The following is a 57,671-nucleotide window of genomic DNA, read 5'->3' as shown; positions in this document are numbered from 1 at the left end:
GGGAGAGAAAAGATCGCCTCAACCAAAATGGTGCCTCCGATGAGCCGGCCGATCACCATTCCGGACACAGTTACCAACGAGAAGGAAGACTGCTTCAATGCGTGCCCCGACAGGATGCGCCATGTCGGAAGCCCACGCGCGCGGGCCGACAGAACGTGGTCCTGCTGGAGAGTAGTCATCATATCGCCCTTGAGAATTCGTATGAAGAGCACGATTTCGGACGCGGCAAGAGTTACCACCGGAAGTATCAGTTTCTCAATATGTGCAATCGGGTCTTCCGAGAACGGCACCCACCCCATCGGCGGAAAGATATTCAGTGTCATTGCAAAAACAAAGATAAGCACGATTCCCAGAACAAAAGACGGTGTTGCCAACATGGCCGACGAAATGATCGTGGTCACCCGATCGACTATTCCGCCCGGACGGTATGCCGACCAGACTGCCGTCGGAATCGCTATGACCAGAGCCAAAATTATGGAAACCAGAGCAAGTTCAAGGGAGACGGGAAGCCGCTCCATGATCGACTCTCCGACGGAAACGCCCGTCTGATAGGACCTGCCGAAGTCACCATGGAGAACCCCTCCCATCCAACTGAAATACCGTTGCAGCAGTGGATCATTGAGTCCGTACGCATCCCTGGCGGCGGTTATCTGCTCAGGGGAGGCATCTGGTGGAAGAAGCGCATCCACTGGGTCGCCTGGAATCAGCTCGAGGAGCAAGAACACCGCCACCGATACCATGAACAGCAGCATCAGGAACTGGAACAGCGAACCAGCTCGCTGCGTGAAATTCCATGTTTTCACTTTTCTACCATCTCTTTACATCCCAATCTCTTTAACCCCACGGGACATCCTTCTTCCGGAATTTGCTCGAGAAGCGCAGTCAAGCGAGTGGGGAACAGCGGTGCGATGACAGTTACGAAGCGCGTCCGGATCGAAAGTGGACCGACGTGCCGGCCGAGAAGTCAGCTGAGGCGATATGCCTTCGGCCAGTTCACTTCCCATGCAGTTCTGGTGAGGAAGGTCTGCAGTTGAGCCGGCTCGGATACTGGCATCGTCGTCCTCACGCGGTCTCGGGATCTAACCAGTTCGTTGAGCACTCCTACGAAACAGCGCTCGTTATCGTTCCGGATAACGGAACGCATGTTCCGTGTTTCGATTAAGCTTGGCAGCTGAGGTTGTCAGCGTCAAGGGGTGTGCCCGGTCCTGTTCTTCAGGAGACCCATTCGCTCTGGACGATCAAGGTAATTTACTTGGTTTAAGAACTCAGTTCTCGGCAGAGTCCGATGTGTGTAGTGGTGCAGAGCCGTAATCTCGGTCGGCCGTAGAAGGTTGAAGTTTCGTGGATTCGGCGGCAATCGACCCAGTCGATCTTCCCGCCGGTTTGCGAGTTCGGGCTGTTCACAGGCCAAAAACGGCCTCTATGTCTGACGGGTTCGGGCGTGCTGCACTCACCGCATATCTTCACGAAGGCGTTGTCCTATCTGGCGATATCGCGCCGGTGCGGACACGATCAGGCCTCGGTAATTCGCGTCGCCCCTGGAGCTGCGGTGCTCAGTGGCGGCCTTGTGAAAGCTACAGATGTGAGCTGGGATCCGCAGTCGTTTCGGCGAATAGGTGCCGACAGATTGGCAATGCCTCCGGGTTTCAACGCTCAGATGACTAGATCGAATTAAGCGCCACTCGGTTTTGTCATCGCTCACAGCATGCGCCGTCGGCTACCCGGGGAGTGAATATATCGACCATCGGTTGCCGTGCACATGCCCTTCGGTCATTGGAGTTACCACCAACACGACCGTACGGTCCTATTTGACTAAAATCGGCTGTCTGCAATGGATTTGGTACCCAGGCGTATCTGCCTGTCTCGAGCAGCCAGAGCCTTCGGGGCTACAAGACCGCGCCGTAAAGTGTCGACCCGCTAAAGCCGATTCCTGCAGCGATTCTTGTGGCGGGGGGAACGAATACGGAAGTCAGCCGAGATCAGCATGTTTCGGCGGAATCTGACATTCGGTCAACTCGTAGGTACAGTCCCGCCCATACTGACAGTGAGGATCTCGGCCGAGTGGACGACGAGTCCGGCAAGGACAGGTTCGTCTGTTTCGTTGAACCGACTCTCGGGGATCGTGACGCCGACATCGCCGAAAACCTCACCGGAGGGCCCGAACACGGGTGCGGCCACCGCCACGGCACCAACGATCCGTTCGGCTCGGGAACTGGCGTAGCCCTGGCGCTTAATCTCTGTAAGGCGTTCGGTGAGGCGCAACGTATCGTCGCTGATATCAGGCGATGTGCCGAGTTGTTTTTCCACGATCTCGCGGCGATCCTCATCGGGTAGGAACGCGAGGATCGCGAGTCCACTCGCGCCGGTGTGGACCGAGAGCCATTTGTTCAGTTGGAGCACGTAGCGGAGCGGATGAGCGGACTCGATGGACAAAGTGAACATCATCTGTTGACGTTGACTACTGTAAACACTGAGAAACGAGGTTTCTTCGCTGCGTCGAGTGAGCTCGCAGAGAACGTCGTTCGCCTTGTCGTGTAGTGGGAACTGGGCTATCGAGGTTCGGGCGATTCGCAGGAATTCCAGTCCGACTCGGTAGGTGCCGCTGGGTGTCCGATCTACCATTCCGAGTTGTTCAAGTTCGCCGAGTAGACGGTGGGCTGTGCTCGCGCTCGCGCCCAGTCGCGTACCTAATTCTCGGACACCGTAGGCCTCTTCACCGCTGTCGACCATGTGGACCAAAAGTTGTATCGCTCGCCCCAGTGGATCACGGCGCCGCCTGATTTCGTTCTGCTCCAACAGTTCCTGTGGACTTTCTACGACCAAGTTCATCTCCTCGGGATCTGCTCTTTGCGTCATTCGTCTTCTGTGTGGCACTTGACTCTTCACAGCGAAACGAGTGTCCCGTTCAATCGAACGTTAGCATCAACGTGGTCTCGCTGCGTGAAGTCGGGAGTCCAGCGCGACCCTTGCTCGGGTGTACTCCGGAAAGCGCGTCGACATCAAGCAATGCATGTGACCGCACCATTTGTCGATGCTCGTGTCAGGTGATTGACACAATCCAAGCTACTATGCTTAATTGCTAGGATTCGATGTGGTCGGACCTGGATCGGTCCAACTCTGACCTGATCCAGGCATGGAGGCTGGCGCACTGCTGTGCGGCAGTCGGTCCGAGGTGAGTGCGAGGGACTGCCGGATCAGGGAGCGAGATGATCGCGAAGTGGTTGTGAACGACTGCAAGGGCTTTTTGCCATTTCCAGTAGGCATCGCGCTCGAACCGACACCCGCGAGGTAGTCGGCACCGTTCCGGATGTGTGCCGGTGTAGAGATCCCGGTACCGATACACAAACGCACCGGTGCACAACGATACCGGTGCGCAGAGGGAAATCGATCGATTGCATTGTCATGACACGAGAGGGTGACCATGTCTGAAAACACAAGAAGCATTATAAATGCTCAAGCTCGTGAGCGTGACTTTCGCGTCAAGATGATCTACCACCCTGTGCTTCACGTTGTTGATCTCGACGAAGCCGAAGATTTTTACCGGAGGGTTTTCGGCCGGTCGAGCACCCCCCTCGCGTCGGTAAGGAAAGCACCGCCGAAGCCGAATCATTCCATCGACCATTCGATATTTACTTCTGTTGGCGACGTTCTGATCGACAGTCTTGATCCGAAGCGGTACATCACTGGGGGAGTCCAGCGACCTGCAGTCGAGCAGGGACATTTGCAGACCTTCGGTTGGTACATCGAGGGAATGCCCGAGCTTTACCGCGAACTCAAGCATCAAGGCATCCGAGTTACCAACAGCCAGGACGAAATTGCCGAAGGCGACGAGCTGCCGATGGCCGGCCCGATTCCGCACTTCCATACGCTTCCGGTGGATGCCGGAATTCGTTACTACTTCTTTCCGCTGTTTCCCTTCAAGCCTGACCTCCGACTGACGCCTGACTGGTCTATTCCCGTTGTGTCAGAAGATGACCCGCTGGGCATCGAATACTGTTCGCACCACACGGTATTGACTGATAACCCGAACCGGGCACACAAGTTTGTCGTCGATGTCTTGGGTGGAACAGTCATCCATGAGGGTCACGACGATGTCCGGTGTGTCACCGGTTCGTACGTTCATCTTGCCGATGCGATCCTCCAGTACGCAGCACCGGATGCAGATTCGGCCGCGCAAGCAGACCTTGCTGCGAATGGTGCGGACGACGTGTATCACGCAATAACATGGAAAGTTGTCGACATCGATCGGGTCGAACGTCATGTCGAAGCCCAGGGCTTGCGCATCTTGACCCGCACTGACGACACGATCATTACCGACCCCTCTACGAGTCTCGGTGTCCCGTGGGGCTTTACAACCAAGAGGGTCCCAGGTGATCCGCGTTGAACATGTACGCCTGCGCGCACCGGGACGCCCAACCGCTGGGTTTCGAGAAGATTGCCGGAAAATATGCTTCCCATTTCTTAACAAACTGTGCTTAACTATCTGTGTTGGCAGTCACATCTCGAACCAAAATTGTGGGCATCCGCCGCCCATCCCACCCGCACCCTTCGATGCCCATTCCGTCTGTGTATCGATGTGCTGACCCAGGAGGTCGTATGAGTACGGAAACTCTGACCTACGCAGACGTTGTCGCAGGTGTCCAGGCCAGCCTCGCTGCATACACCCAGGCGATGGATTCTGGCCGTTTCGACGACGTCCTAGCCACATTCAGCAGCGACGCCGTATTCGAGATTCCCAATTTCGGTGTGGTTGCCGAGGGGCACGATGCGATCCGTGAGTACTACGCGACCACGACAGGTGGGGCGCCCTTACGGCATGTGGTCGTCAATACGCTTGTCTCCGATCAGAAGGAAGGCGAGGTAGAGGTGAGCAGTGACCTCCTCGTCCTTCAAAAGGGCGACGCCGGTTGGGGGCTCATCATGGTCGGTAAGTATCAGGACATCCTGCGGTCCGTCAGCGGCGCGTGGCTGTTCCAGCGCCGGACACTGTCCTTTGCAATCTGAGTTCCAAGGTCTTCGATCGACCGGCTGGTCAATTCGGAGTGCTCCGGGAACCAGCCGAAAGTCCGAGAATCAATCCGGTGCCTCCGGAAGATAATGCCGCGTTTGAAAGGTCCATGGTTATGGCCGTTAGGGATTGGTCGAAGTTCGTGAGTCTTTTTGAGGGATTGGGTCGGTGCTTGTGATGAAGCGTGTGGCGGTGGTGACCGGCGGCGGTTCAGGTATCGGCAGCGCAATTTGTCAGCGCCTAGGTGCCGACGGTTACGCGGTCGCTGTTCTCGACCTCAATGGTGACGGTGCCGAGTTGACAGCGAAAGAGATCGTAGCTGCCGGTGGCCAGGCTGTCGGGTATCAGCTTGACGTCAGTGATCGAACTGACGTCGATCGCGTCCTCGGAGAGGTCCGGGCAGAGCTGGGTTCAGTGAGTGTGCTGGTTACCAGTGCCGCGGTTGCCATTCAGGAGCCGTTCGCGGAAATCAGTGTGGAGTCCTGGAATCGGATCATGGCGATCAACCTCACCGGTACATTCAACTGTGCGCAATCGGTTTTGCCGGAAATGGTCGAATCTGGTTGGGGCCGCGTAGTTTTCATTTCCTCGTCGAGTGCACAGCGTGGCGGTCCGAAGATGGCCCATTACGCCGCGTCGAAGGGGGGTGTGATCGCGTTGACGAAGACGCTTGCTCTCGAATACTCGCCGTTGGGCGTGACGATCAACAACATTTCCCCATCTTCGATCGACACCCCCAGTGTTCGCCGTAAGCAGGAAGCCGGTCTGGTCCCGTCGAATGAAGTGATGGGCCGACATATTCCAGTGGGCCGCATGGGCACCGGCGCAGATATCGCAGGGGCGTGTGCGTACCTGTGTTCTGACGACGCGTCCTTTGTTACCGGGCAGACCGTCAGCGTCAACGGCGGTTCCTACCTCGCCTGAACCTCGCCGTAGCCGCGCCGGCTACGGCGACAGGTCTATTCCGGACAGGAATCCTTTTCTCCAAGGAGACAACGTTTCATGAGTACCTTGACCATCAACACACTGACGGCGTCCATGGGCGCAGAGATCAGCGGCATCGGCCTCGACCAACTGCTTCACGACGACACTGTCCCGGAACTGATCTGGAACGCACTACGCGAGCACGGCGTCCTTCTTTTCCATGACCTCGGGTTCACTCCGGACACCCAACTCCAATTCAGTGAACGACTCGGCACCCTGGACCGCACCAACGGGGAGCAGTACAACGAACCCGGAATTCAGCGGGTCTCGATGGACCCGAAGAAGAACGGTGGCCAGGAGACCGTGCGCGGCACGTTCAACTGGCACATGGACGGCTGCACTCTGCCCGCCGAGAAGAACCCCTCACCGGCAACAATCCTCACCTGCGCGGTCACATCCGAGACCGGCGGCCAAACCGAATTCGCCAGCACCCGTGCATTCTTCGACTCGCTCAGCGATGAAGAGAAGGACCGGTTGTCGACGATGCGGGTTGTGCACTCCGTCGCCGGTTCCCGGCGACGAGTGATCCCGAACCCTACTCCGGAGCAGGAACAGGCCTGGGCGGCGATGCAGAGCCGTGAACACCCGATGGTCTGGCGGCACCGTGAGGGCCGCCCTTCGGTGATCATCGGCGGCACGTCGGACTACATCGTGGGTATGGGTAAGGACGAAAGTCGGTTGTTCCTCGACGATCTCGTTGCTCGGGCCACAACGCCGGATCGGGTGTACAGCCACGAATGGTCGGTCGGTGACACCGTGATCTGGGACAATCCGGGGATGCTGCACCGTGTGCAACCCTACGAAGACGGTTCCGCGCGCGAAATGATCCGCTGCACACTTGTCGGTGAGGAACCCACTGAGTAACACCCAGCTTGGGTTTGTAGGGTCTGCTGCACAGCCGCAGAAAACGTAAGGCAATATGTCAACGCGTAGACCGTGTGGGGGAGGTCGACAAAGGTGAGCGACCCCAGTCCGACTGGATCGTCAGTCCCGTCTACCAGAGCACAATGGAGTGACGCAGTGAGTGAACCCCGGATTGTTCCTCGCCCCCTGGAAGATTGGGACGAAGAAGTTCGAGACGCGTTGTCTGTCCTGAGCACGGGCAAGAGCAACTCGACTGTCGGCGCGCAGCCACCGGTCGTGACTCCTCCCCAGCCCCGATCAGTGCCCAACATCATCGCTATCTACGCGTGGCACCCTGAGTTGAGTCGCAGTTGGCTGACGTTTTCCAATCATCTGCGCGATTCGACGTTGAATGAACGGGACCGGGAGCTACTCACGCTCGGGACTTCATGGTTACGACGAGGTGAGTACGAGTGGGCGCAACATACAGGAATGGGTCGAGCTGCGGGGCTCTCCGATGACGAGATCGAGGCCGTCAAAATTGGCTCATCGGCGACTATCTGGAGTCCGATGGATGCGGCTTTGCTCCGCGCCGTAGAAGAAATCTGCCAGGACCGTTACGTTTCCGACGCCACCTGGGCTGAGCTTGCAACATACTTCGATCGCAAGCAGATGATGGACGTGGTTTTCCTGATCGGCGCCTACGACATGCATTGCATGGTGTTTAACACCTTCGGGCTGCAACTGGAACCTGGAATGCAAGGTTTCTAGTCGCCCTGGACTCCCCACGATGAAAGTCCTTGTGGAGCAGTCGGTCAATTCGCAGGGGGACGTACCCACTGGTGCGGCCCGCCCCGACGGCCTGTGGGGGACGGTTGTCGATGCCGCGAATCGGAGTCGCCGGGTCCAACACCTGTGATGCACTGCGCTGTTCGGGGCAGTCGACCGGTTAGGCGCTCGAGCGTCCACTACCGCTGAAAGGATCGGATCCGATTCCGCCTGATGGTATGAGCGGTGGACTCGATGCCTTCCGAGCGGCGACAGTCAATGTGTTGTGGGCTCGGTGATCTGCACACGCTCGTGGCGAGCGCCCACTCATATCTACAAGGCTGAAGGTGAGGTTTCGGATGAAATCATTGAGTGATCTGCTACGTAACTGTATGCAACTCGGATATGTGGCAGACGATATCGATGCCGCCGCAGAATTTCTCGAGAAAACGCTGGGGACAGTCCAGTGCGTGAAACACTATCGATCGTCATTGGGTCGTCGGCCTGATGAGATTGCGGCCGAAGAGTCCTCACGTGCGAATGGGAATGAACCCCAGGGATCGTTCGTAGTTGTCGGAGGAACAATAGCCGAAGAATGGGTGATCGATGTCGCGTTGGTCAACGCCGGCGCAACCAACATCGAGATCATTCGGCCGGTCAGTGGCGCGGTCGATCTTTACCGGGGCGCACTGCGCGGCGGTGCTCCAGCGACACTCCATCACATGGGTTTTCGCGTGGACGATTTCGACGAGGCATCCGCAATCGTTGCCGAAAGTGGGCGTACGTGGGCGCAATACGGAAGAAGCGGCGGTATCCGGTTCGGTTATCTGGATCTGACGGCGGAACTCGGTCACTTCGTCGAGGTGATGGAACTCGACGAAGCCGGTGCGAGCGGATTCGCGAAGCTGGAAGCGGCCTCGAACGCGGTCAATTGATTTCCGCTACATCGCGTGTCGCGCATTTCCGGTAATACACGAGAGGAATGAAAGTGGAAAGCAATAAGATTGATGACATCTACGATGTCATCGTCGTCGGTTCAGGTGCCGGGTTGGTCGGTGCACTCGCTGCGGCTTCGCGCGGTCTGCAGACTCTTGTCATCGAGAAGACCGAGTTCATCGGTGGTACAACCGCATACTCGGGGTCTGGCCTGTGGCTGCCAGGCAATGTCGCGGAGCGTCGCGCCGGGGTCGACTCCGGTCCGGATCAAGCCCGGCCTTATCTGGATGCGATCGTCGGTGACGATGCTCCCTCTGCGCTGAGAGAAGCCTTCCTGCAGGTGGGGGCGCCGATGATCGACGAACTGGAGAGCCATGAATGGCTTGGACAGTTTTACTGGCAGGGCGTTCCTGACTACTTCGAGAAGGCTCCGGGCAGCTTGTCGACCGGGCGCACGATTTTTCCTGAGCCGCTTGATCGTTCGGCTTTGGGTGACCTCGAGCCGCTGGTTCGGCGACCGCAGTGGGCTGAGCGTTCGGGTGCAGAGCCGGGGCCCGTCATGACTGGCGGGCAGGCGCTGATCGCTCGACTGTTGCTTGCCTTCGTAGCCACTGGTAACGGAACGATCCGCACAAACACCGGTCTGGAGCGGCTCGTTCTGGAGGGCGACCGCGTAGTTGGGGTCGACGCGACCACGGATGGTGGATCGATAACTATCCGTGCGCGTCAAGGCGTGCTCCTTGCAGCCGGTGGCTACGAGAGGAACGCTGAACTGCGTCAGAAATATCAACCGGAAGTGACGGATGAATGGTCCCAGGGAGCGCCCGGCAATACTGGTGATGCTCTAGTTGCCGGGATGGAAATCGGTGCTGCGACTGATCTACTCGAGGAAGCCTGGTTTGCTCCGGGACTGGTGGTTCCCAATGAGCGTCCGGTGTTCTATACCTCTGTGTGGAGTGGCATTTGGGTGAACGATGCCGGTGAGCGTTTCATGAATGAACGACTTCCGTACGACAGGTCGGGTCATGAGATACTTCGTGCGCACCGAGCGTCGGAGGTGTCGCATCTGCCGACGCATTGGGTGTTCGATCAACGCCAGTTCGACAACGAACGGGCATTTGCATCGCCTCCGGTCGCACCGCAGTCCACGAATTGGTTCGATGTGGACAAGTTCCTCGCTGCCGGTGTTCTCCGAAAGGCTGACACACTCGAGGAGTTGGCAGAGCTTATCGGTATTCCGGCAGGCGCCCTGACGAAGAGCGTCGAGCAGTTCAACGAGTACGCGCGCAGCGGCAAGGATGAAGCGTTCGGCCGAGGCGACGCACCGTGGGATCGAATCATCGTCGGTATGTGTGGCAGTCACGAGGACGGCCCGAATCCGTGCCTGGGTGTAATCGACAAGGGGCCGTTCTACGCGGCGCAGATCGTACTGTCGGATCTCGGGACGAAGGGCGGACTGAAGACGGACGAGAACTCCAGAGTTCTGCGGGAGGATGGGTCTGTGATTTCAGGTCTCTATGCCTCGGGCAACACGATGGCACCGATGACTGGTCGGATTTACCCCGGTGCGGGTGGTCCGGTGGGATCGTCGATGGTCTTCTCGTACCTGGCTGCTTTGGACATGGCTGGTCCGAACGGCTGATTCGCGAAGTGTCAGATGAAAGTCGATGGCCCCGAAGGATTTCCTTCGGGGCCATCGACTTTCTGATCTGGTGTTTATGCAGCGTCGGTTGAGTGACCAGGAAAGAGCGAGAGTGCAGGATCCAAGGCGACGGCTGCGTTGTTGACAGCTGTGGCAACCTCGCCGAACCCGACCGACATGAGCCGAACCTTGCCTGTGTACGACGTGATATCGCCGGCCGCATAGACATGTGCGGCGGTGGTCTGCATACGAGTGTCGACGACGATCGTGCGGCGGTCCAAGTCCATGCCCCATTCAGTCAGCGGTCCGAGATTGCTGATGAATCCCAAGGCGGCGACTACCGCGTCCGCCGGGAGGATTCGAGGCTCACTCTGACCGTCGATTCGAATGTGGGCTTGCTGCAGTGTGCCGTTTCCGTGGAGCGCCTCTACCTGTGCGTCGGTAATGATCTCGACGCCGCTGTCCATCAATTCCTGAACACTCGCCGCGTGGGCTCGGAACGCGCTGCGGCGGTGTACCAAAGTGACGGATCGAGCGATCTTCCGCAGGGCAAGGGCCCAATCTACGGCGCTGTCGCCGCCGCCCACGACGAGTACGTCGCGGTCAGTGTGTTCCTGCGGGTCGGGTACGAAATAGCTCAGGCCACGATCGAGAAACTCTTCTCCGGCCGGGAGTGTGCGGGGAGTGAAGGTCCCGATGCCGGCGGTGACGATCACTGCACCGGCATTGACAACGGTGCCATCGGAGAGTGTGACAACAGGGCGACCGTCGGTGTAACCGAGAGTGACTGCTTGGCGCCCTAGAAGGTAGATCGGTTTGAAAGCGTCGGCTTGTGCCTTCAGCGCAGCGACAACTTCCCGGCCGAGAGAGCCCGGGACGGCTGCGATATCGCGGATCTCCTTCTCGGGATACAGTGCGGTGATCTGTCCTCCGCACTGGGGAAGGGCATCGACGAGCACTGTGGACAAGCCGCGAAAACCTGCAGAGTATGCACCGAACAGTCCAACGGGACCTGCACCGATGATGAGGATGTCTGTCGTAACGGTCTCGGCCATGGGCCAACCTCCTGATGTGTGGCAACGATGAGTTTGGTCTGCTACCGAAGCGTGTCGGCAGACCAACGTGTAGATGTCAGATCTTGTTGGCTTCTAGATCGGCTGCTGGCGGTGCGACGCCGTCAGCGGTATCCGATGCTGGGTTCGGGCTGTTGACCGAGAACTCCTCGAAGCTTTCTCCACGCCGCTCGCGGAGAACCGTGGCACCGACGACGAGGGCAACGACACAGATTGCGGCCGAGATCCACAGCCACATGGTGATGCCCTGGTCTTGGTAGAACACACCACCTTCCGGTGCGGCCATCATGTAGGGAGCCAGGACAGCGAACATGACGACGGGAAGAATCGAGGATGCTCCTGTCGTACACAACTGAACCGTGCCGGCGGTCGATCCTTGGTCGCCGACGGGCGTAGCACGCATAACCAGATTCGGGATCGCAGCGTTGGACACGCCGCCTGCCAGACCGAGGAGCAGACTGCCGATCATCACGGTGGCGAATGTATCGTGTGCCAGCGCGAGCGAGATCAACGCCGTCGCAAAGAGGGCGACTCCAAGGGTCAGGAATATCCGCGGGTTCCGCCCCCGTGCAAGGAGGAAGCCGATGACGACGCCGCCGATGACCGTGGCCAGTTGTTTCGGAGTCGCGATGCCCGAGAATTCGATGGTGTTCAGTCCGAGACCGTATGTGCCGCCGTTGTCCTTCGAGGTCATGGCGAGCAGGGGGATCAGCTGGTAGATCGAGGCGGATATCGAGTATGAAATCGCTCCCGCGAACGCCACGAAGACGAGGGGCTTACGTCGGAAGAGCGAAAGATTGATGATGGGCTCGTTGGCATTACGGGTGTGTCGTACAAACAGGAATCCCAGAGCGATGCCGATGAGCAGGAGTGGTGAGGCTTCGAGCCAGCCCCAAGTCCGGCCCATACTCACGTAGAGCATCACAGGCAGGACAGCACCAGCCAGGATGAGGCCGCCGAGTAGATCCGGCTTGGCCTCACGGCGCATCTTCGATTCGGGCAGGGTCACCCAGATAGCGACGCACAGGCCGAGAGTCCATATGGCATCGAACAGGAACATTCCGCGGAAGCCGTAGTTTGCCAGTAGCCAACCGATGACTGTAGGTGCCGCGAGGGAGAAGGCGCCCATTCCTGTCACGGTGATACTGGCCGCGAATGCTGCTTGTTTGGGCGGGTAGATGTCACGGACGAAAGAGGGGATCAGCGAGAGCGTTGCGAGGATAGGACCCTGGAGTACACGACCGATCAGCAGGATCGTGAAGTTCGGAGCGACGGCACAGATGAGGGCACCAACTCCGGACACCATCATCGTGATCAGCAGCACCCGGCGTTTGCCGTAGAGGTCGGCAGTTTTACCGAGCAGCGGTGCACATACCGCGCCGACGAGGAAGTAGACGGTTGTCAGCCAACCGCCCTGCGTCGTCGGGAATGCCTTCAGAATGTCGGGCAGGCCGATTGAAACCATGCTGGTGCCCAGCGAGAGCGCTTCGAGCACCATCGCCATGAGAATTGTTCCGACTATCAGGCGGACGGTCCAACCCTGCGCGGATCCGGGGTCGCTGCCATTCTTTGTCATCGAAAGTGCCATCTGAGATCTCTTCTCATTGAGGTAAGGACGAACCTGCAGGCACGCAGCCTCGCGAGTGTTCGCTCTATGAGGGACTAGGTGTAGCTGTGGTGCAGAAGACGGTCGGCGACGTTGCATGATCCGGCAATGTGGGGTCTTCAGGGCCGCAACGACTTCCGTAACGATGCTGAGACGAATGGCCGGCGTCAGATTGCCGTCGGCACGAGGAGGGGATTGTGCGTGTTGTCGGCGAAAGTGCAGTAGCCGCGCCCTCACACGCGGGTCCGTCATTGTCCGGCAAGCATAAATCGTGTTCATGCAAGTTACATAGTCCCGGTTCCGTTTGATGGAATGGCGAATGGACATTCGGAAACGACTGGTGGAGAGTCTTTTTCAGGCCGGATATATGGGTTTCGGCGGGTGGCAGTGACTCCTCGCGAACGTGCAGATCTGGTTAGGACGTTGTTCGAGCAGTCGGTCGCGCATCGCTAGATTGCGCCTAGGCACTGCCGTCAACAGTCGCTGCGTATCGGATTGCTGTCGGGGAAGTAAACCTTCTGCGAGGCCCCGGAAAAGCTAGTGGACGAGGAAGGCATATCGCATGAGTGACGAAGTTCGAGTGTGGATCGAACACAACCTGTGTACTGGAGATGGACTGTGTGTTCAGTACGCCCCCGATGTCTTCGAGTTCGACGCGGGTGGGGTAGCGCACGTCAAGAACGACCCTGCTGGACCCTTGTTGACCGATGAGGGGGCGTCGGCGAATGTGCCAGAACACCTTCGCCTCGATGTCATAGATGCAGCAGACGAATGTCCCGGTAACTGCATCCACGTGGCCCGCCTGTCAGACGGTGTCGAAATCGCCGGTCCGAACGCCGGCTAGTCGTTGTCCCAGTTTCCCGTGCAGACACGCACGATTGAGCATCAGTTACAAGAGGAGTGATTGTCGATGTCGGTTCTGGATGAATCCAAGGTCGATCGGGTTGTTCCGTGGTTCGAGGGTGATGTTCCGGCGGAGCAGGTTCCTGAGAAGTACCGTCTGGGTAGAGCTTTCATTCCGAAGACTCGCTTCCTTGATCAAGAGTTCTTGGATCTCGAGCTCGGTAAGATGTTCACTCGGACGTGGCAGATTGCGTGTCGGGTTGAGGAGTTGCCGAGTGTCGGTTGCTTCGTGGAGTACGAGATCGGTCGTTATTCCATTCTGGTGGTGCGTGAGTCGAAGGATTCGATTCGTGCGTATCACAATGCGTGTCGGCATCGCGGTACTCGCCTTGCGCGTGGGCGTGGTCGGGTGGGTTCGTTGATCTGTCCTTTCCACGGGTGGCGGTGGAATCTGGACGGTTCGATCAAGCTGGTGCTCGACCGTGAGGAGTTCGTGCCGCGTTCGGATGACGATCTGGGTTTGGGGAAGGTGAGAGCGGAGCAGTGGGCGGGTTTCGTATTCATCAATATGGATCCTGAGGCGAAGCCGCTGCTCGAGTATCTGGACCCGATCGCGAGGATTTTCGAGCCGTTCCAGATCGAGAATTTTCGGATCCGGTGGGGCAAGGGCGTTGTGATGGAGTGCAACTGGAAGACGGCGTTGGATGCGTTTCTCGAGGCGTATCACGTTGCGGGTACGCATCCTCAGCTGTTTCGTCTTGATCGCACCAATGACAAGATTGCGTCGTTGCGCGAGCTTGATATTCGTCCGTGGGCGCCGACGACGGTGTATGAGCGGCATGCTCATTATTCGGCGCTCGGACCGAAGTCGTCGGCGTCGAAGGATGCGGGTAAGGATCCGTCGAAGCGTAGTGGCGACGGTAAGTCCGATGAGCGCTTGTCGGTAGCGAATGCAGTGCAGTACCTGCACGAGGATATGGGTGGGCTGGAGAACGAGCGTAGTTGGCGTGCTGCGGAGGCGTTGAAGACGTCGGAGGTGCCTGAGGGTATGTCGGCGGGTCAGTATTTCCTTCAGTTGTATCGGGAGCTTTCGATTGCGGAGGGCTACGACTGGCCGGTTATTACGCCCGAGCAGTGGACGGAGGCGGGTAGTGCGTGGAATGTGTTCCCCAACAGCATTATTCTTCCTGGTCAGGGGTCTGTGTTCTGGTATCGGTCGCGTCCGGTCGACAATGATCCGAACAAGTGTCTGTTCGAGGTTTTCAGTCTTGATCAGATTCCGGTTGCCGACTACGACAAGAAGCGTGAGTTTACGCCGGAGTATTTCGATGATTACCGCGATGCCGATATGGGGCAGGTTTTCAATCAGGACTTCGCGAATATGAAGGAAGTGACGGTGGGAATGCATTCGCCGAGCTTTGATGGTCATCGGCTCAGCGAGGAGCAGGAGATGACGATTTGGAATCATCATCGTGTTGCGGATCGCTATATCTGGACCGACTGACCTCGGCACGCAGCAATTCGTGTTTTGTTTTGTTCGTTTTTCTTTGCGTCATTTGACGATTGGAGTGGAAAATGGGGATTCGATCTCTCGGCTATGTCAGGCTGAATGCACCTGACATCGATGCGTGGAAGACATTCGGGGAGGACTTCCTCGGGCTGATGCGTATCGACGGAGACAATCCGGACTCGCTCTATTTCCGAATGGACCACTATCCACCGCGTCTGGTGGTATCTGCGGCGGAAGAGTCCTCGCTCGGGGCACTGGGTTTCGAGGTGCTGAACCAACGTGACCTGGCTGAAGTCGTGACTGCCGTAGAAGCAGAGGGAATCAAGGTCACCGCTGGTTCGACTGAAGAATGTGCTGAGCGACGGGTTACAGGATTCGCTCGGTTCGACGATCCGGCTGGAAATCCGGTCGAATTGTTTTACGGACCCGTGCTCGATCACGTTCTCATCAACACGCCATTGGTGAGTCGTTTCGTCACCGGTGACATGGGAATGGGACATGCCATCGTCTCCGCCGAGGATGTGCCGTCGGCGTTCGACTTCTATTCTCGCGTACTTGGATTCGTCGAGCGGAACACAGCGGGCCCGACGTACTTCATGGGTTGCAACCCGCGACATCATTCATTCGGTCTTGCTCCCACGCCTGGCCCGGGCAAACTGCTCCACTTGATGGTCGAAATGGCTTCGATCGATGATGTCGGTCGTGCCCTCGACCGCGCCGCTGACCTGAACATTCCGATGATGAACACACTCGGCAAGCACACGAACGACCAGATGCTGTCGTTCTACGTCTATTCGCCGGAGTTGTACGCGATCGAATGTGGTTGGGAAGGCATTCGGGTTGAGACCGAGGAACCGACCTACGCGATAACCGAAGGGGCGCTCTGGGGACACAAGTTCACCCCGCCGCCGCTCCCCGCCTGATTGCAGACATGATGCCCCGGTGCTCTTTTTGAGCGCCGGGGCATCAGTCATATAGCGCGTAAGTTCCTGCACGGAAATCTAACTGGCTTGCCGGTCCGGATGAACAACGTTCGGCAATAACTCGTCCAGGCGGATCAGTTGAGGATGTCGCGGACTTGTGTGTTTTCGTTGCCGGCCAGCAGCATTGCCTGTGCGGCCTTCATGTGTTTACTCCAGTGAGTCGATGCGCCGTCGCCGTCGCGTTCGCGGAGGAGTTTGATGAGTTTTCGCAGCGATCGGATGAACAACCTGTATCGCTGCTGAGCGGCTTCGGCGTTGGACATGGCGCTTTCGCGGGCGATATTGCCGGAATGGCGTTCGAAAATTTCTTGGAGCATTCCGCCTATCAGTGCAAGTGTGGCGTTTCCCGACAACTGGACCATTCGGAGGTGAAACCGTGCTGCGGCAGGGCCGAAATCACCTACTGCGAAGGCCGCGGGTACTTCCTCGTCGATCAGCCGTTCGAGTTCGTCGAAGTCTTCAGTTGACCCGGTTTCGGCGAGGATCCGAGCTGCTGCTGGTTCGATAGCTTCGCGGGCGGCAAAGACGTCGACGACGGTGGCACCCGATAGCTCCAGTAGGAGCGAGGCAGGTCGGGCGACCACTTCGGGGCCTGGTACACACACGCGTGCACCGGATCTCGATCCGCGACGGACTTCGACGAGTCGTTCGGATTCGAGGACTCGAACCGCTTCTCTGAGTGTCGGACGGCTCACCGCGAAGTGTTCCATCAGTTCAGCCTCGTGTGGGAGGTGGTCGCCGTCCTTCAGTTCGCCGTCAACGATCATGCTGCGAAGCTTGAGTGCAACCAGCTCCGCGGTCTTCGGGGTGCGGATGGCGCGCCCGGAAGGTGATCGTTGCTCGAAGACGGGCGCTATGGCGGCGTCATCGGTCATGGGTACGTACACCTTCTCTAGTCAACGGTAACTATGCATACTCAGTAAAGCATCCTATTTAGAACATTGGCGGGAGCTGGGCGCATTGTCACTACGGTGTGGGTGGGCACGTGTGGACGTTCTCGAACCTCGTGGTTGCCGAATACGGACAGCATGAGTGTGTTCCGTTCTCGATTCCCTGGATTTCACGGACTGATAATGTCACATAACATAGTAAACTATGTTACCTTCGTTGAAATGGACGGTGTGGTAGCTCACCGTGATACTGACTGCCGGATTTCCGGCACACGCCAAGGAGCGGCAATGTTGACGACACGGTTTACCGAGGAATTTGGCGTTGAGCACCCCATTGTGCAGGGCGGCATGATGTGGGTTGGACGAGCAGAACTTGCAGCAGCGGTGTCCGAGGCCGGGGGTCTCGGTATCATCACGGCGCTGACGCAGCCGACTCCGGCGGCGCTTGCGCTCGAAATCGAGCGGTGTAAGGCGCTGACGGACAAGCCTTTCGGCGTAAATTTGACACTCACTTTGTCGGTTAATCCACCTCCGTACGCCGAGTTCCGTCAGGTGATCATTGATTCCGGTGTAAAGATCGTGGAGACAGCCGGTTCCGATCCGACGGTGCACGTCGAGCACCTGAAAGAAAACGGTATCAAGGTCATTCACAAGTGCACCAGTGTGAGGCACGCACTCAAAGCGGAGCGGATCGGCGTCGATGCCGTGAGCATCGATGGATTCGAGTGCGCAGGACATCCGGGAGAGGACGATGTCCCGGGCCTGGTACTGATTCCCGCGGCGGCGGATGCGCTGAAGATTCCGTTCATCGCTTCCGGCGGCTTCGCCGACGGCCGCGGTCTTGCTGCGGCACTCGCCCTGGGCGCGGACGGAATCAATATGGGCACTCGGTTCATGTGCACCCAGGAGAGCCCCATTCACGAGAACATCAAGCAGCAAATCGTGGGAGCCTCAGAACTCGATACCCAATTGATCTTCCGCCAGCTCCGCAACACGATGCGTGCAGCGCGAAACTCGGTCAGTGAGGAGGTTGTCGAAATCCTTGACAAGGGTGGGCGATTCAAGGATGTCAAGGATCTTGTCGTGGGTACCCGCGGCCGCAAGGTCTACGAGTACGGGGATCCGGAGGCCGGCATCTGGACCGTTGGTGTCGTTCAGGGATTGATCCATGATGTTCCTTCGGCCGGTGACCTCGTGCGCCGAATCGCTGCGGATGCGGAGACTCTGCTGGGAAACCTCGCCCGCAATGTTGTTGTCAGCCCTGTGACTGCGGGCTGAGCGTCTGATGACAGAGACTGGTTCAGCAGTCGTGAAAACTGACGAGTCGCCGCTTCTGGTCGAGCGAGACGGACACGTCACGGTCTTGACACTCAATCGTCCGGAACGTCGCAATGCGATCAACCGAGCAATGCGAAAGGCGATCAAGAAAGAACTCTGGAAGGCCGACGCCGACGACGACGTCCGCGTCGTTGTCATCACCGGTGCCGGCACCTCGTTCTCCGCAGGAGTCGATCTCCCCGAGGCGCTTTCAGGCCCGTCTCCGCGAACAGAAGGTGCTACGCCGACACAGGTATTGAGAGGAATTTCGAAACCTGTCATCGCCGCTGTGAACGGACCGTGCTATACCGGCGGTTACGAACTCGTGGTGAGTTGCTCGTTCATCATTGCCTCGGACCTCGCGGAGTTCGCCGATACTCATGCGCAGATCGGCCTGCTCAACGGATGGGGCGGCAGCGCGATGCTCCCACGAATGGTGGGGTTGCCCGCAGCCGTACAGTTCATGCTCAGCGGGGAACCGATAGACGGTGCGACCGCAGCACGGATCGGGCTCGCGAATGAGGTTGTAGTGCATGACCAACTCATGGACCGCACCCTCGAGATTGCTCACAAGATCGCAGCCGGTCACCCTGGTGCGATCCAGCGAATGTTGCGTCTTCTCAAGGAAGGCGCAGGAGCATCCACGTCGCACGCCCTCGGTCTCGAAATCGAGGCGTCGGTGGGCTTCCGCTCGAACGGCGCCGATGTCGGTGCTCGTTTCGGCAAGCGTCGCGCTGAAAAAGACTGATCCAGAGAAGTTTTCGAACCAAGCAAGGGGAGGTGGCCGCGGTGGAAATGGCTTCTACGGCAGTACTCGACGCTCATATCGGCGACTGGCGTGTTCGGCTGACCGCACTACTCGACGACTATCGGGCACGTACGCGTCCGGCTACGTCCCGGGCTCGATTCGAAGAGTCGGTGTCCTGGCAGAGTGAACTCGTCGACGCGGGTTTGGCGGCCCCCGGCTGGCCCGCCGAGGTCGGCGGAATGGAACTCCCACTCGAAGACCAGCTCGACTACTACCGGATGACATCGCAGGCCGGAGTTCCGAAGCATCCATGTGCTATGTCGATGATTGTGGCACCCACGATCATCGTCCACGGGACCCAAGAGCAAAAGGACCGTTTCCTCGATCCACTCTTACGTGCGGATGAACTCTGGTGCCAAGGCTTTTCCGAACCAGGCGCCGGAAGTGACCTCGCATCACTGTCCACCCGCGCAGTCCGTGACGGAGATGTCTATCGGGTGACAGGTCAGAAGATCTGGACAACGAAGGCCGACAAGGCCGATTGGATCTTTGCGCTTGTCCGGACCGGACCGGCCGGTCGAGGAACATCGGGCATCACCTACCTGTTGATCCCGATGAACTCACCGGGAATCGAGGTGCGGCCCTTGCGCGATGCTGCCGGAGGCCACCATTTTGCCGAGGTCTTCCTCGACGACGTCGAGGTACCGGTTGCGAACCGCCTCGGGGTCGAAGGCGAGGGATGGTCCATCATGCGGACATCTCTCGGCCATGAACGCGCTACCGCCTTTCTCGCGGACGAGTTCCGTTACCGAGGGACCGTCGACAAAGTTGTCCGTCTGGCGATTGATCAGGGCTATGGAAGCGACCCACTGATTCGTCAGGAGCTTGCACAGCTCGAGACGTCGGTGCGGAGCATCGCGGCGAATAGCGCGAGGGCGCTTGATGCGGTACTGCGCGGTGAAGATCCAGGCGGTGTCGCGTCGATCAACAGGCTGGTCAAATCCGAATTCGAACAGCGTTTGCATTCGTTGGCGCTGCGGCTGACCGGGAACGCGGTCGTTCTCGGCGCGCGTTCGACCGGAGTGGTTGAAAATGGACGGTGGACTTTCGGATATCTGATGTCACGAGCAGCCACGATCGGCGCCGGAACCGCGGAGATCCAACGCAACACGATTGCGGAGGGCGTGCTCGGACTGCCGTCGCATCGAGGCGAAGGTCGGCGGATTCCCACGGTGACACCCGGCCGGCCGCTCATCACCCCGGAAGAGGACGAAGCAGCATTGCGTGAGGTCGTCGGTTCGATGGTGTCCTCCGGTGTAGAGACCGAGCGGCTTCTTGCCCGGGAAGTGGCACCCGCCGACTACGACATCGGGCTCTGGGACAATCTGGTCAGCTTCGGGCTACCCGGTTTGGCCGCACCGAGCTCTCTCGGTGGAGGGGACGCTTCACTGCGTCTGTTGTGCGTTGCCGTCGAGGAAGCCGCATACCATCTCGCGCCCGTGCCGCTGGTCCCCACGGCAATCGCTCTGGAGTTGCTCCTTGCGGTCGGGGCGCAGGACGCGGCCGAAGCTGTCATCGGTGGAGCGACTGCGGCCTTCGTCGCCGCGGTGGACGATCGTGGATGGGTTCGCGACGAGGGATTACCGGTGGTCGAGGGCGGCCGGCTGACCGGCACCGTGGAACGTGTCGTGGGTGCGCCGGTAGCCGATGTGCTGGTGGTGCTCGCGACTGATGCGGCTACCGGCGATCCGGTGCTCGCGACCATTACATCGGAGGAGTTCACAGCTACGACACAGAACCCGGTGGATCTGACTTCGACGGTAGGCATAGTTACGTTCGATCGGGCGGCGGCGACGACCGTGGCCTCTGGAACCGATGTAGTTCGTGCACTCGAGTCCGCAGGTCGTGTAGCCCGTTTGCTGGTTGCCGCGGACTCGGTCGGTGTTGCGAATCGGGCGCTCGCACTCGCAGTCGAGTGGGCAGGCCGGCGTGAACAGTTCGGTCATGCCATCGGTTCGTTCCAGGCGATCGCTCACAAATGCGCGGATCTGCTGGTCCTCGCGGAAGGCGCTCGAGCCCAGGTGCTCGAGGCTGCGGATCGTGATGCTGCTGATCCGGATGCTGCAACAGCTGCCGATCTTGCTGCGGCAGAGGCGTTGTCGGCGGCGGTGAAGGCAACCGAGGAATGTATCCAGATTCATGGTGGTATCGGTTTCACCTGGGAGCATCCATCGCATCTGCTCCTTCGGCGAGCAATGGCGAATGAGGCTTCGATCTGTCGGCCCGAGGTGCTGAGGGATCTCGCCGCCGGCGAGTTGATCGCCCGTCTGGGGTAATCAGCGTGATCAGTGTGATCCGGACATGACGAAGGCCGTGAACCCTGGGTGACCAGGCTTCACGGCCTTTTATTGCGTATGTGGTTGACCGGTATAAAGATTGGGAAACGTTCGATGGCGCAGGGGATCGGCGTTCAGAGCGGAAAGCGGAGCAGGCCCTCCTGCGTTGTACTTGCCACCAGCGTGCCTTTCCGGTCGAAAAGGCGGCCTGTGCTGATTCCGCGTCCGCCACCCATCCAGTATCCGTGCTGTTCGTATAGATGCCATTCGTCAGATCTGAACGGTGCGTGCAACCACACCGCGTGGTTCATGCTCGCCAGCTGGAGTCCGGGTGTGTCGATATGTCGGGCATGGGGAGGGAGGGTCGCCGAAAGCAGGAACAGGTCTGAGCAATATGCGAACCCCGCGGCATGGATCAGACGTTCGTCCCCCAGGGGTTCCAGCGTGCGAATCCACGCGCGTTGCCGCGGCGGTCCGTTCTCTCCTCGTCGGCAGGCGAGTCGTGGGTACTCTTCGGGAAAGCGGAACTCGATTCCGACGCCGGCCATCAATGGCGGGAGCCAATTCGCCTCGGCGGCTTCCGAAATGGTGAGGCTGTCCTGAAAGTGAGGTAGATCCTCCGGTAGCGGTGGTACAGGAGACGGCTCTATATCTTGATGTCGCAGTCCCTCTTCATCTCGTTGGAAAGATGCCGTAGCCAGGAGTAGCGTCCGTCCACCTTGAACGGCGCGTACGTGGCGGGTGGTGAAGCTCGCGCCATCGCGCACGCGCTCGACGTGGTAGTCCACTGGGAGATCGGACCTTCCCGGGTGGACGAAATTTGCGTGCAGTGAATGGGGGTGGTGCTCGTGCTCGATGGTACGGCCTGCCGCGAGGAGCGACTGTCCCAAGGTCTGTCCCCCATAGACGCGGCGGACACCAGTGTGTGATTCACCGCGAAAGCTGTTCGAATCGAGTTGCGCGAGTTCAAGGATCGAGCTGACCGGTGGACGGGAAAGGCTGGCTAGGGCTGGCGTCGCCAATGGATGAGGCATAGCTGAAAAGTATAACTAGGTAATCTTGAATCAGTATTGCGGGCGCGCCCGCGGCCGATTCGGCACGTCGACACGAATCAGCCACGGCAGGAGGGGGATTGGCGAATCAGGTCGCTGGAACTAGCGGGGTGCGAATCGCTGTCCGGCGTCCAGGCGCAGGGCCTGTCCATTGAGCATTGGATTGTCGACGACCGCGAGTGCGAGCTTGGCGTATTCCTCCGGTCGGCCCATTCGCTTCGGGAACGCCGCGTCCTCGACGAGAGGTGCGACCTGCTCGTCGGTGAACTTCGCGGTGGCGCCGGTGGCGAACAAGCTGGGTGCAATTGCGACGACGCGGATGCCCTGCGGTCCGAGGTCTCGTGCCATGACCAGTGCCATCGCGGCGATGCCGGCCTTTGCGGCGCTGTAGGCGACCTGGCCGATCTGACCCTCGAAGGCGGCGATGGAGGAGGTGTTGACGATGACTCCACGCTCCTCGTCCTCGGGGTCGTTGCTGGACATGTGGAAGGCCTGCAGCCGATTGAGGTTGAAGGTGGAAATCAAGTTGAGATCGATGATCTTTCGAAAGCTGTCGAGGTCGTGGGGGCCGTTGCGGCCGAGGGTCTTCTTCACGGATCCGCCACCGGCGGTGTTGACGGCGATGTGAAGTCCGCCCAGTTCGGTCACGGCGTTGCCGAGAGCTTGTTCGGCTCCCTCGAAATCAGTGATGTCGATCGGATGGAAGATGCCGCCGATGTCGGTGGCGATTTCTTTGCCGTCACTGGTCTCCCGATCGAGAATTGCGACCTTGGCTCCCGCCGCGGCGAGGGCTTCGGCCGTCGCCCGGCCCATGCCCGATGCGCCGCCTACCACTACGGCCTTCTTTCCGGTGATATTCATACGTCGTCCTTAATCGTGTAGGTGTTCGCCTGTGAAGGCTTGAGTTAACTTATAGTACTATCTAAACTATGTGACGCGCGCTACCTTTAGGGGGCATAGGTGCGTTGTCCGAAGAATTCTCAGTGGCCGTGCGCGGCCGAACTGCTTGTCCCCATGAACGGAGCAATCGTGATTCTCAAGGTCGGTCAATCGTTGGCCAGCAATGTCGACACCACCACACTGATCGTGGTTCGCTCTCCTCAGGGAGGTGACGTGACACTGACCTGCGGTGGGTCTGCGATGGAAGAGGGCAAGAAGCCCTCGGGAGACGGTTCCACGATCGATCCGGCGAACACCGGTGGCGCCGTGCTCGGCAAGCGGTACGTCGACGAGTCTTCGGGTTTGGAGGTGCTGTGCACCAAGTCCGGTCAGGGGCAGCTCGCATTGGACGGGGTCGCGCTTGTGCTCAAGACCGCAAAGCCGCTTCCGTCCTCCGACTAGCAGTCTGCTTTTCGGCCAAGTAGTGCGTACCCAGAACGAAGACGAGTGGAGTGACGGATGAATATTTCGATGCTGCTGGACATGGCGGTCGATGGTTTCGGCGACCGCGTTGTCATCGGATCGAAAGACGCGGGCATCTCCGCGACGAGGTTGAACGAACTGGCAGTGGCCGGCGCAGACATGATCCGGAAATCGGGTGCTGATGCAGTGGTGTATCTGGCAGTCAACGGTCCGGCTTTTCCGGTCGCGATGTTTGCCGCTGCGCGCGCAGGCGTGCCGCTGGTTCCGGTCAACTACCGTTTGGGTCGCGAGCAGCTCGATTCACTTCTGTCGAATCATCCCCGAGCGCTGGGTATCGCTGACCCGAACCAGGCTGCCGTTCTGGCGAGTGCCGGACTGAGTGTGCATACGCCGGAAGAGTGGATGCGCTTGCTCTCGGGTTCGGACGTGACGACGGCCGATGAGGAGGAGGCTCTCGATGACGACGGCCCGGCGGTCGTCATCTATACCTCCGGCACGACCTCCGCGCCGAAAGGCGTGCTTCTTCGCCACGAGAATCTGTCGTCGTACGTGTTCGGATCGGTCGAATTTGCAAGCGCGGAGGATGCGGACGCGGCCTTGGTCAGTGTTCCGCCCTATCATATTGCGGCAGTAGCGAATGTGATCACGAATCTCTACGCCGGTCGTCGAACGATGGTCCTCGAGCAGTTTACGCCGGAGCAGTGGCTCGATACGGTTCGCAGTGAAGGCGTCACAAACGCTCTCGTGGTTCCCACGATGTTGGCCCGAATTGTGGATTCCGATGCGACAAAGGATATTCCGTCCTTGCGGGGCCTTGCATACGGCGGAGCGCCGATGCCCACTCGGGTTATCGAGCGAGCGCTGCAATTGTGGCCCGAGATCGGTTTTGTCAATGCTTATGGATTGACCGAGACCAGCTCGACCATCGCAGTTCTCGGCCCTGATGATCATCGAACAGCGATTGTCGGCGATGACGAAAAGGCCAGGGCACGACTTGGTTCGGTGGGTCGTCCGGTCCCCGGGGTCGAGATCGAGATTCGCGGAGACGATGAAACGGTCTTGGGGGCAGGAGAAGTGGGCCGAATCTGTGTGGCCGGTGACCAGGTGTCGGCAGAGTATGCAGGAGTTGGTCGGATGGTTGACGGCCGCGGCTTCTTCGATACGCGGGACAAAGGATATCTCGACGACGAGGGCTATCTTTTTGTCGGAGGTCGTGTGGACGACACCATTATTCGAGGCGCGGAGAACATCGCTCCCGCCGAGATCGAAGATGTGATTCTGCGGCACCCGGCCGTGCTGGATGTTGCCGTCGTCGGGATGCCGGACGAAGAGTGGGGGCAGCGAATCGAGGCGGCGGTTGTGCTTCGTCCGGGCGAGGGGGCCGATGTGGACGAATTGCGCGCCTTTGTGCGCGAGAAGTTGCGCAGTAGCAAGACACCTGAGCGAATCGTGTACTGGGACGAACTCCCGCGCACGGAGACGGGCAAGCTTGTCCGACGACATGTGGTCGAACGGCTCGGTACGCAGGTAGCACCTATCTGATCTGGTTACGTTCAGCTGCAGTCGATTTCGACTTCGCATCTTGGTTCGTGCCAACATCCGATCCTTGGAATCTCTTACATATATTACTAAGTTGACCTACTATTGGGTGGGGTCGAGTTGGATCATGCCGCTCGCCCAGTTGGCGTATCGGCATAGACATCATTTGCGCCCTATCGATCACGGAGGAATTCCATGAGCACATCGGAGATCACGGAAGCCGAACCCGAGGTTTACAGCTTCCTCGAGGACGACATTCAGCGGGCCCGGGACCTGGTCGGCATTTACCACGCCGTCACCCAGCGCGAGCAGTTCAGCCGGGTCACGCCGGACGTGGTGCGCAACTTCGCCCGCAGTTACGGAGACGACAATCCGTTGTTCGTCGATGAAGAATATGGACGTGACACACGCTGGGGTGGCCAGATTGCACCGCCGATGATCAACATCGGACTGCGCAAGGAACTGCTCGCAGATCGTGTCCCGCGCGAACAGCGTCGCCCGGCCTTCCGTGGTATCCACGTGTTTGTCTCCGGCAGCACAACCGACTGGTACCGACCTGTGTACGACGGTGACACCGTCTACTCGTTCCACGGCTTCGAGAAGGTTGAGCTCAAAGAGTCCGAATTCGCGGGCCGATCGCTACTCGTCACGCGTATTCACGTGCAGTTCAACCAGCGCGCAGAGGTCGTGCAGGCGCAGCGCGTGCTCACGATCCACACGGAGCGGCACGAGTCGAAGAAGCGAAAGAAGTATGACGCAATCGAGCCTGCGACATACACGCCCGAGGACATTGCGAAGATCGACGAGATCTACGCGGCCGAGAAGCCTCGAGGTGCAGAGCCTCGATACTGGGACGACGTACAGGTCGGCGAGAGCCTCGACCAGATGGCAAAGGGCCCGCTGACAGCTACCGACATGATGGTCTTCCATTCCGGTGGTTACGGTTTCGCGCCTTATACGCCGTCGGCCTCGCGCCTGACATACAAGAATCGGCAGCGCATCGCCCCGTTCTACATTCCCAACGAACAGGGCGTTCCTGATGTGGCGCAACGCATCCATTGGGATAGTGAGTACGCCCGCTCCATCGGCCTTCCGGCTGCATACGACTATGGAATGATGCGTGACTGCTGGCTGACGCACGTCCTGACCGACTGGATCGGTGACGGAGGCTGGATCGAGACGATGTCCAGTCAGATGCGTAAGTTCAACTACCTCGGTGATACCCACATCTTCACTGGAGAGGTTGTGGGGAAGAGAATAGAAGGCGACCGACACCTGATCGACATCGAACTCCGGGGAACAAGTCAGCGCGGCGAGGTGACCTGTCCGGCTACAGCGACGGTGTCGCTGCCGAGTCGGGAGTCCGACCTTGCCGTTCTCCCGACCGCGCCGGCGGAGTGGGAGCGGATTGCCGCGCAGATGCTCAAGCGCAACGGTGAGTTGCGTGCGCAGGCACGTTCTGGCTCGAAGGCTTGAGCAACCGCGCCGATCCGCTCACGTGCCGGCGAGTCGGGTAGCTCGGTGGCTGAGAAATTTCGTTACGGTGTGTCCCTAACTTCAGGAGGACCTGTGGACTTGAGCAGTTTGACGACGGTGATCGCAGAGCAGAACGATCATGTTCTGACGATTACGTTGAACCGCCCCGATCGGATGAATTCGTTCACCAATGTCATGCGGAGCGAGTTCCGTTCGCTGTGGCACTACGCGGCGGAGACGGACGACGTCCATGTTGTGGTCCTGCGGGCAAACGGGGATCGCGCATTCAGCACCGGGATGGACGTCAAGGAAGGGACGTACGTCGCCGAGAACGTATTCACCCGCCGAGACCCGGGCGCTGACCTGTCACCGAAGCAGAACGGGTGCTGGAAGCCTTTGGTCTGTGCAGTGCATGGCATGGTCGCGGGCGGTGCGCTGTACTGGATCAATGAGGCGGACATCATCATTGCAAGTGATGATGCGCAATTCTTCGACCCGCACGTTTCTTACGGCCTGGTCGCGGCGCTCGAGCCGATCGGGTTGGCGCACCGCATCCCGATCGGGGAGGTGCTGCGCATGGTTCTGCTCGGTCTCGACGAGCGGATGTCCGCGGAGCGTGCCCGCGAGATCGGACTGGTCAGTGAGATCGTGTCGCGCGGTGATCTGTGGGACCGCGCGCAGGATCTTGCCGGCCGGATCGCGGCCAAGCCGGCGGCCGCGATCCAGGGAAGTATTCGTGCGATCTGGGAGTCGAAGGACTCGACTCGTTCGCACGCACTCGCCACGGCGATGTCGTACACATCGTTGGGCAATCCGATCGGCAAGGCTCAGGTCAGCCGATCAGAGGTGCCTACGCGAAAGTACGAGGTTCGATGACCGCCGCGTTGGCGCACTGCGCCGGCACAATGCGCAAAGGGAGCTGAGATGGACTACGGCATGACTGCCGAACTCGAGGATTTCCGCGCCGAGGTGCGGGCATTCGTGAAGGCCAACGCGCCTGCGATCGCGCCCAAGGCGGGGGTGCGCACGGCAGAGGATGCGGAAGAGCTTGCGTTACTGAAGGACTGGACACGAAAGCTCTTCGATGCTGGATACGTGGGTGAGTCGTGGCCGGAACGTTTCGGGGGGCAAGGTAATCCGGAATCGATGGAACGCGAGGTGATTGTGGGGGAAGAGTTGGCTCGCGGCCGCACCCCCGCCGCGGTTCAGGGGGCCTCCAAACTTGTCTCGAACGCACTGCTCGACTATGGAACCGAGGAACAGCGAAAGGCGTTCCTGCCCGGCATTCGTTCCGGTGAGCTGATCTTCTGTCAACTTTTCAGCGAGCCGAGTTCCGGTAGCGACCTGGCTTCACTGCGTACGAAGGCGATACGTACCGACGACGGCGGGTTCCGGATCAGCGGACAGAAGGTCTGGACGACCAACGGTCAGTGGGCTGATTACGGCTATCTGCTGGCGCGTACGGATCCGGAAGCGTCGAAGCATCGGGGGATCAGTGCTTTCATCATTGATATGCGATTGCCGGGCGTGGAGGTGCGCCCCCTCCGCGAGATGACTGGCACTTCGGACTTCAATGAGGTGTTTCTCGACAATGTCGAGGTAGGTCCCGATGCTCTGATCGGTGATCTGAACCAGGGTTGGGTGATTGCCAATTCCAGTCTTGGACATGAACGCAGCGCAGTCGCAGCCAGCGCAGCCCGGCTGCAGCAGAATGTTTCCGCTCTCGTCGATCTCGCCAAGAAGGTGACGAGGAACGGACGTCCCGCTATCGAAGACGGCGCCGTACTGGACAAGCTCGGTCAGTTGACTGCGTCGGTCGAAGCGCTCTCGGCGATGGTGTACGCCAACGTAAGTCGGTGGTCACGGAAGACAGAACGGGTCTTCGACGGCCCGATGGCAAAACTGTTCTTCAGCGAATTGGGAGTCGAGATCGCGCGATTCGCGCTCGAGCTCAGTGGTGAGGCCGGCGTTCTTGTCGAGCGCGACCCGAATGCAATCGATTGTGGGCGTTGGCAAGACGAATTCCTGTATGCCCGCGCTTATACGATCGCGGGCGGAAGTTCCGAGATCATGCGCAACATTATCGCGGAACGTGGATTGTCAATGCCGCGCTGACGCAGGGATTTACATAGCCGGCGCCGCCGATTTCAGGATGTGCATCGCTCCGGCAAGGGGAGACTCGTGATATTCGAGTCTCCCCTTTTTTGTTCGGAGCCATCACCGAAGAAATAAAAGAATTGACCTAGTTAACTATGTGATCTATCTTATAGTTACACGCGTTCTATCGGCGCGATCGGATGCCGGGTGGCGCCTTATGGGCGGGCCGGGGGAGCAATGGCTTCCTCGTCGGCAGAACTGGAGGCAGTCAATGGCGGGAATCAGAGACGGGTTGGGTGCTCTGTGGTTGGCACCCGATGGCGCGAACATGATCCAGCAGGATGGTCGATGGGTCACATGGGGTGAGGTTCGCGTCCTCGCTGAACGTATCGACGAGCAACTCAGCCGGGTGGGATGCGACGAGGGTTCTCGTGTCGGCGTTGTTCTGGGAAACAGGATGGAGTCCGTCGCGGCCCTCGTGGCCATCCTCGGCAAAGGGCGAACAATCGTCACGCTGAACCCGATGCAGCCGGCTGCACGTCTGTCATCGGACCTGGTGAGTTCCAAACCGCAGGTCGTTCTCGGCCCCTCGAGTGCCTGGAAGGAGACTGAATTCTTTTCGGCTGCTGAGGATTTGGGAATTGTGGGCTTCGCTGTAGATGGCGTCGAGCTCCGACAATGCAGTGGCGGATCCTCGGCAACGATCGAAGCCCTGCACACCGAGGAGCATCCGGTGGCGGTGGAAATGTTCACCTCTGGAACAACAGGACCTCCGAAACGGGTCCCGCTGACATGGCGCCAGCTCGATTCCGCGATGTCAGCGGTGCACGGCCATACCGGTGCGGCCGGCCCTGAACGCGACCCGCTCACCGGACGGGTGTCATTGGTGTTCTTGGCGATGGTTCACATCGGCGGCCTGTGGGCAGTTCTGCAGGCGCTCACCGAAGCTCGACCCTTTGTCCTACTCTCGCGATTCACCGTAGACGGGTGGGTTACCGCGGTATCCGAGCATCAACTGCGGGTCGCCAGCTTGCCCCCGGCGGCAATGCGATCGGTACTCAGTGCCGATATCCCGGCAGAGAAGCTGTCGAGCTTGCGTGCGGTGACGGCAGGCACGACCTACGTCGGCCCGGATCTGGCCGAGGAGTTCACGCACCGGTACGGCGTGCCCGTATTGATCATGTACGGTGCCACCGAGTTTTCCGGTGCCATCGCCGGATGGACCAAGCCGCTGCATACCGAATGGTGGGCGCGCAAGCGTGGCAGCGTCGGGCGGCCGTTTCCGGGCGTGCATCTGCAGACTGTCGACGACAACGGAGAGGTCCTGCCGGTCAACGAGACCGGAAAGCTCGAAGTGCGGGCGGGTCAGACCGGTAAAGGTGCGAACGGTTGGCTGCGTACCAGCGATCTCGCGCACATCGACGAGGACGGATTCCTGTATATCGACGGTCGAGCTGACGACGCAATTGTCCGGGGCGGCTTCAAAGTTCACCCGGAGGTCGTTTCGAACGCCTTGCGTGCGCATCCGTCGATCCTCGACGCGAGTGTGTACGGGAAAGCTGACGATCGGCTAGGACAGGTGCCGGTCGCTGTTGTCGAGCTTGTGGACGGTGCGATTCCTTTGGTCGAGGACGAAGTGAAGACATTCCTCCGTGGCCAGTTGACCGGTTACGAGGTGCCCGTCGATATCCACACCGTCGACGAACTTCCGCGGGGAGTATCACTCAAGATCGATCGTCGCCGACTGCTGGAGTTGGTGGCAGATCTCGAAGCTGCCCGAGTTTGACGCAGGCGATCGTTAAACGCCTTTTCGAATCGCTCGTGGTACCACTCAAACGAATTCGGGCTGCTGCCCGGTAATGCAAGGAGTACAACATGACTGCAGTCATCGTAGAAGCAGTGCGCACCCCGGTCGGCCGACGCAACGGCGGATTGTCGAGCGTTCATCCGGCCGATCTGTCGGCCGTAGTTCTCAATGCGTTGGTCGAGCGCGCCGGTATCGACCCTTCAATTGTCGAGGATGTCATCTGGGGTTGCGTCCAGCAGGTCGGAGACCAGGCCAACGACGTTGCTCGCAATGCGGTGCTGGCCGCCGGCTGGCCTGAATCCGTTCCGGGGGTGACGGTCGACCGTCAGTGCGGTTCGTCGCAGCAGGCGCTCAACTTTGCCGTCGCCAGTGTTGCAGCGGGACACTACGACGTTGTCGTTGCCGGTGGTGTCGAGTCGATGTCCCGAGTGCCGATGGGGTCCGCGGGAACCTTCGAGGGGAGCCCGTACAGCCCGGCTTACATGGAGCGCTACAACGGAGTCAAGCCGAACCAGGGCGTTGGTGCAGAGGCGATCGCGGAGAAGTGGGGTCTGACGCGAAATGACCTGGACACGTTCGCAGTTCAGTCACATGAACGTGCAGCAGCTGCTCAGGATGCAGGGCTGTTCGACCACCAGATCGTTTCGGTGACGACGCCGGACGGCACCGTGGTCTCGCGAGATGAGGGAATCCGTCGCGGCTCTTCTGTCGAATCACTCGGAAAGCTCAAGACGGTCTTCAAGGAAGACGGTGTCATCCATGCGGGTAACGCGTCACAGATCTCGGACGGCGCGTCGGCGCTGCTGATCATGAGCGAAGAGGCCGCTGCGCGGTACGGGGTGACTCCGATAGCGATGATTCACTCGGTCGCTGTTGTCGGAGACGACCCGATCATCATGCTCACAGCTCCGATCCCGGCCACGAAGAAGGTGCTCGAGAAAGCTGGTCTGACTGTCGACGATATCGGTGTCTTCGAAGTCAACGAAGCTTTCGCGAGCGTGCCACTTGCGTGGCTGGCAGAGGTCGGAGCGGACCCCGCGCGGGTCAACCCCAACGGAGGTGCAATTGCTCTCGGGCATCCCCTCGGTGGATCGGGCGGACGAATTCTGACGGACATGCTGCATCACATGCTTCGCAACAACATCCAATACGGCTTGCAGACGATGTGCGAGGGCGGCGGACAAGCCAACGCCACCATCCTCGAGCTCGTGAACGCGCGCTGAAACCCGATCCAGCACAAGGAGGAGACAACAATGAGCGAAACGAACGAACCCGCGGTTCTCGTAGAGCGAGTGGGCAATGTCATGGTGATTACGATCAACCGTCCGTCAGCACGTAACGCGGTGAACTCCGCAGTAAGTGCGGGCGTCGGCGGAGCATTGGACGAAGCTGCCGCGGACCCCGATGTGCGTGCGATTGTTCTGACAGGAGCAGGGGAGAAGTCCTTCTGTGCGGGTGCTGACCTCAAGGCTATTTCGAGAGGTGAATCGGTGTACGCGCCGAATAATCGGGAATGGGGATTTGCCGGTTTCGTCAACAAGTACACCGACAAGCCCACGATTGCCGCGGTTAACGGAACGGCACTGGGCGGTGGCACGGAGTTGGCGATGTCCGCGGATCTCATCGTTGCGGCCGAAAATGCAACCTTCGGTTTGCCCGAGGTCAAGCGTGGGCTTATTGCGGGCGCTGGTGGTGTCTTCAGGTTGCCTGAACAGATGCCGCAGCGACTGGCAATGGAAATGATCTTTACCGGCGATCCGATCAGTGCCGCCCGCGCACTCGAGGTCGGTCTGATCAACCAGGTTGTGCCCGAGGGGCAGGTTGTCAGTGCGGCTGTCGAACTGGCACAGCGGATTGCGGTCAACGCGCCGTTGTCGGTGCAAGCCAGTAAGCGCGTCGCTTACGGTGTCGTGGACTCGATCCGCGTCGAGGAGGCTGACCGGTGGGTTTTGTCGGCCGCCGAGTGGGATCAGCTCGCAACTAGTGAGGACTCCAAGGAGGGGCCTCGCGCGTTTGCGGAAAAGCGCGAGCCGGTCTGGAAAGCACGCTGAACCGAGTTCTCTGATTATTCCGAAACGACCCGGGTTGCACTTACTCAAATGCAATCCGGGTCGTTTTGTGTTGGCTTGCTGCCTCGTAGTCTTGGTTCGGCTCAGACGTTGACGAGGCGGCGACGGTGGTAGCTCACCGAACCGTCGAGTAGCTCGTCGACTTTGATTCGGCGGATGAGTAGATGCAGGTCGTGCTCCCAGGTGAATCCGATTCCGCCGTGTACTTGCAGCGCCGTCTGAGCGGCGGAGCTGGTTCCCTCACCGGTGAACGCTGCGGCCGCCGCGACGGCCCGAGCGCGGACACCGGGGTCGTCCCCGTCGAGAGCCACAGCCGCGGCCCACAATGCCGCGCGCGATGCCTCGATTGACAGGGCCATATTTGCGCAATGGTGTTTAACGGACTGGAAGCTTCCGATCGGTTGCCCGAACTGCGTGCGTTGCCCTGCGTATTCGACCGTGAGGGCGAGGAGTGCTTCTGCGGCGCCGAGCGCGTCGACGGCTCGGAAGGTTGCCAACTGATCACGAACGAAACCCACTGTGCCGCTGGATAGCAGCGTCCACTCGCCGGCTTCGAAGGTGAGATCAATCTCGGCTACCGCCCATGACCGCGTTACATCCAGAGTTTCGAGGACACGCGTGCTGACGGCTGCGATGTCCACTACTGCGGCGACCTCGGCGCCGTCGATAGTGGATGTGACGAGAAGGAGTCGGTGGGCGTCTATCAGGCCCGTTATCGGAGCCGTAGTTCCCTGTACTCGAAGTGATGTCCCTTCGACTGTGGCATGCAGCGCGGAGTTTTCGGGTGAGCTGAGCGCCGGCACGACCAAGGACGCCCCGTCAGTGGTCTCGTCGAGGGCCTGGTGGCCGATTTGTTCGAGTAAGCGGGCCGCCGCAGCCAACTCGGCCACGGGTACGGGGCTTCCTGCGCGGCCGTGCTCCTCTGCCAGCACCAGCAGATCGACGTGCGTGCCACCCATCTCTGTTGTGAGAAGACCGATCAGACCCGACTCGGCAAGACGGCGAAGGCGTGCCGGCGAAACTCGCGCCGGAGCATCGTCTATCAACGGGCGGCGTTCCATGAGGGGTGAGTTCTTCACCAACCAGGCCCGTTCGGCCTCCGCTAGGGCTACCTGCTCGTCACTCAGCGCGAAGTCCATGGCTCTCCTCTATAAGTCGTATTTCTTGACATAGTTAACCATGTCATCTACCTTTTCGGTAGTGACGCCAAGGAGTGCGTCTGCATCGAGAGTCCACTTCCTTCCTTCGTTGTCTGGTCTGGCGTCGAGTGGTCGTCGCTGCATCCGTGTGGCTCGCTCAGGATAGTGTGCACCACTTGTTCGGCGGTCGCGCTGAGCGGCCTGAAACCTCCTCGGAAAATCAAACGTCACACTTTGGCGTAGTTGTCTCTGCGTCTTCACGTTATCCAGATAACTTAGTTATGTAAGAAGAGATGGGAGTGCGACGGTGGAATTCCTGCGTGTCGAACGTCGCGACGGTGTCGTAACGGTTGTGATGTCGCGTCCGGAGAAGAAGAACGCGGCGAATTTGGAGATGTGGCGCGAACTGGCCGAGACGTTCACCAGTGTCGAGCATTCACATACCGACCGCGTGTTGGTGCTGACGGGAGACGGCGGCGACTTTTGTTCCGGCGCCGATCTGGCAAGTGTGAACGGTGATCCTCTCGACTTCATGTCCGATGCGAGTGATGCGGCACGCGCGTTGCACGCGTTGACAATTCCGACGATCGCCAAGGTGGACGGTGTCGCCGTCGGCGCGGGGTGGAACCTCGCGCTGGGCTGTGATCTGGTGGTTGCCAGCGATCGAGCTCGGTTCTCGCAGATCTTCGTTCGTCGTGCGCTCTCCGTCGACATGGGCGGTTCCTGGTTACTCCCAAGGTTGGTCGGAATTCAGAAGGCGAAGGAAATCGCTTTTTTCGGTGACATGTATTCCGCGGCGGAGGCAGCAGAAATGGGTTTGGTCACGCGGCTGGTGCCGGTAGCCGACCTCGACGCAACTGTGGACGAGATGGCCGAGCGGCTCGCTGCGGGACCCGCGCGTGCGCTCTCCCTGACAAAACAGCTTCTCGATGCGTCTGCAGACGGGGGGAGTCTGGAGTCTGCATTGAGGTTGGAAGCACAGGCTCAGGGCAACAACATCACGGGTGGCGATGCGGCTGAAGCGAAGGCGGCGTTCCTCGGGAAGCGGGCGCCGGTATTCCGCTGAGACTGTTCGAGGGTTATCCGATGCCGCCCCAACATCTTTCATGAAACAGGTCAACTAGCGTGACCGTGCGTCGCGCAGATCGTCACGACAGCGAGGCGTGTTCTAGTACGGGCGGTCGCCGGAGATAGTGACTCGATGCATTTCGCGAACGCCTTCGCCGGTGTCGTGGCACGCGTAGTGCTGAGTGGTGCGGTTGTCCCAGAACGCGACTGATCCCTCTCTCCAACTGAACCGGCACTGGTACTCAGGCTTTGTCGCCTGCCGGTACAGGAATTGGAGGAGAGAGTCGCTCTCGCGAAGGTCCATGCCGACGATTCGGGTCGTGAAAATTTCGTTGACGTAGAGCAAAGGTGCTCCGGTGTCCGGATTGGTTCGCACAACCGGATGCTCGACGGGCGGAAAGCGTTTGGCCATAGCTGCGCGATCTTCTGGCGCCAGTCCTGGTCCGAAGGCTCGGTCGAAGTCGTGGATTGCGCGTAGTGGCCGCAGTGCTCCCTGCATCTGGGGGCTCAGACCCGCGAATGCTGCTTCCATGTCTGCCCATAGGGTGTCACCGCCGACGGGGGGAATTTCGACGGCGCGCAAGATCGAGCCGAATGACGGATGCTCACGCCAACTGACATCGGAGTGCCAATAGTCCTCGCCGTACGGGAAATTCGCGCGTGCAGTAGCGACATCCGGTGCCCTCCGGAGCGTCATCAACTCGGATCGATCGGCAGTGGCCACGGGATGTGCTTCGAGCGTGCCGAACAGGCGACCGAAGTCGAGGTGCTTGTCAGGGGTCATGCGTGTCTGATCGCGAAAAAAGAGAACCTTGAATTCGACCAGCGCTTTCCTTAGTTCGGCGACTATTTCTGGACGGAGGGTTCCGTCGAGTTCGACGCCGTGAACTTCTGCGCCGATGCGGCTGCTGAGAGGGCGAACATGGATCATGAGACCTCGTTTCCGGGTTGAGTGGAGACGGCGCATGCATTCGATTTGTCGAATACGAACGTAGGATTGCGTTGCAATCAAACAACTGTTTTAAACTAAATCACATGCCTTACTGCAGGGTCAATGGTTGAGAGGAGGGGCGTGAGAGAATCAGAACCATGCGCGAGGCGTCACAGTTGTCGGTCCGTGAACGAAACCCCGTCGAGTTATTGCAGGTAGCGGAGCAGCTCTTTGCTGTCCACGGGATCGACGGTGTATCCCTACGGCAAATCGGCAGTGCGGCGGGCCATCGCAATCCCGCAGTTGTGCAATACCACTTCGGGTCGAAAACGGCTCTGCTGCAGGCGATCCTCGAGTATCGACTGCCCCCGATCAACGCCGCACGACTCGAGTTTCTCGATCGGATGCGCAGCGAGGGACGTCAGGATGAATTACGTGCCCTCGTCGAGTCCATGGTGCGACCTCTGGTTGACCTCGATCCGCACACCAACCACTACGTGGCATTTCTTGCTCGACTGATGTCCGACCCGGAGAAACGCTCCGGTGCATATGCCACCACGATCGACCATGTGGTGAGCGCGCAAATTGCGGCTGAGGGGATTAAGGCAGCGCTCACTGAACTGTCCGAACCGCTGCGTCGGCATCGGCACTCGATGGCTGTCGAGCTGATGATGCACACGATTGCGAATCGTCAATCTCGGATGGTTGCGGGCGAAGACCAGGAACTGACCCGCGAAGAGTTCGAGACCGACCTAGTCGATGCGATGGTCGGATTGCTCACGGCGCCTCCGACATTTGTCGAGGGCCGCTAGGAAGCTGACTGCTCGAGTCACGATTGAGGAGTGCGTTACGAACTGCTCGTATTGGGTGGCGATGCGGCCGACGTCACGCGATCGCTTCCACTTCCCGAGTATTCCGCGAGGGCCATTTCACGTTCGGCGCCAAGCTTCTCCGAGTGTCGTGGAACATTGACGGTATCCAAGTCGTTTGATGCTGTGTCCAACACGATGTCGGAGAGTTGCTGGATACCTGTTTTGGTTCCGAGGACGGCATTGGGCATGAAAATGGTACAGATCAGGGCGATGACGGCGAACGGAACCGAATAGAGGAATACCTCCCCGACGCCTTGGCCGTATGCAGACTCGACAGTGTTGCGCACCTGATCGGACAAGGCCGGGAGGTTCGGGAGATTACCGTCCGTTAGTCCGCTTGCCGATCGCGCGATGTCTGCTTGCTGTAGGCCCTGCTCGATCTCGGTATCGACTCGAGTGGAGAGGACAGCGCCGAACACTGTCACGGCCAGGACACCGCCCAGGCTACGGAAGAACGTGGTGGCGGAGCTGGCAGCGCCGATCTCTAGTACGCTCGCGGAATTTTGTACGACGAGAGTCAGGTTCTGCATCAGCATGCCGAGGCCGAGACCGACCAGTGGTGTGGCCAGGAAAATCACAGCAAAAGGAGTGTCGACTCGCAGGGTCGAGAGCAGGAAAACGCCGACGGTGAGGAGGGAAGCGCCTGTGATCAACCATCGCTTCCACTTCCCTGTCCTGCTGATGAGAGCGCCGACAACGGTGGAGGCGATGAGGTTGCAAGCAACCTGCGGCAAGGTGATCAGACCCGCTCCTGTGGCTGTGGCGCCACGACTGAGCTGCATGTACTGGCTGAGGAAGATCGAGACGCTGTAAATGATGATGCCGACGGACACGCTGGCCACGACCGCCAACGTGAAGGTCCGTTGCCGGAACATGTGCAGGGGGAGGACGGGGTTCTTCACTTTGCTCTCGACGATCAGGGTTACGACGATCAGCACTACTGCACCGACTCCCAGACACCACGACAGCAAGGACTCCCACGCGAATTGCTTGCCGCCCAGCGAGAGCCAGATGAGAAGCGTCGAGATCGCGGCAATGAGCAGAATCGACCCGGCATAGTCGATATTGGTAGCGCCCCTACGTGTCGGCACAATGAGCTTCAACTGGATGACGATCATCGCGATCACTGCAACGGGAATAACGAGGTAGAAGTTCCAGCGCCAGCCGACTGTGTCGGTGACAAAGCCACCGAGGAGAGGGCCGCCGGCTGTGCCGGTTACGACGACAGCACCGAGGACGCCCATGTACTTTCCACGCTCGCGAGGGCTGATGATGTCAGCGATCGCGACTTGGGAGAGTGCCATCAGTCCGCCGGTTCCGACTCCCTGTATCAACCGCGCTCCGATCATCAGCGTGGGCTCGTGTGCAAATCCGGCGGCGAGTGAACCGGCGATGAAGATAGCGAGTGCGATTTGCAACAGACGTCTGCGATTGAAGAGGTCGGCCAGTTTGCCCCAGATCGGGGTGCTCACCGTGGTCGTGAGCAGGGCTCCGGTGACAATCCAGGTGAGCGTCGATTGATCACCGTGAAGATCGGACACGATACGCGGGAGAGAAGTGTTGACCACCGAGGTCGACAAGATGCCAACCAGCATTCCAATGAGGATGCCGGCGAATGCTTCGTTCACTTGGCGTCGGGACATCGTCGGCGATGAGCCGTTCTCGGCCGTCGTTTCGGTCATGGGATTCCTCGAGAGCTGTGCGATCCGAAAAGTATGTGACGAAAGTCAAACATATATAGTTGATTTAAGCAACTAAAATCGACGGAAGATGTGCAGTGTGTGTCGTGGCAAGATCTATGCTGATCCTGTGAGTTCGACACAACGTGAAGCCGATATCCGCTCGATTCAAGCGGGGATCAGTCAGCTCGTGCGGGGTTCGAGGAAGGCGTTGATCACAAATGTGGCTCTGATAGCGCCCGAGATGGCGCCGGCCGCTTTTGTCATCATGACGCAAATTGCGGACACGTTTCCGGCATCGCCGGCAGCACTGATTGCCGCCACAGGATTGGACAGAAGTGTGGTGAGTCGACATCTCACGGCTCTCACCAGGGACGGCTATCTGGTCTCTGAGCCTGATCCCCATGACGGCCGCGTGGCTTTGTTCTCCCCGACGCCCGATGCCGCGGAGAAGTTCAGTGCGGTCAGTAAGGCGAGGCACGGCTGGACAGCAGACGTGGTATCGGATTGGACGCAGCAGGATGTGTCGGTGTTCGTCTTGTTGCTGGATAGGTTCAATCAATCTGCCTACGGAAATTGAGGACTGTAGCGACCAATGAAAGCAGCTGGGCAAGACGAGTATTCGTGGTGTTCGTAATCCGCGGAATCGAAATCGGTGCGCTGTTTCCTCGCATGCCGATTTCGATTCCGTTCTGATCTCGGACTAGACCGGGCCCATACGAATCGCGCCGTCGATTCGGATGGTCTCGCCGTTGATCATGGCGTTGTCGACGATCGCCAGCGCGAGCTTGGCGTACTCCGTCGGAGCGCCCAAACGGGACGGATGGGGGACCTGGGAGGCGAGCGACTCCCTCACTTTGTCGGACAGGCCGCCGAGGATCGGCGTCTCGAAGGTACCGGGCGCGATCGTAACGACGCGTACGAACTTGCGTGCCAGATCGCGAGCCGCGACGATGGTCAGCCCCGCAACGCCGGCCTTGGAAGACGAGTAGGCGGCCTGGCCGATCTGTCCTTCGAAGGCAGCCACGGATGCGGTCATGATGATGATGCCGCGCTCTCCGTCGACCACGTCGTTCTTGACCATGCGGGCAGCGGCCAGTCGCAATACATTGAACGTTCCGACGAGATTTGTACTGATGACATCTTGATAGAGCTCCAGGCTCCCTGGTGTGCCGTCTTTTTCGACCACGCGCAGTTTTCCGCCGCGTCCAGCGCAGTGCACGACTGCCCGCAACGGGGCTTCGCTCTCCGCCTCGGTGAGGGCGGCGTCGACAGCCTCGGGATCACGGACGTCGGCCGGCATGAATGTAGCCAGGTCGCCTAGTTCCTTGGCTACTACTTCGCCGTTCGAGGATGGCAGATCGATGATTACTGTCGGGACGCCGCGGGCTAGGAAAGCCTCTGCGGTCGCCCGCCCGAGGCCGGAAGCGCCGCCGGTAACTGCAGCAGACGCGTTGGTGAGGTCCATGAGGTGTGCCTTTCGATGAGGTGAGTGCGGAATTGGTCGTTTCGAACGAGCCGGGAGGTCCACCCTTGTTTATAACTTAGTTATAGAGGTAATATTTGTCTATTAAACCGGCAGTTCGAGGAGTGATGTGCTGTCGATCAGACGGATGGAGTGGTAGTGAATTCGATCGACACGGGACTGCTGATCCTGCGGGTCTGCTTGGGCCTGACCATGGCCGCGCACGGATACGGGAAACTCTTCCGAGGTGGCCGAATCCCAGGCACCGCACGATGGTTCGAGAGCATCGGCATGCGACCGGGACTGGTGCACGCGTGGTTGGCTGCTGCCACCGAAGTTGCTGCGGGCATCTCTCTTGCGTTGGGCCTGCTCACTCCGTTCGCTGCTGCGGGCTTTGTCGCCCTGATGTTTGTCGCGGCGTGGACTGTGCACCGCGACAAGGGATTCTTCATCGCCGGAGACGGGTGGGAGTACAACATGGTGCTCGCAGTGGGTGCTGTCGTCGTCGCGATCACCGGACCCGGAACGGCAAGCCTCGATAACCAGTTCTTCGGTGGCGAGTTGTTCGCCGGCTGGGCAGGCGGTCTCACGGCGGCGGTCGGCGGCCTAGTAGCGGCGGGAATTCTGCTCGGAAGTGCCTATCGCCCCGAAGTTGTTGCCGCGGAACCTGCTCGAGGTTGACCGTGAAAACTGTTGAAGGTCAACATGTTAACTGGATCAGTAGTGTCCGGAGTCGCGTGTGACCGGCCGGGGGTTGGTCAATCTCCGGGACGTCGGCGGTTTGCCGCTCCTAGGCAAGGGCGCGACCGCGCACGGCATCCTGTATCGCGGAGACGCTCCTTACCCCGGCGATTCCGTGATTCCCGAAATTGCATTGTGGCCACCCAAGAGCGTCATTGATCTGCGAGGTGCAAGGGAACGTGCTCGGTTCGCCTATGAATGGCCGGTAGGAACCAGCGTGCATCACGTACCGCTTTCTGCCGCTGCGGCCCCCGACGCTCAGCCGAGCGATCTGCCAGTCGTCTACGCGCGCATGATCGACCGCGGCAGTTCCTGGGTGGGTGAACTTCTTGATCTGGTTACCCAGCCAGAGGGCCCAGTTTTGTTGCACTGCACGGCCGGTAAGGACCGTACCGGTGTTGCGGTAGCGGTATTGCTTCTTGCTGCAGGCGTGCGGCCCGAGGCCGTCGTCGATGACTACGCGCGTACCGAGCGGACTCTGCCTGACCTCATGGCTCGATGGTTCGACGTCGGTGTGCGCACCGCGAAGTCGCCGCCGCTTCCGGAGCAGTACATGCACGCGCCGTCCTCGGCGATCGAACCGATCGTCGAACGAATCACCGCAACGCGTGGGGGACCGGCGCAGTGGATGCTCGATCACGGTGCGGATCCTGTCCTGCTCGACATGTGGCGAACTCGACTGCACGGAGTCCCGGTGCCGGCGCTCATCCAACGGGCGGATGGAGCGTGAAGGGTTTGTCGGGTTCGATGTGCACGGCTGAGGTCATCAGTGATCTCAGCGAATTGTGGTACCGAGAGGGTTTTCACACACACCGAAGTTGGGTCGACGTTCTACCCGAGAAATGTGCGGAGAATGCGCTTACCCGAATCGTGTACGTCGGGGCCGACGGCGCGCAGAGCGAGACCACGGTTGGTGAGATCTACTCTGCTGCAGAAGATGTTGCTTCGGCCCTGCGAGGGTACGGCATCGGTTCGGGTGACTCGGTGGCAGTTCAGCTGCCCAGTTGTTTCGAGGCATCGGTAGCCTACGTCGCCGTACTTCTGGCAGGCGCGGTACTGGTTCCGATTGTGCATGTGTACGGCCCGAACGAGGTGCAGTTCATTCTCGAGCAATCAGAGGCGAAGCTGTTCATCCAGCCGAACCAATGGCGCTCGATCAACTACGGTGATCGGGTCGGGGATTATCGGGATATCGTCACCCTCGAACGAATTGTCGTGGTTGGTGACGACGGCCCGGATGGTTGTCTCGCATGGTCGGATTTGAGCACGCATGCGACATACACAGCTCCCGCAGTAGATGCGGACGACATTGCGCTGCTTATCTATACCTCCGGGACCACAGCGGCCCCGAAGGGTGTTCAGCACAGCCATAATTCGCTGCTATCGGAGGTCAGGTCTGCTTCCCGCTATCTCCGCGGCCGCGACGATTCGGTGCAACTCGTATCCTTTCCGCCCGGACACATTGCCGGCGTCTCCAGTGTGCTGCGCCCTCTTGTACACGGATGGAACGCGGTGTACATGCAGATGTGGGATCCGGAACTTGCTGTCGAACTGATCTCGTCCCATCGGGTGACTGCGACAGGTGGGACCCCATTTCACCTTGCCGGGATCCTCGACGTAGACGGTGTTGCCGACAAGCTGACGACGTTGTCCGACTTCCTCATTGGTGCATCCACGGTGCCGGAGGATCTCGTGCGTCGGGCGCAGAGAGTCGGTATTGCAACTTTTCGTTGCTACGGATCCACTGAGCATCCGACGGCCACATCAGGGTGCGCCGACGATCCCGAGGATGCGCGTTTGGGAACAGACGGCGCACCGATGGACGGGGTACGTGTGCGTGTCGTCGATGAACTCGGCATCGATGTTCCGGTCGGGGGCGACGGCGAGATCATACTTCGAGGTCCGGACCAATTTGTCGGCTATCGCGACAGTAGCCTCAATGCCGAGGCATTCACAGAGGACGGGTGGATGCGGACCGGCGATCTCGGGCACCTGGATGTCGATGGTCGGCTGACGATCACCGATCGTATGAAGGATGTCGTCATCAGGGCTGGTGAGACGATGTCTTCCGGCCAGATCGAAGACGTGCTCGTCACGCACCCGGCGATCCGGGAGGGCGCGATCGTTGCAGCTGCGGACGAACGTTACGGCGAAGTGGTCGCGGCGGTTGTCGTACTTTCTCCGGGCATGAAACTTGAACTCGCCGGACTTCGTGAGCATTTCGCGGCGTCCGGGCTCGCCAGAGTGAAGACACCCGAGCGGCTTGTTGTCGTTGACGAGCTCCCTCGAACAGCGCTCGGCAAGATTCGTAAGGCGGAGCTCCGCTCCGCGCATTTCACCTGAGAATAGTCCGCGGAAGATGCTCTCGGAGTTCAGTCTTCAGATTCCGGGTATATTCCGGGCCTGGTTCTGCTGAGTGGAATGCGTCTATTGACATCGTGCCGAAACCTCAGAATCATGTTCCCAGAATGACAATCTCACTTTTGGATTGTCCGAAATCCGAAGGATCTTCCATGACAACGGAATCCGAACATACCGAACTCCTCGCCGATCTGAGCGTCCGAGCTGGCGATGCCAGTCGCAGTTGGCAAACAAATCTCGAGGTTTCCAACGTGCGGACACTGACCGGCGGAACATCGAGCCTGACATTCATCGCCGACGTTTCGGGTGGGGCAATCGACGAATCTGTCGTCCTCAAGGTTGCGCCCCCAGGACTGGCACCCGTTCGAAATCGAGACGTGCTACGTCAGGGACGTGTCATGCAGGCGTTGCAGGGTGCTGCCGGGGTGTCGACACCGGCAGTCTATTTCGAGGACGCGGGTGATCCTCCTTTCGTGGCAATGCAAATGGTCGCTGGAGAATGTGTGGAACCACTGCTCGATGCTCAACGTCCTCGAGACGGAGCGGCGCGTGCGCAAACACGCGAGAGGTACCTCTCCGCTACGCGGATGCTTGCTCATCTGCATTCGGTCAAGCCTTCCGATATTGGTCTGGGTGACGAGCCGGTGGTGTCGCTGGGCGATGAAATCGACAGGTGGACCAGAGCATTCGAGACAGTTTCGGATGATCTGAGCGGTGACTATCTGCGATGTGCAAAGGCATTGCATGCGACGATGCCAGTCCCGGCGGAACCCGTCGTCAACCACGGTGACTATCGATTGGGTAACACGCTCTGTGAAGGAGATCGTGTCACAGCGTTGATCGACTGGGAAATCTGGTCGGTCGGTGACCCGCGAATCGATCTCACCTGGCTCACCTACTTCACCGATGAGGCCGCCCACCCCGCGGCCTACTCAGAAAAGCCTTGCGGTACACCAACTGTCGACGAGGTTGTCCGGATCTACGAGCAGACCCTGGGTCGGCCAGTCGAGGACATCGAATGGTTTCACGCACTCACGCGGTACAAGGAAGCCGCCGCGACAGCACTATTGATCAAACGCGGACGCAAACGCGGAGCATTGAGCCCGGCATTCCAGAAGATGGAACCCGCCCTGCCTGGCCTGCTGACAGAAGCACTCGCGCTGATCGGATATTGATCGCGGCAATCGAAGAACGAGAGCATACGTGATGTCCGAACCACGTCGCGATGTAGATAACGCACCGCCGGTGATCGCGGGTGGGAGTCAACTCCGTCGAGTGCCTAAGCCTGGTCGGCAGGCCTCGTACGACGGCGAGGTGAAGTTACTGATCCGGGCTACCCAGACTGTGATGTTGAGTAAGGGGTGTACCGATCAGCCCAAAATTGCCGAAATCGTCCGCGAGGCGGGAATGTCGAATCAGGCCTTCTACCGGCACTTCCGGAGTCGAGACGACATCATCGTCGCGCTCTACGAGCAGGGGCTCCTGAACATCCATGCCTACCTGAAGTATCGAGTATTCAAGCAGTCCGGATTTCAAGGGCGTCTCGCCGCCTGGATCGACGGAGTCTTGGCGCAGATCGAAGATCCTGATCTCTCCGATGTAAGCCGGGTAATCATCTGGAACATGGGCCAGATTGCCAGAACTAAAAGCGAGATCAAGCCAGTCGGACTCAGCCGTATCCGGGATCTACTCTGCGGCATCCTTATCGAGGGCAACGTCCCGGACCCCGAACGCACCGCCATGTTCATTCAGACCTTGGTAATGGGCCTGACGACAACATATCTCGAAGCCGATCACACCCCCATACAAGAAGAACGCGAGCATCTGCTGCAGTTTTGTCTCAAAGCCGTAACCGAACACTGAAGTTCGCCCGACCGTGCGTGTCGCTCGAGTGTGAACCCCGTACTAACAAAGGACTCATACGATGTGGAATTTCCAGACCGATCCTGAATTTCAGGCAAAGCTCGACTGGGCGGCGACATTCGTTCGCGAGGAGTGCGAGCCGCTGGACCTGCTCTTCCCTCACCTCGGTCAGCCGTACAACATGGAAAACAAGGCCGCACGGGCCATACTCGGCCCGTTACGAGACCGGGTCAAAGAACAGGGTCTGTGGGCGTGCCATCTCGGTCCGGAGCTCGGCGGGCAGGGTTACGGTCAGCTCAAGCTTGCGTTGCTGAATGAGGTTCTAGGTCGGTCCATGTGGGCTCCAACGGTTTTCGGTACCGCGGCACCGGACACCGGAAACGCCGAAATTCTCGCGATGTACGGAACCGATGCACAAAAGGCGAAGTATCTGCAGCCGCTGCTGGATGGCGACATCGTTTCATGCTTCTCGATGACCGAGCCGCAGGCAGGGTCTGATCCCAAGGAGTTCGTCTGCGCGGCACGCAAGGACGGTGACGAGTGGGTTATCAACGGCGAGAAGTGGTTCTCGTCGAATGCGCGCTACGCGTCGTTCCTCATCGTCATGGCGGTGACGGACACCGAAGCGTCGCCGTACCGCCGGATGTCGATGTTCGTCGTGCCCGCTGAAACCCCAGGAATCGAGATCGTCCGCAACGTCTCCGTCATGGGTGATCGAGACGAACTCGACGAGGGAACGCACGCCTACATCCGTTACAACGACGTGCGCCTGCCGGCCGACGCGATCCTCGGTGGCCCCGGACAGGGCTTCGAAGTGGCTCAGTCTCGACTCGGCGGCGGCCGCGTCCATCACGCCATGCGCACCGTCGGCAAATGCCAGCGTGCCCTGGACATGATGGGCGAGCGAGTGCTCTCGCGTCGTACGCAAGGCGAGACCCTTGCGAAGAAGCAGATGGTGCAGCAGTTCATCGCCGATTCGGCGATCGAACTCGAGCAGTACCGACTGCTGGTGATCAAGACCGCATGGGTCATCGACAACGAACCACACGGTGCGGCACGCACTTACATCGCCATGTGCAAGGTTGCGATGGCGAAGATCTATCACGACATCATTCACCGCGCGATCCAGATTCACGGTTCACTGGGAGCCACGACTGAAACCCCGCTGCATATCTGGTGGAGCGGCGTCATCTCGATGGGCTTGGCGGACGGACCGACCGAAGTGCACAAGGTTGCCGTCGCACGCGGTGTACTCGCGAACTACGAGCCCACTGAAAACTTGTTCCCCAGCGAGCACATTCCCACCCGATTGGCCGAGGCAAAAATCAAGCATGCCGCTATTCTCGAGGAGCACGGAATCGCATGAGCAATCACTTTTCTCTCGAAGGTAAGGTCGCCCTCGTCACCGGTGGCAGTCGAGGACTGGGACGTCAAATGGTGTTGGCCTTCGCTGAAGCTGGCGCCGACGTCGTGATCACCAGCCGCAAAGCGGAAGCGTGCGCCGAGGTCGCCAAAGAGGTAGAAGCCCTGGGCCGCAAGGCTCTTCCGGTGAGCTGTCACGTCGGTAAGTGGAACGAAATCGATGCACTGGTCGAGAAGGCCTACGAGGTGTTCGGGCGGATCGACGTCTTGGTCAACAACGCCGGTATGTCTCCACTCGCGCCGTCGTCGGCTGAAACCAGCGAGGAGCTTTTCGACAAGGTCATCGGCGTCAACTTCAAAGGCCCGTTCCATCTGTCATCGTTGGTCGGTGAGCGCATGGCAGCAGGCGACGGCGGATCGATTATCAACATCTCGTCTTCGGGAGCGCTCTTCCCGCAGCCGCGATTCGGCCCTTACGCCGGCGCGAAGGCGGCTCTGAACACGCTGACGGGAGTATTTGCACGCGAGTACGGACCCAAAGTGCGAGTCAATACGATCTCCGCGGGTCCGTTCTTGACCGACATCTCCAAGTCGTGGGCTGAAGAGAAGCGGCACACTACGCAGAGTGCGATCGGAAGGCCTGGAAACCCCGAAGAGATCATCACTACTGCCCTGTACCTTGCGAGTCCCGCATCCAGCTACACCACCTCGTCATTGATCCGCGTCGACGGCGGCTTGTACTGAACGGCAAAGGCGCGCGTTTACCGAACTTCGGTTCCAGTGAACGCGCGCCTTTGCGGTAGGTGCGCCGCTCAAATTCGTTTCAAATCAACAGATACGGAGTACGCAATGGGAAATCGAAATTTGACTGATCGACGTGTCATCATCACCGGAGGCGCTAGTGGAATGGGCGGCGCGTTAGTCAAGGCGTTCGGTGAATCGGGCGCAAAGGTAGTCTCCTTCGACGTCACAGCGGACGAGGGAGCGCGGATTGCCGCTGAGGCAGGCGCGGAGTTCATTCGGTGCGACGTCACCGACAAGGAATCGGTTGACCAGGCCTTCGCGCGGGGTGTGAAATCCTTGAAGGGCCTCGACGTATTGATCCACGCCGCTGGAATCGCTCCTGGCGCGCCGGCAGAATCCACGCCGCTGTCAATGTGGGAGTCCACTATGGCGGTCAACGCCACGGGGACGTTCCTTACTAACCAAGCGGCATTCGAGTACCTGAAAGATGGAGGCGGGCGCATCATCAACTTTGCCTCCGCAGCAGGTGCAAAAGGCTTGATGGGTAAGGCCGCGTACGCAGCGAGTAAGGGCGCCGTGCTGGGCTGGAGTCGGACCGTAGCGGCCGAATGGGCGCAGTACGGGATTACCGTCAACTCAATCGCTCCGGCAATTCGTACGCCGATGTACGAGACGACGCGGGCGTCGATGACACCTGAGCAACTGGTCGAGCACGACCGGAAAATGACAAACCTGATTCCGCTCGGTGGCAAACTCGGAAACGTCGAGGATCTGGTTCCAGTACTCGAATTTGTTGCAGGCGAAGGCTCACGATTCATGACGGGGCAGATCTTCGCAGTCGACGGCGGGTCGCTCATGGTCAGGTAGCGGGCGGGCGGCAGCGCGATAACACCAAAAGTGGAAAACCCAAGCAAACCCCACTCGGCAGGAAGGCCATAGCATGCGAGCAGCGCGGTGTGAGATCCACGGAGATCCGGACAAGATTGTGATCCGTGAAATACCCGATCCAGTAGCCGGACCGTCGGAGGTGCTTGTGGGAATCGAGGCTGCCGCCGTGAATTATCCGGACGTCCTCATCGCTGCGGATCGCTATCAGGTGACGGTGCCGACTCCGTTCACTACGGGAAGCGAATTCGCTGGGCGGGTGCTGGCAGTCGGAGCCGAGGTCACGAACTTCGTACCCGGGGATGCCGTGATGGGCACGGCATTCGGCGGTGCATTTGCGGAGCAGATCACCGTTCCGCACACCGCACTGTCGCCGGCCCCTGCAGGGTTGGACATGATCCATGCCGCAGCATTCAACGTCACTTACCGAACCGCATACCACTCTCTGACGACATTCGGAGATATGAAACCTGGGAACTGGGTGGTGGTTCTCGGCGCCGCTGGTGGTGTGGGCACTGCCTGTATCGACATCGCGACTCGTCTCGGAGCTAAGGTGATCGCCGCAGTGTCCACCGCGGAACGCGCTGAAGCCTGTCGTGCGCTCGGCGCCGTGGAAACGATCGCCTACGACGACGAGGATCTCAAACTGCGGATCAAGGAAATCACCGGCACGGGTGCTGATGCGGTGATCGATCCGGTGGGTGGTGCGTACTCGGAGCAAGCGATTCGAGCGATCGGGTGGGGCGGGCGCTATGTCTGCCTAGGTTTTGCGCAAGGTGATATTCCGCGGATCCCGATGAATCTAGTTCTCCTGAAAGGCGCGATCCTGCGAGGGTTCGAGATTCGTACGCTCGCCGCTCATCTACCGCAAGCTGTCGAGGAGGGTCGCAAGGAGATCGAACGTCTTGTCGGACAAGGAATGAAGCCCTACGTCTCCGAAATCTACACACTCGATGAAGTGCCGCTCGCCTTGACTCGTATGTCGGAACGGCTCACTACAGGCAAACTGGTCATCGACATGACCCGGCGTTGATACCAGCCGATGCCTACGACTGCTTTCGAGTGGCCGTAGGCATCGGCCATTTTTATTACCGGCCTTGCCAGTTCGGCGTTCGACGTTCCGAAAATGCAGCCGCGCCTTCGCGCGCATCAGCGGAAGCGAAGACCGGATCCGTGTATGTGTTCTGGCGCTCGAAGGCTTCCGAATCGGTCCAGGTCCGTGATTGAAGCGCCAGAGCCTTGCTGGCGCGCACCGCCAGCGGAGCGTTTGCACTGATCGCTGTTGCCAAAGCGCGTGCGCCTTCCGCCGCGGAACCGTCGTCAACCACTCGATTGACCAGGCCATGCGTGAGCGCAGTCTGCGCGTCGATCGGTTCGCCGGTGAGCAGCATCTCGAGTGCGACAGCGCGGGGCAGGGTTCGGGGAGCACGGAAGATTCCGCCGGCGCGCGCGGCAAGGCCGCGCTTTACCTCCGGAAGTCCGAACTTGGCACCACTGCCTGCGACAACCAGGTCACAGGCCAGAACCATTTCGAATCCTCCGCCCAGTGCCCATCCTTCGACCGCGGCGATCAGGGGCTTCGCTGGTGGCGCTTCGACGAGGCCACCGAAACCGCGGCCCTGAACCACTGGCCGCTCACCGAGCTGAAATCTCTTCAAGTCCATTCCCGCGCAGAATGTTCCGCCACTGCCAGTGAGAATTGCAACCGACAGATCCGGGTCCTCGTCGAGACGAGTCAACGCCGCGGCGATCTCGGTCGCAGCGGTCAGCGTCATCGCATTGCGTTGTGCAGGACGGTTGATGGTGATCGTGAGAATCCCGGCATCAGCTTCCACGAGCACGTCGGCCGTTGTCAGTGCGCTCATCGAGGCGCCATCCGGATCGCGCCGTCCAGTCGAATAGTTTCACCGTTCGCGTACGAATTCGTCAGGAGTGCAGTGGCCATTGCCGCATAGTCCTGCGGGCGACCCAGTCGCTTCGGGAAGGGCACGCCTGCGGCAAGGCCCTCACGGATGTCCGAGCGAAGTCGCGCGAGCATGGGAGTGTCGAACAATCCCGGAGCGATCGTGTTGACTCGGATCCCGAAGCTTGCGAGATCGCGTGCCGCGACGAGTGTCATGCCGTGAACGGCGGCTTTCGATGCGGTGTAGGAGGTTTGGCCGATCTGACCGTCGAATGCAGCCACCGATGCAGTGAGCACGATGCTGCCTCGCTCACCGTCGAGGGGCTCGTTGCGTGCCATCCTGGCTGCGGTGCAGCGGAGGACATTGTAGGTGCCGATGAGGTTGATCTCGAGGACGTTGCGGAAGCTTTCCAAGTCGTTCGGATTGCCTTCCTTGTCCAGAATGCGTAGACGATCGCCGCCGCGTCCGGCACAGTGCACGACTCCGCGCAGGGGGCCGATCGCCTCGGCAGCGTCGAGTGCGGGACCGAATGACGCCTCATCGGTGATATCGATCGGCGCAAAGACGGCCGCGTCGCCCAGGCGTGCTGCGGTCGCTTTTCCGTCGGACTCGGCAAGATCGGCGATCACCACGCGCGCACCGGCCTCGACGAGAACGGTGGCCGTTGCTTCACCGAGGCCGGAGGCTGCTCCGGTAACCAGGAATGTGTTGTCTCGCAATTGCATGTGTCAGGCTTTCTTCGGAAGGGGAGGGGAGGATCGAGGGGTGTGTGTCATGAGGAGAATCGGGCGGCTACGTCGCGGCCGATGATTTCTTTCATGATTTCTGTTGTGCCGCCGACGATGGTTTGCACTCTGGCGTCGGCGTAGGCACGTGAGATCGGGTACTCGTCCATGTACCCGTATCCGCCGTGCAACTGCAGGCATCCGTTGACGACGCGATTCTGCAACTCGGTGGACCACCACTTGGCCTTCGCTCCGAGGGTAGCGTCGAATGTGCCGTCGTTGTACGCGAGAATGGACTGCTCCAGGAACGTTCGTGTGATGTCTACTTCGGTCGTCATCTCCGCAAGCCGGAATCGCGTGTTCTGGAGGTCGATGATGCGTTGGCCGAATGCCTTTCGCTCGCTGGTGTAGCGGCCCGTCCACTCCAGTGCCGCCTCGGCCGCGCACAGGGCGCGCCATGCAATCGACAGGCGTTCGAGTGGAAGCTGCGCCGTCAGGTGGTGGAACCCACGGCCTTCCTCACCGACGAGATTAGACGTAGGGACACGCAGGTTATCGAAGGCGATCTCGGCCGTGTCCTGGGCGTGCAAGCCCAGTTTGCGCAGCTTGCGACCCCGTACGAATCCGTCGGTGGTGGTGGGTACGAGGATGAGCGACAGTCGGGGGCGTCCATCGACCTCGCCGGTACGTGCGGCGACGAGAACTAGGTCGGAAGAGAATCCACTTGTGATAAATGTCTTGGAGCCGTTGATGACCCAATCGTCGCCGTCTCGCACCGCCGACGTCTTCATCGCACGGAGGTCGCTGCCGGCCGAGGGCTCCGACATGGCAATGGACGTGACGATGGAGCCCTCGGCCATCCCGGGGAGCCACTCTTTTTGCTGTTCGGCCGTCCCGAATGTCGTCAGGTACGACGCGACGATATCCTCGTTGATCGAGAACCCGGAAGCGAGGGATGCCGCTCCGACTGCGGCAAGTTCCTCCTGGATCACACAGCGGAAGCGATAGTCCTTCATTCCGCCTCCGCCGAGGTCTTCGGCGATTCGGATACCGAGAATTCCGTGTGCGCCTGCGGATTTCCATACGTCGCGGCCAGTGCTTGCGTCCTCCTCCCATCGGTCGAGGTTCGGGGTGACTTCACGCTTCACGAATTCGCGCACCAGTGCGCGGAACTGGTTGTGGTCATCGTCGTAAAATGGTTGAGGCACTTGGCTTCTCCTAAATTGATCGGTAATACTCGTGCTCGGCGTCCAGTTTGTCGACATGGGCGAGCCTGCGGTTCAATCTACCGACAGACTAATTTGAAACCAAGGGATGGATGACATGAAATCTAGTGCGCCGCTTAGTGGTCTGCGAGTTGTCGAGTTTCTCGGATTGGGACCGTCTCCGTTCGGTTGCATGCTGCTGGCCGATTTGGGAGCTGAGATCCTGACCTTGCGCCGCCCCGGATCGGAGATACCGGCGTTGGTGCGTAACCGGTCGACGATGGAAGTCGACCTCAAAGATCCAGACTCGATTCGGTTCGTACACAATGCCATCGGATCTGCTGATGTCTTGGTGGAAGGGTTTCGTCCCGGTGTCATGGAGCGTCTCGGATTGGGTCCGGATGATCTCGCCGCTGTCAACAATCGTCTGATCTATGCCCGGATGACCGGATGGGGCCAGACGGGTCCGCTTGCGTTCACCGCCGGGCACGATATCAATTACATCGCACTGACAGGTGCGCTGCACTCCGCCACCAGAGCGGGTTCGGTGCCCATGCCGCCGGCTAACCTTCTCGGTGATTTCGGTGGCGGCGCAATGTATCTCGTCACAGCGATTCTGGCAGCTGTCTTCGAGCGCGACCGGACCGGCACGGGGTCGGTTCTCGATATCGGGATTCTCGACGGCACCAACTATCTGACCTCGATGCTTCACGAATACCGCGCGACTGGACGGTGGTCCGACGAACCCGGTACGAATCGGCTGGACACAGGCGCTCCTTACTACGATGTTTATCCCTGCGCTGACGGTAAGTTCGTGGCTGTAGGAGCTCTGGAAGATCCGTTCTTCGATGTGCTCCTCGAGGTCCTCGGGCTCGAACCCGAATTGGCCCAGGGTAGGCACGATCCCCAGGCGTGGCCTGCTCTTCGAGATCGAATTGCGGCGGCCGTCGCGACGAGAACCCGTGACGAATGGGCTGACCTCGCCGGCCACACCGACGCATGCTTGACGCCGGTTCTCAGCCTGGCGGAGGCGCCGCACCATCCGCACGTTGCCGCACGGGGCATCCTCGTCGCCGAGGACGGTGATGCATGGACTCCGCGACTGCCGATCGGATACTCCGACGCCGCTAAGCCAGTAGACGACATCCTCCGGTTGTGGGGTCAAGGGACGGCGGGCCCGTAAATCTCTGTGCCGTATTGGTTTCACCGTCCCGATGACTGACAACCGTCATCGGGACGGTTCGTAAGTGCGCAAGATCAAACGGCGACCACGGTCCGCGTCACTCGACGAGTTCGTAGATCGTTGCGTTGGCAGTTCCGCCGCCCTCGCAGATGGTCTGCAACCCGTATTTGAGTCCGCGATCGCGCATGTGGTGAACGAGCCGGGTTGTCAGGATCGCCCCTGACGCGCCGAGGGGGTGCCCCACCGCGATTGCGCCACCGAGTGGATTGATGCGTTCGAGATCCGCACCGAGTTCGATCTGCCATGCCAGCGGAACCGGCGCAAACGCTTCGTTGATCTCGATTGCGCCGATGTCGTTGATTCCGAGACCGGCACGGGCGAGAACTTTCTGCGTGGCGGGAATGGGAGCAGTGAGCATCATGACGGGATCTGCACCGACAACCGAGCCGGCGAGCAGACGAACGATGGGGACCAGCCCCAACTCTGCGGCCTTTTCCGGCGTCGTGATCATTACTGCCGATGCGCCGTCGGAGATTTGTGACGCGTTTCCGGCGTGGATCACACCGTCGTCGCGGAATGACGGCTTCAGCTTGGCAAGCGTCTCCGGCGACGTTCCGCGCCGCAGACCTTCGTCGACAGCGAGCTGTGCTTCGCCGATGTCTACCGTTACAAGTTGTGAGTCGAACGCTCCGCCGTCGATTGCCTTGGCTGCGAGTTCATGAGATCTGGAGGCGAACTCGTCAAGCATCTGACGCGAGAGATTCCACTTCTGGGAAATCAGTTCCGCGCCGATTCCTTGGTCGAGCTTGTCGACGTCGTATCGGTCGAGAACGGTTTGACCATAAGGGAAGCCGGAAGCTCGGGCTGCGCCGAGTGGAATTCGAGACATCATCTCGACCCCTCCCGCGACAGCAATATCGTAGGCGCCCGACATCACCGCGTGGGCCGCTGATTCGATGGCCTGTTGACCTGATCCGCACGCACGGTTGACGGTGACAGCCGGTACGCTTTCCGGCCAGCCCGCCGCCAAGGTTGCGAATCGCGCGACATTGCTGGACTGGTCACCGAGTTGAGTGACACAGCCCCACATGACGTCGTCGATCAACGACGGGTCGACTCCGGTCCGTCGGATCAGCTCATTGAGCACCAAAGCGGATAGATCAACTGGGTGGACGCTGCTCAACGACCCGTTCCGCTTGCCGATCGGCGTGCGTACCGCCTCGACGATGACGGCTTCTCTGATTCGCATGCTGTTTTGACTCCTGTCGTTCAAGCGGATGGATTGTGTTGGGCGCCAGCTAGGTAACGGCTCCGGCGATCTTGAGTTCGATGAGTCGTTCATCGTCGAAGCCGAGCTCGCGCAGAATGTCGTCGGTGTGCTCGGCGAACTGTGGGGCGCGGGTCATCTGCACTGGGGAATTATCAAATTTGACTGGATTTGCGACGAGTTTCTGCGGCACGCCGTCAGCATCTGTGACCTCGACGATGCGGCCGTTGGCGACGAGCGATTCGTCGTGACCCAACTCCCAGCTGTTCTGCACGGGAGCCCACGGTCCGCTGAGATTCGTGAGGACTGCGGTCCACTCGTCGTAGGGGCGCGAGGCGATCGCGTCGGCGAACCAGCCGGTGATTTCTTCACTGTGCTCGGTGATGGACTCCATGGTCTGGAATCGGCTGTCCCCGGCGAGATGCTCGAGGCCCAGAGCGGTCACGAACTCGTTCCAGAACTTTGTGGGCTGGAGCATGGAGAATTGCAGCCAGCGGTTATCCGAAGTGCGATAGGAGCCGGTCAGAGGATTTCCTGCCGCGGCGGACTTCTTGCGTACCTTGGGTAGTGGTCCGCCGGTGAACAGCGCCAGGTTGACCGTGAACTGTGTAGCCCAGGCACCTACTCCGAGTAGGGAGACGTCGACAACCGATGGCTCGCCGGTGCGTTCACGGCCGGCGATCGCGGCTGCGATACCACCCGCGATGGTCATACCACCGATGTTGTCGCCGTAAGCGCCTGCCGGCATGAACGCCATGTGTTCGGTATCCGGCGGCATCAGGCCGTCGGCACTGCCACCGCGAGCCCAGAATCCGGTCGCGTCGAATGAACCACTGTTGGCGTCGGGACCTTCGCTGCCGAAACCGCTCCCGGTGACGTAGATGATGTCGGGATTGATTGCCCGGATTTCTTCGAGCGTTAAACCTAGCTTGGTGCGCAGGCCGGGCAGGTAGTTGGTGAGGAACACGTCGCTTCGGCGTACGAGTTCGGTGAGAACCGTGCGTGATTCAGGATTCGCGAGGTCGATGCCGATGCTGCGTTTGCTGCGGTTCGGTCCTTCCATAATCGGTGCGAACGACGACCCAGGGCGGTTGGCGTCGTAGCCGAGAACGCGGACGAGTCCTCGCTGCGCGTCTCCGTTCACGGCGTGTTCCACTTTGGTGATGTCGGCACCCCAGTCCGCGAGCACAGCCGCGGCAGCGGGCACAAATGTGTATTGGGCTACTTCGAGGATGCGGATACCTTCGAGTGGTCGTTGCATGTCAGCTCCTGATGATGGGAGGTTCGGGGTGAGTGGAATCAGTCGGCGCGCAGCAAAATTGCTCCAGATGGCACTCCGCCACCCGAGGTAACTACTGCGACGCGTGGATCTGTGACTTGACGGCCAGGTGCTTGCCGGCGAAGTTGCAGCACGGCCTCTCGGAAGAATCCGTAACCATGGGTCCGACCGGCAGAAAGCTGGCCTCCGTGCGGATTGAGCGGTAGACGCCCGTCGATCGCGATACCGCGGCCACCGTCGATGAAGTCCCCCGCGCCGCCGAATTCGCAGAACCCGAGGGCTTCCAGCCAGGACAACGCATTGAAAGTGAACCCGTCGTAGAGCAAGGCGACGTCGACGTCATCCGGCCGCAGGTCGGTGCGACTCCACAAATGCGCGCTGGGTCCGAGAGATTGCGGTAAATGGGTAAGAGTGCCTTGATCCCAGGAGAGATTTTCCATCATCTGAGTACCGACAGCCTCGACGAACACGGGCTTGTGGCGCAGGTCCTGCACGGTGTCGACGGCCGAGACGATGACCGCTACCGCGCCGTCGACGGGAACGTCGCAGTCGTACAGGCCGAACGGTGTGGAGACCGGGCGGGCGGTGAGGTAATCCTCCATGGTGATGGGGGTGCGGTATACGGCCTCCGGATTAGCGGAGGCGTTGTCGCGGGTATTTACGGCGATTGCCCCGAGAGCGTCCTTCGCATCGCCGTAGCGGTGGAAGTAGTGCGACGCTTGGCAGGCAATCCAGTTAGCCGCAGACATCGCGCCGAAAGGATGACGGAATTCGAACATGTCCGTGGCTCGGCCGGCGCCGGACGCCCAAGCGCCGGAGCGGACGAGTTCCGAGTGCGAGGATTCCCACACCGTTCTGAAACACAGCACGTGCCGGCATAGTCCTGAGGCCACCGCAAGCATCGCGGCCACGATCGATCCGTTCTGCCCGGGTAGTTCACCGCCTGCGTTGACCCAGGTCGGACGTATCCGCAGTGCTTGCTCGACGGGCATGATTCCGCCTTCGGACATGCCGCCGACGGATCTGCCTGGGTAGGTGGACAATCCGTCGATGTCATCGAGCGACAGACCGGCATCGGTGACGGCGGCCAAGCATGCATCGACAGTGAGTGAGAGCGGGTCGACCATGAGTCGGCGGCCGATTTTCGACTGTCCGACCCCGCTGATTGCGACCCGATCCTCGAACCGGTTGGTGCTCGCCGGTTGGCGCAGCCGGGATTTGTAGTTTTCGGGTTCGGGGAGCGGGCCGGGCTCGTCGGCATCGGGATCGATCTCGAAGAGCGGCAACCAGATTGATTCCTCGACCTGCTCGAATACGACACGGACTCGAGTGCCGACCTGGACAGCAGTTGGCTCACACCCGACGATATTCGTCGTCAGGCGAACCTGCGGATCTTCCGCCAACGCGACAATCGCAATGACGTACGGCGGCGGGAAGTTCGGAAGCCACTGTTGGACATTGATCGTCACGCCGACGACAACAGCCTTTCCCGATACTGGATGCAGGGGGAGCTTGCGACCATGACAGTCCGGGCACAGCACCGACTGTGGATGTGTGCGTTTACCGCAATCCGAGCATTGGGCGATCCGCAGGATGCCATCGGCGCCCGAGGCCCAGAACTCGGCGCTTGCCAGTGTCGGCTGGGGCAGTGGCCGGCCGGTATCCACGATGGGACTCACGTGTTCTCCGCTCGAAGTTGCGATTTCGTTGTTCGTCGTTGGCGCGGGACACCGCTGACCCGTTGGTGCCGGCGCCGCTGCAGGGTGTCGGATTGCACAGCGTTACAGGGTATTCGGTGCACGATGGCGATCCCGGATGGCAACCATGGCAGCGATTCTGCGCCGCCGGTCGGAGTGGCTGAACAGGCCGGCGTCGGCGTCATCCGGAGATTCGAGGCGTTCTTTCTCGGCTTTGATCTCCGCGTCCAGTAATTCGCCTGCCAGGTCTCGCGTGAGCAGGTCCTGGTCGACCCAATCATCTTCTGGGAACTGCTCGATCAGTTCTTCCATGGCATTCCTCCCGGTTTCTCGGTCGCGGCAGTGGTTTAGGTACGGGGAAAGTGCAGCAGGGCACGGGCATTGGTTTCGACCATCTTCTCGACTTCGTCAT

The 57,671-nt window shown here is 59.8% G+C and carries 52 protein-coding genes (1 of these 52 running past the window's edge); 34 read left to right on the top strand and 18 right to left on the bottom strand.

Annotated elements, in window-relative coordinates; all coding sequences use genetic code 11:
- Window positions 1-803, bottom strand: the 5' portion of a protein-coding gene (locus R4P64_RS31795) for an ABC transporter permease (RefSeq protein ID WP_233364783.1). The gene continues 163 nt to the left of window position 1, outside the view; 803 of the gene's 966 nt are visible here — the first part of the coding sequence; it begins with the start codon at window positions 801-803; its stop codon lies off the left edge, out of view.
- 1,207 nt (window positions 804-2,010) lie between these two features.
- Window positions 2,011-2,856, bottom strand: coding sequence for an IclR family transcriptional regulator (locus tag R4P64_RS31790; RefSeq protein WP_080711852.1), 846 nt, complete (start codon window positions 2,854-2,856; stop codon window positions 2,011-2,013).
- Window positions 2,857-3,421: 565 nt separating this feature from the next.
- On the opposite strand from R4P64_RS31790, the gene R4P64_RS31785 reads away from it, so the two are divergent.
- The 7 genes from R4P64_RS31785 to R4P64_RS31755 all read left to right on the top strand — a co-directional run bounded on the left by R4P64_RS31785 (window position 3,422) and on the right by R4P64_RS31755 (window position 10,181).
- Window positions 3,422-4,384 (top strand): VOC family protein, encoded by a 963-nt coding sequence (locus tag R4P64_RS31785; protein ID WP_218833732.1) that lies wholly within the window; start codon window positions 3,422-3,424, stop codon window positions 4,382-4,384.
- Window positions 4,385-4,596: 212 nt separating this feature from the next.
- The gene (locus R4P64_RS31780) at window positions 4,597-5,004 is read left to right on the top strand and encodes a nuclear transport factor 2 family protein (RefSeq protein WP_033236762.1); all 408 of its coding nucleotides are present in this window, start codon (window positions 4,597-4,599) and stop codon (window positions 5,002-5,004) included.
- A gap of 181 nt (window positions 5,005-5,185) precedes the next feature.
- A complete protein-coding gene (locus R4P64_RS31775) occupies window positions 5,186-5,932 on the top strand; it encodes an SDR family NAD(P)-dependent oxidoreductase (protein ID WP_033236804.1) in 747 nt (248 codons plus the stop codon).
- Between the two features lie 78 nt (window positions 5,933-6,010).
- Entirely contained in the window at window positions 6,011-6,856 is an 846-nt protein-coding gene (locus R4P64_RS31770; RefSeq protein WP_033236763.1) for a TauD/TfdA dioxygenase family protein, read from the top strand.
- A gap of 300 nt (window positions 6,857-7,156) precedes the next feature.
- A complete protein-coding gene (locus tag R4P64_RS31765) occupies window positions 7,157-7,606 on the top strand; it encodes a carboxymuconolactone decarboxylase family protein (protein WP_179300762.1) in 450 nt (149 codons plus the stop codon).
- Window positions 7,607-7,962: 356 nt separating this feature from the next.
- Window positions 7,963-8,538 (top strand): VOC family protein, encoded by a 576-nt coding sequence (locus R4P64_RS31760; RefSeq protein ID WP_257013220.1) that lies wholly within the window; start codon window positions 7,963-7,965, stop codon window positions 8,536-8,538.
- A gap of 53 nt (window positions 8,539-8,591) precedes the next feature.
- Window positions 8,592-10,181 (top strand): FAD-dependent oxidoreductase, encoded by a 1,590-nt coding sequence (locus tag R4P64_RS31755; protein ID WP_257013218.1) that lies wholly within the window; start codon window positions 8,592-8,594, stop codon window positions 10,179-10,181.
- A 74-nt stretch (window positions 10,182-10,255) separates the two neighbouring features.
- Here the strand turns inward: R4P64_RS31755 and R4P64_RS31750 are convergent, their stop codons facing one another.
- Window positions 10,256-11,236, bottom strand: coding sequence for an NAD(P)/FAD-dependent oxidoreductase (locus R4P64_RS31750; protein WP_033236766.1), 981 nt, complete (start codon window positions 11,234-11,236; stop codon window positions 10,256-10,258).
- A gap of 76 nt (window positions 11,237-11,312) precedes the next feature.
- Complete coding sequence (locus R4P64_RS31745; RefSeq protein WP_179300761.1) at window positions 11,313-12,830, bottom strand: MFS transporter; 1,518 nt, start codon at window positions 12,828-12,830, stop codon at window positions 11,313-11,315.
- A gap of 592 nt (window positions 12,831-13,422) precedes the next feature.
- Here R4P64_RS31745 and R4P64_RS31740 point away from each other — a divergent pair.
- The 3 genes from R4P64_RS31740 to R4P64_RS31730 all read left to right on the top strand — a co-directional run bounded on the left by R4P64_RS31740 (window position 13,423) and on the right by R4P64_RS31730 (window position 16,136).
- A complete protein-coding gene (locus R4P64_RS31740; protein ID WP_033236768.1) occupies window positions 13,423-13,704 on the top strand; it encodes a ferredoxin in 282 nt (93 codons plus the stop codon).
- A 66-nt stretch (window positions 13,705-13,770) separates the two neighbouring features.
- On the top strand, window positions 13,771-15,207 hold the full coding sequence (locus R4P64_RS31735) for an aromatic ring-hydroxylating oxygenase subunit alpha (RefSeq protein ID WP_033236769.1): 1,437 nt from the start codon (window positions 13,771-13,773) through the stop codon (window positions 15,205-15,207).
- 71 nt (window positions 15,208-15,278) lie between these two features.
- Complete coding sequence (locus tag R4P64_RS31730; RefSeq protein ID WP_033236770.1) at window positions 15,279-16,136, top strand: VOC family protein; 858 nt, start codon at window positions 15,279-15,281, stop codon at window positions 16,134-16,136.
- A gap of 134 nt (window positions 16,137-16,270) precedes the next feature.
- Here R4P64_RS31730 and R4P64_RS31725 read toward each other — a convergent pair whose 3' ends face one another.
- Entirely contained in the window at window positions 16,271-17,071 is an 801-nt protein-coding gene (locus R4P64_RS31725; protein WP_033236771.1) for a FadR/GntR family transcriptional regulator, read from the bottom strand.
- A gap of 303 nt (window positions 17,072-17,374) precedes the next feature.
- On the opposite strand from R4P64_RS31725, the gene R4P64_RS31720 reads away from it, so the two are divergent.
- Genes R4P64_RS31720 through R4P64_RS31710 form a run of 3 tightly spaced genes read left to right on the top strand, consistent with a single transcriptional unit; the run spans window position 17,375 to window position 21,487 of the window.
- On the top strand, window positions 17,375-18,364 hold the full coding sequence (locus tag R4P64_RS31720) for an NAD(P)H-dependent flavin oxidoreductase (RefSeq protein ID WP_033236772.1): 990 nt from the start codon (window positions 17,375-17,377) through the stop codon (window positions 18,362-18,364).
- Window positions 18,365-18,371: 7 nt separating this feature from the next.
- On the top strand, window positions 18,372-19,151 hold the full coding sequence (locus R4P64_RS31715; RefSeq protein WP_317824174.1) for an enoyl-CoA hydratase-related protein: 780 nt from the start codon (window positions 18,372-18,374) through the stop codon (window positions 19,149-19,151).
- A 47-nt stretch (window positions 19,152-19,198) separates the two neighbouring features.
- Window positions 19,199-21,487, top strand: coding sequence for an acyl-CoA dehydrogenase family protein (locus tag R4P64_RS31710; protein ID WP_172937874.1), 2,289 nt, complete (start codon window positions 19,199-19,201; stop codon window positions 21,485-21,487).
- A 134-nt stretch (window positions 21,488-21,621) separates the two neighbouring features.
- Here R4P64_RS31710 and R4P64_RS31705 read toward each other — a convergent pair whose 3' ends face one another.
- Both R4P64_RS31705 and R4P64_RS31700 read right to left on the bottom strand, forming a co-directional pair.
- A complete protein-coding gene (locus tag R4P64_RS31705) occupies window positions 21,622-22,521 on the bottom strand; it encodes an acyl-CoA thioesterase (protein ID WP_092803950.1) in 900 nt (299 codons plus the stop codon).
- 120 nt (window positions 22,522-22,641) lie between these two features.
- On the bottom strand, window positions 22,642-23,400 hold the full coding sequence (locus R4P64_RS31700; protein WP_033236774.1) for an SDR family NAD(P)-dependent oxidoreductase: 759 nt from the start codon (window positions 23,398-23,400) through the stop codon (window positions 22,642-22,644).
- Window positions 23,401-23,568: 168 nt separating this feature from the next.
- Here R4P64_RS31700 and R4P64_RS31695 point away from each other — a divergent pair, with 168 nt between their 5' ends.
- From R4P64_RS31695 to R4P64_RS31660, 8 genes are all read left to right on the top strand, one after another.
- Complete coding sequence (locus R4P64_RS31695; protein ID WP_092805089.1) at window positions 23,569-23,880, top strand: hypothetical protein; 312 nt, start codon at window positions 23,569-23,571, stop codon at window positions 23,878-23,880.
- A gap of 57 nt (window positions 23,881-23,937) precedes the next feature.
- On the top strand, window positions 23,938-25,443 hold the full coding sequence (locus R4P64_RS31690; protein ID WP_092803947.1) for a class I adenylate-forming enzyme family protein: 1,506 nt from the start codon (window positions 23,938-23,940) through the stop codon (window positions 25,441-25,443).
- A 192-nt stretch (window positions 25,444-25,635) separates the two neighbouring features.
- The gene (locus R4P64_RS31685; RefSeq protein WP_033236777.1) at window positions 25,636-26,916 is read left to right on the top strand and encodes a MaoC family dehydratase N-terminal domain-containing protein; all 1,281 of its coding nucleotides are present in this window, start codon (window positions 25,636-25,638) and stop codon (window positions 26,914-26,916) included.
- Window positions 26,917-27,009: 93 nt separating this feature from the next.
- The gene (locus R4P64_RS31680) at window positions 27,010-27,792 is read left to right on the top strand and encodes an enoyl-CoA hydratase/isomerase family protein (protein ID WP_092803944.1); all 783 of its coding nucleotides are present in this window, start codon (window positions 27,010-27,012) and stop codon (window positions 27,790-27,792) included.
- Between the two features lie 48 nt (window positions 27,793-27,840).
- On the top strand, window positions 27,841-29,031 hold the full coding sequence (locus tag R4P64_RS31675; RefSeq protein ID WP_033236778.1) for an acyl-CoA dehydrogenase family protein: 1,191 nt from the start codon (window positions 27,841-27,843) through the stop codon (window positions 29,029-29,031).
- Between the two features lie 253 nt (window positions 29,032-29,284).
- Window positions 29,285-30,799: a class I adenylate-forming enzyme family protein gene (locus R4P64_RS31670; protein WP_317824173.1), complete on the top strand. Its 1,515-nt coding sequence runs from the start codon at window positions 29,285-29,287 to the stop codon at window positions 30,797-30,799.
- Window positions 30,800-30,888: 89 nt separating this feature from the next.
- A complete protein-coding gene (locus R4P64_RS31665) occupies window positions 30,889-32,043 on the top strand; it encodes a thiolase family protein (RefSeq protein ID WP_317824171.1) in 1,155 nt (384 codons plus the stop codon).
- Window positions 32,044-32,073: 30 nt separating this feature from the next.
- Entirely contained in the window at window positions 32,074-32,871 is a 798-nt protein-coding gene (locus R4P64_RS31660) for a crotonase/enoyl-CoA hydratase family protein (RefSeq protein ID WP_033236781.1), read from the top strand.
- Window positions 32,872-32,972: 101 nt separating this feature from the next.
- Here the strand turns inward: R4P64_RS31660 and R4P64_RS31655 are convergent, their stop codons facing one another.
- The gene (locus R4P64_RS31655) at window positions 32,973-34,028 is read right to left on the bottom strand and encodes an acyl-CoA dehydrogenase family protein (RefSeq protein WP_033236782.1); all 1,056 of its coding nucleotides are present in this window, start codon (window positions 34,026-34,028) and stop codon (window positions 32,973-32,975) included.
- 307 nt (window positions 34,029-34,335) lie between these two features.
- On the opposite strand from R4P64_RS31655, the gene R4P64_RS31650 reads away from it, so the two are divergent.
- Window positions 34,336-35,094, top strand: coding sequence for an enoyl-CoA hydratase/isomerase family protein (locus R4P64_RS31650; RefSeq protein WP_233364777.1), 759 nt, complete (start codon window positions 34,336-34,338; stop codon window positions 35,092-35,094).
- Between the two features lie 102 nt (window positions 35,095-35,196).
- Here R4P64_RS31650 and R4P64_RS31645 read toward each other — a convergent pair whose 3' ends face one another.
- Complete coding sequence (locus tag R4P64_RS31645) at window positions 35,197-36,027, bottom strand: TauD/TfdA dioxygenase family protein (RefSeq protein ID WP_033236784.1); 831 nt, start codon at window positions 36,025-36,027, stop codon at window positions 35,197-35,199.
- A gap of 158 nt (window positions 36,028-36,185) precedes the next feature.
- Here R4P64_RS31645 and R4P64_RS31640 point away from each other — a divergent pair, with 158 nt between their 5' ends.
- Entirely contained in the window at window positions 36,186-36,839 is a 654-nt protein-coding gene (locus R4P64_RS31640; protein WP_051730740.1) for a TetR family transcriptional regulator, read from the top strand.
- Window positions 36,840-36,874: 35 nt separating this feature from the next.
- Here the strand turns inward: R4P64_RS31640 and R4P64_RS31635 are convergent, their stop codons facing one another.
- Window positions 36,875-38,581, bottom strand: a complete 1,707-nt coding sequence (locus tag R4P64_RS31635; protein WP_092803930.1) for an MDR family MFS transporter — start codon at window positions 38,579-38,581, stop codon at window positions 36,875-36,877.
- Between the two features lie 127 nt (window positions 38,582-38,708).
- Between R4P64_RS31635 and R4P64_RS31630 the strand changes: the two genes are divergently transcribed.
- Window positions 38,709-39,158: a MarR family winged helix-turn-helix transcriptional regulator gene (locus R4P64_RS31630; protein WP_165826234.1), complete on the top strand. Its 450-nt coding sequence runs from the start codon at window positions 38,709-38,711 to the stop codon at window positions 39,156-39,158.
- Window positions 39,159-39,281: 123 nt separating this feature from the next.
- Here the strand turns inward: R4P64_RS31630 and R4P64_RS31625 are convergent, their stop codons facing one another.
- Window positions 39,282-40,046: an SDR family NAD(P)-dependent oxidoreductase gene (locus tag R4P64_RS31625; protein WP_317824170.1), complete on the bottom strand. Its 765-nt coding sequence runs from the start codon at window positions 40,044-40,046 to the stop codon at window positions 39,282-39,284.
- Between the two features lie 156 nt (window positions 40,047-40,202).
- On the opposite strand from R4P64_RS31625, the gene R4P64_RS31620 reads away from it, so the two are divergent.
- The 9 genes from R4P64_RS31620 to R4P64_RS31580 all read left to right on the top strand — a co-directional run bounded on the left by R4P64_RS31620 (window position 40,203) and on the right by R4P64_RS31580 (window position 49,032).
- On the top strand, window positions 40,203-40,724 hold the full coding sequence (locus R4P64_RS31620) for a DoxX family protein (RefSeq protein ID WP_033236787.1): 522 nt from the start codon (window positions 40,203-40,205) through the stop codon (window positions 40,722-40,724).
- 58 nt (window positions 40,725-40,782) lie between these two features.
- The gene (locus R4P64_RS31615; RefSeq protein WP_095887130.1) at window positions 40,783-41,514 is read left to right on the top strand and encodes a tyrosine-protein phosphatase; all 732 of its coding nucleotides are present in this window, start codon (window positions 40,783-40,785) and stop codon (window positions 41,512-41,514) included.
- The gene (locus R4P64_RS31610; protein WP_233364776.1) at window positions 41,511-43,127 is read left to right on the top strand and encodes an AMP-binding protein; all 1,617 of its coding nucleotides are present in this window, start codon (window positions 41,511-41,513) and stop codon (window positions 43,125-43,127) included. The genes R4P64_RS31615 and R4P64_RS31610 overlap by 4 nt, the downstream gene beginning before the upstream one ends.
- Window positions 43,128-43,297: 170 nt before the next feature.
- Complete coding sequence (locus R4P64_RS31605) at window positions 43,298-44,320, top strand: phosphotransferase family protein (protein ID WP_317824169.1); 1,023 nt, start codon at window positions 43,298-43,300, stop codon at window positions 44,318-44,320.
- Between the two features lie 31 nt (window positions 44,321-44,351).
- Window positions 44,352-45,008 (top strand): TetR/AcrR family transcriptional regulator, encoded by a 657-nt coding sequence (locus tag R4P64_RS31600; RefSeq protein ID WP_033236789.1) that lies wholly within the window; start codon window positions 44,352-44,354, stop codon window positions 45,006-45,008.
- A gap of 61 nt (window positions 45,009-45,069) precedes the next feature.
- Window positions 45,070-46,374 carry an acyl-CoA dehydrogenase family protein gene (locus tag R4P64_RS31595; protein WP_033236790.1) on the top strand — a complete coding sequence of 435 codons (1,305 nt, stop codon included), beginning with the start codon at window positions 45,070-45,072 and terminating at the stop codon, window positions 46,372-46,374.
- A complete protein-coding gene (locus tag R4P64_RS31590) occupies window positions 46,371-47,114 on the top strand; it encodes an SDR family NAD(P)-dependent oxidoreductase (protein WP_033236791.1) in 744 nt (247 codons plus the stop codon). Before R4P64_RS31595 ends, R4P64_RS31590 begins: the two co-directional genes overlap by 4 nt.
- 105 nt (window positions 47,115-47,219) lie before the next feature.
- Entirely contained in the window at window positions 47,220-47,981 is a 762-nt protein-coding gene (locus R4P64_RS31585) for an SDR family NAD(P)-dependent oxidoreductase (protein ID WP_033236792.1), read from the top strand.
- Window positions 47,982-48,054: 73 nt separating this feature from the next.
- Window positions 48,055-49,032: an NADPH:quinone oxidoreductase family protein gene (locus R4P64_RS31580; protein WP_317824168.1), complete on the top strand. Its 978-nt coding sequence runs from the start codon at window positions 48,055-48,057 to the stop codon at window positions 49,030-49,032.
- A 55-nt stretch (window positions 49,033-49,087) separates the two neighbouring features.
- Here the strand turns inward: R4P64_RS31580 and R4P64_RS31575 are convergent, their stop codons facing one another.
- The 3 genes from R4P64_RS31575 to R4P64_RS31565 are packed head-to-tail and all read right to left on the bottom strand — an operon-like array spanning window position 49,088 to window position 51,836.
- A complete protein-coding gene (locus R4P64_RS31575) occupies window positions 49,088-49,864 on the bottom strand; it encodes a crotonase/enoyl-CoA hydratase family protein (RefSeq protein WP_033236794.1) in 777 nt (258 codons plus the stop codon).
- Entirely contained in the window at window positions 49,861-50,628 is a 768-nt protein-coding gene (locus R4P64_RS31570) for an SDR family NAD(P)-dependent oxidoreductase (RefSeq protein ID WP_033236795.1), read from the bottom strand. Before R4P64_RS31570 ends, R4P64_RS31575 begins: the two co-directional genes overlap by 4 nt.
- Before the next feature lie 47 nt (window positions 50,629-50,675).
- Window positions 50,676-51,836 carry an acyl-CoA dehydrogenase family protein gene (locus R4P64_RS31565; protein ID WP_095887123.1) on the bottom strand — a complete coding sequence of 387 codons (1,161 nt, stop codon included), beginning with the start codon at window positions 51,834-51,836 and terminating at the stop codon, window positions 50,676-50,678.
- A 115-nt stretch (window positions 51,837-51,951) separates the two neighbouring features.
- On the opposite strand from R4P64_RS31565, the gene R4P64_RS31560 reads away from it, so the two are divergent.
- Window positions 51,952-53,016 carry a CaiB/BaiF CoA transferase family protein gene (locus R4P64_RS31560; RefSeq protein WP_033236813.1) on the top strand — a complete coding sequence of 355 codons (1,065 nt, stop codon included), beginning with the start codon at window positions 51,952-51,954 and terminating at the stop codon, window positions 53,014-53,016.
- A 97-nt stretch (window positions 53,017-53,113) separates the two neighbouring features.
- Here R4P64_RS31560 and R4P64_RS31555 read toward each other — a convergent pair whose 3' ends face one another.
- The 4 genes from R4P64_RS31555 to R4P64_RS31540 all read right to left on the bottom strand — a co-directional run bounded on the left by R4P64_RS31555 (window position 53,114) and on the right by R4P64_RS31540 (window position 57,571).
- Entirely contained in the window at window positions 53,114-54,265 is a 1,152-nt protein-coding gene (locus R4P64_RS31555) for a thiolase family protein (RefSeq protein WP_116104650.1), read from the bottom strand.
- A gap of 49 nt (window positions 54,266-54,314) precedes the next feature.
- The gene (locus R4P64_RS31550) at window positions 54,315-55,544 is read right to left on the bottom strand and encodes a CaiB/BaiF CoA transferase family protein (protein ID WP_033236797.1); all 1,230 of its coding nucleotides are present in this window, start codon (window positions 55,542-55,544) and stop codon (window positions 54,315-54,317) included.
- 38 nt (window positions 55,545-55,582) lie between these two features.
- A complete protein-coding gene (locus R4P64_RS31545; RefSeq protein WP_116104649.1) occupies window positions 55,583-57,241 on the bottom strand; it encodes a thiolase C-terminal domain-containing protein in 1,659 nt (552 codons plus the stop codon).
- Window positions 57,242-57,343: 102 nt separating this feature from the next.
- Window positions 57,344-57,571, bottom strand: a complete 228-nt coding sequence (locus R4P64_RS31540) for a hypothetical protein (RefSeq protein ID WP_033236798.1) — start codon at window positions 57,569-57,571, stop codon at window positions 57,344-57,346.
- Window positions 57,572-57,671 lie beyond the last annotated feature (100 nt).

Source organism: Rhodococcus sp. IEGM 1366 (assembly GCF_033142425.1).
GTDB lineage: Bacteria > Actinomycetota > Actinomycetes > Mycobacteriales > Mycobacteriaceae > Rhodococcus_F > Rhodococcus_F globerula.
This window is presented reverse-complemented; position numbering and strand designations above follow the sequence as displayed.

What these genes read in the sequence shown, in the direction of transcription:
- R4P64_RS31690 (WP_092803947.1), top strand. Translation starts at nt 23,938, where the DNA reads ATGAATATTTCGATGCTGCTGGACATGGCGGTCGATGGTTTCGGCGAC.
- R4P64_RS31780 (WP_033236762.1), top strand. Translation starts at nt 4,597, where the DNA reads ATGAGTACGGAAACTCTGACCTACGCAGACGTTGTCGCAGGTGTCCAG.
- R4P64_RS31540 (WP_033236798.1), bottom strand. Translation starts at nt 57,571, where the DNA reads ATGGAAGAACTGATCGAGCAGTTCCCAGAAGATGATTGGGTCGACCAG.
- R4P64_RS31705 (WP_092803950.1), bottom strand. Translation starts at nt 22,521, where the DNA reads ATGCCTCATCCATTGGCGACGCCAGCCCTAGCCAGCCTTTCCCGTCCA.
- R4P64_RS31715 (WP_317824174.1), top strand. Translation starts at nt 18,372, where the DNA reads ATGACAGAGACTGGTTCAGCAGTCGTGAAAACTGACGAGTCGCCGCTT.
- R4P64_RS31655 (WP_033236782.1), bottom strand. Translation starts at nt 34,028, where the DNA reads ATGGACTTCGCGCTGAGTGACGAGCAGGTAGCCCTAGCGGAGGCCGAA.
- R4P64_RS31720 (WP_033236772.1), top strand. Translation starts at nt 17,375, where the DNA reads ATGTTGACGACACGGTTTACCGAGGAATTTGGCGTTGAGCACCCCATT.
- R4P64_RS31785 (WP_218833732.1), top strand. Translation starts at nt 3,422, where the DNA reads ATGTCTGAAAACACAAGAAGCATTATAAATGCTCAAGCTCGTGAGCGT.
- R4P64_RS31550 (WP_033236797.1), bottom strand. Translation starts at nt 55,544, where the DNA reads ATGCAACGACCACTCGAAGGTATCCGCATCCTCGAAGTAGCCCAATAC.
- R4P64_RS31625 (WP_317824170.1), bottom strand. Translation starts at nt 40,046, where the DNA reads ATGGACCTCACCAACGCGTCTGCTGCAGTTACCGGCGGCGCTTCCGGC.
- R4P64_RS31570 (WP_033236795.1), bottom strand. Translation starts at nt 50,628, where the DNA reads ATGCAATTGCGAGACAACACATTCCTGGTTACCGGAGCAGCCTCCGGC.
- R4P64_RS31710 (WP_172937874.1), top strand. Translation starts at nt 19,199, where the DNA reads ATGGCTTCTACGGCAGTACTCGACGCTCATATCGGCGACTGGCGTGTT.
- R4P64_RS31735 (WP_033236769.1), top strand. Translation starts at nt 13,771, where the DNA reads ATGTCGGTTCTGGATGAATCCAAGGTCGATCGGGTTGTTCCGTGGTTC.
- R4P64_RS31725 (WP_033236771.1), bottom strand. Translation starts at nt 17,071, where the DNA reads ATGACCGATGACGCCGCCATAGCGCCCGTCTTCGAGCAACGATCACCT.
- R4P64_RS31660 (WP_033236781.1), top strand. Translation starts at nt 32,074, where the DNA reads ATGAGCGAAACGAACGAACCCGCGGTTCTCGTAGAGCGAGTGGGCAAT.
- R4P64_RS31635 (WP_092803930.1), bottom strand. Translation starts at nt 38,581, where the DNA reads ATGACCGAAACGACGGCCGAGAACGGCTCATCGCCGACGATGTCCCGA.
- R4P64_RS31640 (WP_051730740.1), top strand. Translation starts at nt 36,186, where the DNA reads ATGCGCGAGGCGTCACAGTTGTCGGTCCGTGAACGAAACCCCGTCGAG.
- R4P64_RS31770 (WP_033236763.1), top strand. Translation starts at nt 6,011, where the DNA reads ATGAGTACCTTGACCATCAACACACTGACGGCGTCCATGGGCGCAGAG.
- R4P64_RS31605 (WP_317824169.1), top strand. Translation starts at nt 43,298, where the DNA reads ATGACAACGGAATCCGAACATACCGAACTCCTCGCCGATCTGAGCGTC.
- R4P64_RS31645 (WP_033236784.1), bottom strand. Translation starts at nt 36,027, where the DNA reads ATGATCCATGTTCGCCCTCTCAGCAGCCGCATCGGCGCAGAAGTTCAC.
- R4P64_RS31595 (WP_033236790.1), top strand. Translation starts at nt 45,070, where the DNA reads ATGTGGAATTTCCAGACCGATCCTGAATTTCAGGCAAAGCTCGACTGG.
- R4P64_RS31665 (WP_317824171.1), top strand. Translation starts at nt 30,889, where the DNA reads ATGACTGCAGTCATCGTAGAAGCAGTGCGCACCCCGGTCGGCCGACGC.
- R4P64_RS31590 (WP_033236791.1), top strand. Translation starts at nt 46,371, where the DNA reads ATGAGCAATCACTTTTCTCTCGAAGGTAAGGTCGCCCTCGTCACCGGT.
- R4P64_RS31730 (WP_033236770.1), top strand. Translation starts at nt 15,279, where the DNA reads ATGGGGATTCGATCTCTCGGCTATGTCAGGCTGAATGCACCTGACATC.
- R4P64_RS31580 (WP_317824168.1), top strand. Translation starts at nt 48,055, where the DNA reads ATGCGAGCAGCGCGGTGTGAGATCCACGGAGATCCGGACAAGATTGTG.
- R4P64_RS31670 (WP_317824173.1), top strand. Translation starts at nt 29,285, where the DNA reads ATGGCGGGAATCAGAGACGGGTTGGGTGCTCTGTGGTTGGCACCCGAT.
- R4P64_RS31555 (WP_116104650.1), bottom strand. Translation starts at nt 54,265, where the DNA reads ATGCGAATCAGAGAAGCCGTCATCGTCGAGGCGGTACGCACGCCGATC.
- R4P64_RS31775 (WP_033236804.1), top strand. Translation starts at nt 5,186, where the DNA reads ATGAAGCGTGTGGCGGTGGTGACCGGCGGCGGTTCAGGTATCGGCAGC.
- R4P64_RS31700 (WP_033236774.1), bottom strand. Translation starts at nt 23,400, where the DNA reads ATGAATATCACCGGAAAGAAGGCCGTAGTGGTAGGCGGCGCATCGGGC.
- R4P64_RS31600 (WP_033236789.1), top strand. Translation starts at nt 44,352, where the DNA reads ATGTCCGAACCACGTCGCGATGTAGATAACGCACCGCCGGTGATCGCG.
- R4P64_RS31675 (WP_033236778.1), top strand. Translation starts at nt 27,841, where the DNA reads ATGGACTACGGCATGACTGCCGAACTCGAGGATTTCCGCGCCGAGGTG.
- R4P64_RS31685 (WP_033236777.1), top strand. Translation starts at nt 25,636, where the DNA reads ATGAGCACATCGGAGATCACGGAAGCCGAACCCGAGGTTTACAGCTTC.
- R4P64_RS31790 (WP_080711852.1), bottom strand. Translation starts at nt 2,856, where the DNA reads ATGACGCAAAGAGCAGATCCCGAGGAGATGAACTTGGTCGTAGAAAGT.
- R4P64_RS31740 (WP_033236768.1), top strand. Translation starts at nt 13,423, where the DNA reads ATGAGTGACGAAGTTCGAGTGTGGATCGAACACAACCTGTGTACTGGA.
- R4P64_RS31745 (WP_179300761.1), bottom strand. Translation starts at nt 12,830, where the DNA reads ATGACAAAGAATGGCAGCGACCCCGGATCCGCGCAGGGTTGGACCGTC.
- R4P64_RS31575 (WP_033236794.1), bottom strand. Translation starts at nt 49,864, where the DNA reads ATGAGCGCACTGACAACGGCCGACGTGCTCGTGGAAGCTGATGCCGGG.
- R4P64_RS31560 (WP_033236813.1), top strand. Translation starts at nt 51,952, where the DNA reads ATGAAATCTAGTGCGCCGCTTAGTGGTCTGCGAGTTGTCGAGTTTCTC.
- R4P64_RS31760 (WP_257013220.1), top strand. Translation starts at nt 7,963, where the DNA reads ATGAAATCATTGAGTGATCTGCTACGTAACTGTATGCAACTCGGATAT.
- R4P64_RS31750 (WP_033236766.1), bottom strand. Translation starts at nt 11,236, where the DNA reads ATGGCCGAGACCGTTACGACAGACATCCTCATCATCGGTGCAGGTCCC.
- R4P64_RS31585 (WP_033236792.1), top strand. Translation starts at nt 47,220, where the DNA reads ATGGGAAATCGAAATTTGACTGATCGACGTGTCATCATCACCGGAGGC.